This is a genomic window from Halorubrum ezzemoulense, from assembly GCF_004126515.1.
GTDB lineage: Archaea > Halobacteriota > Halobacteria > Halobacteriales > Haloferacaceae > Halorubrum > Halorubrum ezzemoulense.
This window is the reverse complement of record NZ_CP034940.1, coordinates 2,120,842-2,174,763: the sequence shown is the minus strand read 5'-3', so window position 1 is coordinate 2,174,763 and position 53,922 is coordinate 2,120,842. Positions and strand designations below refer to the sequence as shown.

The window sequence follows — 53,922 nt, the reverse complement described above, 5'->3', positions numbered from 1 at the left end:
GCGTGACGAGGAACGTCCGGCCGCCGCGGCGTTCGAGGTGGACCTCGCTCCCGTCGACGCGGTTCACGCGGACTCGGTCCGGGAGGCGGTCGGTTCGACAGTCGGTGATGTCCACGCGCGTGGGCGTCGCGTACCGGGGTCGGTCGGCGGTGACTGCGCTCATACACCTAGTTCGGCCCGGAACGCTCCTATAACCGAGCCATCCGCGGAGTGAAAGTGAAAGTGGACGATCCGCTGCCGCTCGCCGGTGATTCGGACAGTCGGGCTCGCCGCCGGCGGTCCGCTGTCGTCCCTCTCGGCGGTCCGCTGTCGCCCTACCGCCGGAGGCCGGTCGCCTCGTCGTCCTCGACGAACCGCACCGTGAAGTAGTCGTAGCCGCCGTAGGCAGCATCGAGCGCGCCCATCCACCAGTTCCACCGCTCCACCAGCGAGGAGTCGTCCGGCGCGTCCTCCATGTGTCCGATCACCCCCCTCACGGTCAGGCCGTGGCCGCGGTCCTCGGAGGGCCGTCCGGAGTCGACGAGGTCGCGGGCCGCCCGCGAGACGGCCCGCCGCTCGGCCTCGGTCCCGCCGAACTCGTCTTCGAGCGCGCGTTCCAGACGCTGTCTGTCCATGAACGGGTTTGGGTGCGCAGGTATATGAGTCGCGTGGTAGGGGGTGTCAGGTCCGGTGTCGCGACGGGTTTGCGTCGACTCCGCGGGCGACTCACAACCGCGCCGCGAGCGCGAGGAACAGCAGCGAGAACGGGGCCGTGAGCAGCGCCAGCGCCAGTCCGCCCGCTCCCTCGCCGGCCGCAACGGCCATGAGGAGGCCGACTACGAGCGAGGACGATCCCAGCGTCGCGAGGGTGAGCCGCTCCGGGACGCTCGCCCGGTCTGGCCCGTCGCTCTCCGCCAGCACCGCGCCGAGCGCGGACTCGACCGCGTCCGCCCGGTCGCGGGGGACGAACAGCCACGGCGTCGACCGGAACCACGCGTTCCCGCGGTACGCGAGCAGGAACACCGTCGTCCACGGGAGGTCGATCCGGCGCGTCCTGACGACCGCCCCGAGGTCATCGCTCCGAGTTCGGTCGCGCGCCGGATACGTCCGCGCGATCGCCCGCTCGGCCGGGTCGAGCCGAACGGCGACCCCCGACGACTCGGCGACCGCCGGCACGAACCAGACGACCCAGAACAGCGGCCAGAGGGCCGGCAGGAAGTCAGTCGGCAGCGCCAGCGCCGCCGCGACGACCGCGCCGAGCCCGGCCAGCGTCCAGCCGGGCCGAAGCGTCTCTGCGGCCTCGCGCAGTCGGGCGACGGACGGCTCCCCGACCGAACTCTCGCGGTACACGGCGTACAGCACCGGCACGGTACCGAGCAGAAGCGCGAGCAAGAGCGCGACCCCGACGGCGATCGCCTCGGCCCCGACGCTCGGGACCGCGAGGTCGCCGGACGCGATACCCGCGATCCCCCCGGCGGCGACGGTGCCGAAGACGACGAGGACCGCGCCGGCGATTCCGACTGACACCCCGATCGCGAGCGAGCGCAGTCGCTCGTGGCGGACCGGCCCCCACTCGATCGGGTCGCGTTCGGCGACCGTCTCGGGGACGCTCCGGTCGCCGTGGGGGTCGGCCCGGACCTCCGCGGACTCCGTGCGGTCCATCGCCTCCTCGGAGGTGGAGGGCGTCCCGCGCTCGGAGGGCATACGAGCGCAGTTACCGCCGCGGTAATAAAAAGCGTGAGGCCGGCTTCCGGGTCGACTGACCGGCTACTGCTCCGACGCGGCGGCGTCCGCGTTCGGCTCGGCCGCGTCCGTCGCCGCCCCGGAGGGCTCCGCGGGCTCGACGTTGCCGAGCCGGAGCGCGTTCCCGGTGACGCCGAGGCTCATACCCATGTCGCCGACGACGACGGCCATCGCGACGCTCACGTAGCCGAGGGGAGCGCCCGCGGCGAGTAGCGCCTTCACGGCGAGGGAGGCCCCGATATTGGTTCGGATCGTCGAGCTCGCGCGCGAGGCGAGGTCGACGACGTACGGGAGCCTGGTCAGGTCGTCGGCCATCAGCGCCACGTCCGCGGTCTCGATGGCGGTGTCGGTGCCGGCGGCGCCCATCGCGACCCCCACGTCCGCCGCCGCGAGCGCCGGGGCGTCGTTGATCCCGTCCCCGACCATCGCGACGCCGCCGTCGGTCTCGGCGGCGAGTTCACGCACCGCCGCGACCTTCTCGTCGGGGAGCAGATCCGCGCGCACCTCGTCGACGCCGACGCGGTCGCCGGTCGCCCGCGCGGTCCGCTCGTTGTCGCCGGTGAGCATCGCGACCCGGTCGACGCCGAGTTCGTGGAGGCGGTCGACGACCCACGCCGCCTCCGGACGGACTGTGTCCGCGACCGCCACGACGCCCTCCAGTTCCGCCTCGGTCCCGACGAGGACGACCGTCTTCCCCTCGGCCTGAAGCCGCGGAATCGTCTCGCTCGCTAGGTCGAGGTACTGCCCGTGGTCGCAGGGCTCGGGCTCCGCGGCGGCGCTCGCCTCGCTCCCGCGCGCTCCGTCTCCGCCAGCGTCGTCGGCGTCGTCGCGCTCCCGAACCACCCCTCCGTCAGGGCGGACGTGGGCGTGGCTCAGGTCGAAACCGAGGTCCTCGAACAGCGAGGGCTTGCCGGCGTAGTGGGTCTCGCCGTCGATATCAGCGCGGACGCCTTCGCCCGTGAGCGTCTCGAAGTCGGTGACCTCGGTCTCGTCGCTGGACCCGGTACCGGCGGCCTCGGAACCGGCGGCGTCAGTGCCCCGCACCACTATCGCCTCCGCCACCGGGTGTTCGCTCCGTCGCTCGATGGCGGTCGCGCACGCGAGCACGTCGTCGGCCTCGCGGTCGCCGAGGGGGACCACGTCGGTCACCGACAGCTCGCCGCGCGTGAGCGTCCCGGTCTTGTCGAGCGCGACGACGTCGACGTCGCCGGCCGCCTCCAGGTGTTCGCCGCCCTTGATCAGGACGCCGTTCCGGGCGGCCGCGGTCACGCCGGAAACGACGCTGACGGGCGTCGAGATGACGAACGCGCAGGGGCACGCGACGACGAGCAGGGTGAGTCCGCGGACGAACCACGTCTCCGCGCCGCCGCCGACGAGGACGGGGCCGAGCGCGGCGGTCGCGACCGCGCCGACCACGACGATCGGGGTGTAGACGCCTGCGAAGCGGTCGACGAACCGCTCGGCGCGCGTCTCCTCGCCGTTGGCGGCCTCGACGAGATCGACGACCCTCGCGATGGTCGACTCCTCGGCGGGCGCGGTGGCCTCAACCTCGAGGTAGCCGGCCTCGTTGATCGAGCCGGCGTACACCTCGTCGCCGGGCTCCTTCTCCGCCGGGACCGACTCGCCGGTGATCGGCGACTCGTCGACCGCGCCGGAGCCCTCGCGGACCACCCCGTCGAGCGGGACGCGATCGCCGGGTCGCACCGCGAGCCGCTCGCCCGTCGCGACGGCCTCGGCGGGGACCGTCTCCTCCTCGCCGTCCCGGATCACGACCGCCTCGTCGGGGGACAGCTCCATCAGCTCGCGGAGGGAGGTGCGCGCCCGGTCGATCGAGTAACGTTCGAGCAGCTCGGCGACCGAGAACAGCACCGCGAGCGTCGCCGCCTCGAACGGGAGGTCGACGAGCAGCGCGGCGACGACCCCGACGCTCATCAGCAGGTCGATGTCGAGGCTCACCCCCCGCAGCGAGTAGAACCCGTTCCGGAGGATCGGCGGCCCGGCGATCGCGACCGCCAGCAGGTACGCGACCGAGGCGCCCGTGACGGCCCACGGCCCGAGGAAGCCGACGCCGCCGATCGTCGCGAACGTCGGGTCGAGCCCGGGGAGCAGCCACTCGAGGGCGAGCCCGACCGCGAGGAAGGCCCCGCCGACCGCGGTGGCGATCGCGCGCGGGCTCGTGAACAGGCCGTCGGCGACGCCGTCGGACTCCGCATCCGCGACCGCGTACCCCGCGCCCTCGACGGCGGCCGTCAGCGCCTCCACGTCCGTCGCCTCCGGATCGTACGTGAGGACGACGACGCCCGTCGTGGGCCGAGTGTCGACCGAGCGGACGCCCTCCCGATCGAGCGCGCCCTCGACTTTCCCCGCGCACGACGAGCAGTCCATGTCCGGCACCGCGAGCCGGAGCTGCGCTCCCGTCGGCGCGCTCCCGTCCGACTCGTCGGGATCGGCTGTCGGGTTCGATTCGCTCATTAGCTGAACGTCGCTCCCGGAGCGTTATTAATCTAGCTACCACATAGAGGCATTATTTTATAAGATATTAATAAAAATAGATTCGAAGTAAACAAATTTGACGAGGAAGTATTTACCTCCGAGCCGGCTACCCGCGGGTATGACAGACTGGCGCGCCGTCGGCTCCGGCTTCGTCGTGATGCTGATCGCCGGGCTGCTGGCCACGCTCGTCCCCGTCGTGGGCCACGTCGGCGCGGGACTCATCGGCGGGTTCGTCGCCGGCTACGTCGCCGCCGGCGGGCTGCTCTCCGGCTTCTGGCACGGCCTGCTCGTGGGCTCGGTGAGTGGCGTGGCCGTCACGCTCCTGCTCGCCGCGTTCGGCGGCCTCGTCGGACTGGCCGGTGGCCCACTCGGAAGCCTGCTCGGTGGCGCGGGGGTCCTCGTCGTCGGGCTGTTCCTGACGCTGCTGTTCGCGGTCGACTCGGCGCTTGCGGGTGCTATCGGCGGCGTCCTCGGATAGCGGGATCGGCTCGAAGCGGTCCGTCGCTGCGGGGCTCCGGTATCTTATTACAATAGAACCGCGGACGCGACGGGACCGGCCGCCCCGCGACCGGAATTCACGCGCTCTCGACGGCGTCGAGGACCGCCTCGTAGTCCGGCTCGTTGGTCGGGTCGTCGGCGACCCAGTCGAAGACGACCTCGCCGTCGTCGTCGATCACGAACACGGCGCGGTTCGCGATGCCGTGGAGGCCGAGTTCGGCGATGTCGATCTCGAGGTCGTACGCGCGGATCGCGTCGCCGGCCATGTCGCTCACGAGGTCGAACTCGATCCCGTGCTCCTCGCGGAACGCGCCCTGCGAGAACGGCGAGTCGGCGCTGATCCCGAAGAGAGTCGCGCCGGCCTCCGCGAAGGCGTCGGCGCGCTCTTGGAAGGCGATCATCTCGTTCGTACACGGCGGCGTGAACGCGCCGGGGAAGAACGCGAGCACGACCGGCCCGTCGCCGATCTCCTCGTCGAGGTCGAACGGCTCGTGATCGCTCGTGCCGACCGTCGCGGTGAACGCGGGTGCGTCGTCGCCTGTGGATACCATCGACTCTCGATACGGCTGATTCACGCAAAAGCCTTGTCGCGACCTCGTTCGGTGCCGGTATTGGCCCGCTACCGTCTCGGGCCGAACCCGCACCGAGTCACTCGCGGTCGAGGTACTCCTGTTGGATGTCGACGATCTCGCCGGAGTCCTCGCAGTCGGCGTACCGGCGGAGCGGCTCCGCGTTGAGTTCGAGGAACGTCTCGCCCCACGTGAACTTCGACAGGGCGCGCTCGGCGCGGTCGCGCTCGCCGAGAATCACCAGCGCCGCGGCGAACGCCTCGACGGTGGTGAGCCGCATCGGACGGCCGAAGTTCACGGGGTTGGCGGCGACGAGGTAGGGCAGCGCGCGGTGCTCGCCGGGGAGCGAGAACATCTTCTCGCCCGCCGACTCCCACGAGCAGTCGAGCGCGACGAGCGCGGTCTCGGCGGCCCGCTCGGCGTCGACGGGCGAGAGCGCGCGCTCGGCGTGGGGGTTGAGGACGACCCCGTACGGCGTGGCTCGGTCCGAGCGGTGGAGCTCGGCGAGGTCGAAGCGCGCGAGCTTCCGGGCCGTACACTTGTCGGGGTCGTCGTCGCCCTCGTACCGGACGTGGAGGTCCACACTTGGCGTTCGACGGAGTCGCGTATAAGCCGTACGGACGCCGTCGGCAGAAAAAATGCGGGTGGTCGACGCCCGCGCGCCGTCACGGGGCGCGGGTCTGCGTCACGATCGGTTCGCCGTCGTCGGCCTCTTCGGGGACGCGCGTCCGCGTCCCGATCGGAGCCGATTCGCCTTCGGTTGTCAGTTCCTTCATCGCGTTTTACAGTATTTACTCGGTCCGTAAAAAATTTTGGCTGAAATACCTATTACCCGCCCTTTGTCCTTATATAGACATGGTTTTTTGGTATTTATACCAACGAATGTTTTAGCAAATACTATTTTTGTGCCTGATCAAACGCGCCAGTTATTCGCCAGTCCGCCGCGAATCGGACTCCGCCGCTTCGTCCCGATACCGTCAAACCGGCCCGGTACCGGCGGGATTTTTCCTCGTCGCCGCGCAGGTGATCGTATGGAGCTGTTCGCGGTTCCGGACCTCCCGGAGATCCGGGAGGGAGACGACCTCGCGGCCATGATCGGCGAGCGCGTCGACCTCCGCGAGGACGACGTGGTCGTCGTCGCCAGCACGGTCGTCTCGAAGGCCGAGGGACGCGTCTTCGACCTCGACGACTTCCCGGCCGGCCCCCGGGCCCGCGAGGTCGCCGACCGGCTCGCCGAGATAGCGGACGAGGAGAAGGATCCGCGCTTCGCGCAGGCGGTCATCGAGGAGTCGACGGAGCTGGTCATGGAGGCGCCGTTCCTCCTCACCGCGACGCGCTTCGGGCACGTCGGCGTCAACGCCGGCATCGACCGCTCGAACGTCCCGGACGGCGACCTGCTGCTGCTCCCGGAGCGCCCCACCGAGAGCGCGGAGCGCATCCGCGACGGACTCGCGGCCGACCGCGTCGTCGTCAGCGACACCTCCGGTCGTCCCTTCCGGCACGGCCAGCGCGGGGTCGCGATCGGCTGGGCCGGGCTACCCGCCAGCCGCGACTGGCGCGGCGAACGCGACCGCGACGGCCGCGAGATGGGCGTCACCGTCCAGAACGTGATCGACGAGCTCGCCGCCGCCGCCAACCTCGTCGCCGGCGAGGGCGCGGGCGGCACCCCGGTCGTCGTCGTCCGGGACTGGGAGTTCGGCGACCACGACGGCTCGGACAATCACTTCCGCGAGGTCGAGGGCGACTTCGTCCGGCAGGCCCTGCGGGAGTGGACCTTTCAGGAGTAACCATGCTCGGAATCGAACTCACCCCAGAACACGAGCTGTCTCGCCTCGTCGACCTCGGCGTCCGCGCCGAGGAGGCCGGCTACGACGCCGTCTACTCGACGTGTCACTACAACAACCGCGACCCGTGGGCGTTCCTCTCGCGGCTCGCGGCCGCCACCGACTCGGTCCGGCTCGGTCCGGGGGTCGCCAACCCCTACGAGACCCACCCGGTGACGCTCGCGTCGAAGGTCGCGACCCTCGACGAGGCCTCCGAGGGGCGCGCCGTCTTCGGGCTCGGCCCGGGCGACCCCTCGACGCTCGCCAACCTCGGCCTCGAAGACGAGCGCGGGCTCCGCTCGGTGCTGGAGGCGTTCAAGACCGCACAGCGGCTCTGGGCCGGAGAGCGCGTCGACCACGAGGGCACCTTCGACGCCGCGGACGCCGGGCTCAACTACGAGCCGCCGCAGGGCGCGGACATCCCGGTCCACGTCGGCGGCGAGGGGCCGCACATGTGTCGGATGGCCGCGAAGCACGCCGACGGCCTCCTGTACAACGGCTCGCATCCGAAAGACCTCGCGTGGGCCCGCGAGCAGGTCGACGACGGCCTCGACGACAGGCCCGATAGCCGGGGCGAGTTCGACCTGATCGCCTACGCCGCGGTGTCGGTCGCCGAGGACGAGGCCGCCGCCCGCGAGGCCGCCCGGCCGCCGGTCGCGTTCATCGCCGCGGGCGCGGCCCCGCCCGTCCTGAAGCGCCACGGGATCGACCCCGACGCCGCGAGCGAGATCGGTGACCGCGTCTCGGCCGGCGAGTTCTCCGCCGCCTTCGAGCGCGTGACCCCCGAGATGGTCGACGCCTTCTGTATGGCGGGCACCCCCGAGACCGTCCGCGAGCGCGCCGCCGCCGTCGCCGAGCACGCCGACGGCCTCGTCGTCGGCTCGCCGCTCGGGCCGGACCTCGAGGCCGCCGTCGACCTCGCGGCCGAGGCGGTCGACGGGCTGTTCTGAGGTCCGTCGACCTCGCGGCCGAGGCGGTCGACGGGGGCTGTTCCGGGCCGCGTCGACGGGGGCTGTTCCGGGCCGCGTCGGCGGCGCCCGCACTGCTTTCACGCACGCTGGCGGCGGATTCTCGCCCGCTGACAATCGAGAATCGCTGCTGATAACGCCGGCGGGAGGTTCATAACCCGCTCTCGTCGAGGGCGAAGTATGTCCACGACACGACAGCGCCGCCCGGGTGTCCGCGGGCGGTACGAGGCCCTCCTGTGGCGGACGATGGACGCGCTCGGCGTCACCGAATCGATAGAGCGCAAGGTCGTCACGGCGGTCGGCATCCAGTTTCTCGTCACGGTCGGCATCTTTCTCACTCAGTTTTTGATCTCGGGGACCGCCGCGTACGTCGTCTCGGGGGCGCTGTTCCTCGGCGCGGTCGTCGCCATCTACAACACGCTGCTCATCGTTCGACAGGACTTCGTCGGCCCGATACGCGCGCTGGAGCGTCAGGCGGAGGCGATCGCCGCGGGGAATATCGACGACGCGCGTGAGCCCGACGCGACCGGGTCGTCGGGCGGCGACGCCGCGGGCGCCCTCGACCCGACCCAACCCGACGAGATCGGGAGCCTCGTCGGCGCCTTCGGCGAGGTCCACGGGTACCTCACGACCGTCTCCGCGCAGGCGGAGGCCCTCGCCGATCAAGAGTTCGACGACCCCGCGCTCGACGAGGAGGTCCCGGGCGCCTTCGGGGCGTCGCTCGACGAGATGGCCGAGAACCTCGCGGCCTACACCACCGAGCTGGAGGCGCTCGTCGACGCCTTCGGCGATGCCGCCGAGCGCGCGCAGGACGGCGACCTGACGGCGACCATCGACGGGGACGCGCTGGCGACCGACGAGGGCCGGTACGTCGAGATCGTCGACAACTACAACCGGCTCGTCGCGACGCTCGGCGAGACGGTCGGCGAGGTCGGCGGGTTCACCGCCGACGTGGCCGGGGCCGCGGACGAGGTGCGCGCGAGCATGGACGAGGTCGACGACGCGAGCGGCGAGGTCGCGCGCTCGGTCCAGGAGATCTCCGACGGCGCGGCCGAGCAGACGGACGAGCTGGAGGCGATCGCGAGCGAGATGAACACGCTGTCGGCGACCGTCGAGGAGATCGCGGCGAGCGCCGACGACGCGGCCGAGACCGCGCGCGACGCCGCCGAACGCGGTCGCTCCGGCCGCGAGGAGGCGGCTGAGGCGATCGCGGAGCTTGAGACGCTGGAGACGCGGATCGGCGAGACGGCGGCCGCGGTCACGGACCTCGCGGACCGGGTCGGCGAGATCGACGAGATCGCGGCCGTGATAGACGAGATCGCGGAGGAGACCAACCTGCTCGCGCTGAACGCCTCCATCGAGGCGGCGCGCGCCGACGGCTCCGGCGACGGGTTCGCGGTCGTCGCCGACGAGGTGAAGTCGCTCGCCGAGGAGACGCGCGAGTCCGCGGGGGAGATCTCCGGGCGGATCGAGGAGGTCCAGACCGCGTCGGCGGAGACCGCCGCCGACGCCGAGGCGATGGAGGCCCAGGTAGCCGAGGGGGTCGAGACGATCGAGTCGACGCTGCGGGAGTTCGAGGGCGTCGTCGAGGATGTGACGAGCGTCGACGAGACGGTCCAAGAGATCAGCGACGCGACCGACGACCAGGCGCGCACCACGCAGGAGGTCGTCGACATGGTCGACGGCGTCGCCTCCGTGAGCCGACAGACCGCGACCGAGGCGGAGACCGTCGCGGCCGCGGCCGAGGAGCAGACCGCAACCGTCTCCGAGGTGACCGGCCGGGTCCACACGCTCTCGGACCGGTCCGACGACCTGTTGGCGCGGCTGAACGAGTTCGAGGTTCCCGACGGGGGCGACGGTGCCGAAACCGTCGACGGTCCGGGGGCCGGCGCCGAGGTGCGGTCGGCGACGGGCGCCGACGACGACTGAGGACGCGGTCGGCGATCGGTGCTGACGACGACTGAGGACGGTCTGGGCGCGACGAGGTCGGCGACCGGCGCCGCCGACTACTCCGAGCGCCCGCGTCCGCCGAGCGAGGGCAGGTTCACGCCAATCTCACCGAGCAGCGCGCCGACGGCGGCGTAGCCCAGCGCGCCGACGGAAGTGATAATCAGGACCTGTCCGACGAGGACGAGCAGCGCCGACAGCGGGTCGCCGGCGCCGAGGATGAGGTCGTTCAGGAAGATGTCGACGAACCGCCCGACGTCGCCGACCAGCCGGGAGACGAAGTCGATGAGCGCCATCATGAGTCACGCTTGTACCGGGGGGTACTTGGGTGTTGAGTTCGCGGCGGGACCTCGATCGCTCCGGAACTACGCCTCCGAACACGGCTCCGACGGGTCGTCGTCGCGCGCGTACCGCAGCGCCCAGGCGATCAGGACGCCCTGAAACGGCAGGCGGGCCAGCGCCGCGAGCCGCGCCGGAGCGACGAGTCGGTCCGGGAGGAGGTCGTCGAGGGTGTCGCGCCGGGCGAGGTGGACGTTCGCCGGAAACACGGCGAGGAGGAGGGCGACGATCCCCCACGCGGACGGGCGCCGCGTCCGCGGTATCGCGACGCCGACCCCGAGGAGTATCTCGGCGATCCCGGAGAGGTACACCAGCCCGACGGGCCGGGGGAACGACGGCGGGATCGCCTCCGCGAACCGATCCGGGATCAGGAAGTGGGCGACCCCGGCGGTAACGTACGCCGCGCCCATGAGGGGCGCGAGCGAGCGTTCGGCGGCGTCCGACTCGACGGGATCGGGCCGTCGGCGCGCGGGCTGTGCGTCTGCGGCGTGGGACCGGTCGGCGTCGGCCATCGGTCCGACGCACGCACCGGACGCGTATCAGTCCTCCCCGACGGCCGCGGCGGGCCGTATCGGTGCGCGCGGTGCGGCCGAGGGTTCCGGGAACCGAACCCCTTACGAGCGGGCGAGCCCAACGGCGTGGTAATGAACACGTTGTTCTGGGTGCTGACGGGGGTCCTCGCGTACTCCGCGGTCGCGATGTGGCTGCGGAACGAGGGGATCCTCCCGGACGCGGTCAGGATCTCCGGACCGGTGTTGACGCTCCGGACCCTCCGCGGGCGCGCCTTCCTCGGCCGACTGGCGGCGCCGAAGCGGTTCTGGCGCGCGGTCGCCAACCTCGGCCTCGGCGGGGCCTTAGTGGCGATGGTGGCGTCGTTCGCGCTCATCCTCTCGTCGGCGATGTCGGCGTTCACGAACGCACAGCCCGCCGCGATCCAGCAGCCGCAGAACTTCCTCATCATCCCCGGCGTCAACGACTTCCTTCCCCTGTCGGTCGCGCCGGAGATCGTCGCCGGGCTCGGGGCCGCGATGGTGATCCACGAGGGGGCACACGGGCTCCTCTGCCGGGTCGAGGGCATCGACATCGACTCGATGGGACTCGTCTTCTTCGCGCTGCTCCCGGTGGGCGCGTTCGTCGAACCGGACGAGGAGGCGACGCAGGAGGCGTCTCGCGGCGCGCGCGCACGGATGTTCGCTGCCGGCGTCACCGCGAACACCGTCCTCACGATCGTCGTCTTCGCGCTCCTCTTCGGCCCCGTGGTCGGCGCCATCTCGCCCGCGGCGGGCTACGCGGTCGGCGAGGTCAACCCCGGCTCCCCGGCGGCCGCGGCCGACATCTCGCAGGGCGACCGGGTCGTCGAGGTCGCCGGAACGCCGATCGAGACGAGCGCCGAGTTCGAGTCGGCGATCGCCGACGCCGGCGACTCGGTTGCGCTCACGGTCGACGACGGCGACGCGCGGGAGACGGTGCGGGTCGACCGCGAGCTACAGGTGGTCGGGTCCGCCGGCGGCAACCCCCTCGGCGTGAGGATCGAGGGCGCACCGGTGACGATCGCGGCGGTGAACGGCGAGCCGGTCGCGACCGAGTCGGACCTCTTCGCCGCGGTCGGCGACGACGAGCGCGCCGCGCTGACGGTGACCGGCAACGCGACCGTCGTCGACCAGGTCCGCGACGCGCCCGGCGCCGAGGACGCCTCGGGCGTCGAAACGGCCGACGGCGAGGCCGCCGTCACCGTCCCGGACGTGCCGATCGGCGCGTACGTCGTCGGGGTTCAGGAGGACGGGCCGATCCACGACGCGGGCGCCGCCCTCGGCGAGCCGCTGACGATCGTCTCGGTCGACGGCGAGCGCGTCGTCGACAACGGGGCGCTCTCCGCGGTCCTCGGCGAGCGCGAGCCGGGGGAGACCGTCCCCGTCACCGTCTACGACGCTGACGGCGAACGCGACACGTACGAGGTCGAACTCGACGCCCACCCGAACCGCGACGGCGGCTTCGTCGGCGTCAGCGTCTTCCCCGGGACGAGCGGGCTCGCGCTCGACGACGTGGGCGTCACCGAGTATCCCGCCGGCGCGTACCTCGAACTGCTCGGCGGCGACGGGGGCGAGGAGACCGCCGGCGGCGTCCCGCTCGGCGGGGTCACCGACTCGCCGCTCGGCTTGGTGTTCGTCGCGCTCATCCTGCCGCTCGGCAGCCTGTTCGGGCTCCCGTTCAACTTCGCGGGGTTCACCGGCGACCTGACCAACTTTTTCGTTGTCGAGGGGCCGCTCGCGGTGCTCGGCGGCGGGACGTTCCTGCTCGCGAACCTCCTGTTCTGGTCGGGGTGGATCAACATCCAGCTGGCGCTGTTCAACTGCCTGCCGGCGTTCCCGCTCGACGGCGGCCGCATCCTCCGGATGGTCGCCGAGGCGGTGATCAGCCGGGTCCCGATCAGCGACCGGCACGCCGCGGTGCGGACGATCACGGTCTCGTCCGGCCTCGTCATGCTGACCGGACTGATCGCGATGATCTTCGGCAACCAGATCCTCACGGCGCTCGGGCTGATCTGAGGCCCGGCGCCACGTCTCGGCCGGTGGCGGAGCTGTTCGGCTGCGGCCGGCCGCGCGGCTCGGAAAGGCTCAACTCCCGGCCCGCCGAAGGCGGCGTATGCGCGCCCCGCTCGCGGCCGCCGCGCTCGTCGCGCTCGGCGTCCTCCTGATGGCGAACCCGCTGTTCCTCCCGGTCTCGGTCGGCGAGGCCGACCCGGCCTACACCCACACCGTTCGGTCGGTGACCGCCGGGTCGTCGGTGGGTCTCGACGCTCCGACCGACGAAGGTCTCGACGACTCGAACGCCGTCGTCGCGTACGCCGACCTTGACCCCGCCGCCCGCGCGGCGTTCGACCGCGCCCGCGACGCCCCCGAGGGCGCGTTCGGCGTCGAGAGCCCCGACGAGCGCGTCGACTCGCTGTCGTACCCGACCGACCCGACGCTCGGCGACGGACTGCTGATCGTCGAGCTCGACGGCGAGCGGTACGAGTTCTGGACCCGGACCGTCGAGCGCGAGCCGGGCGCCGTCGTCGCCCAGCGGGTCGTCCTCCAGCCGGTGGCGTTCCTCGGCGGCTTCCTCGCGGTTGTCGCCGGGGCCGCGGTCGGGCTACGGGAGCGGCTCGGCGAGGGGTGACGGGTCGGTGTCACGGCCACGACGGCGACGTACGAACCCAGAGCGCGACCCGTCGACCACAGAGGGCGACCTCACTTCCCGGCCGTCGGCGTCGGTTGGCCGACGGGCTTCGGCGCGCTGCCGGCCTCGATCGCCCGACGGGTCGACTCACCGATCTCGACGAGGTGACACAGGGGGTTCCCGGGGTAGACGACCGGGTTCTCCAGCAGGCCGATCAGGAGCCCGGTGAACGGGGCCTCCACCGCGACCGCGTCCTCCTTGAACGGGTTGGTGATCGTCGCGATGCGCTCGCCCTCGCGGACGAGCGAGCCGCTCTCGAAGTGGGTGTCGACGATGCCGCCGGAGTCGGCGCGCAGCCACGTCTTCTCGCCCGCCCCGGCGACAACGGTGCGCCAGCCGGGCCAGCGAACCGTGTCGGTCTCCAGGAGTCCGTACTCCGCGAAGACGGATTTGACGCCGTCGAGCGCGTCGTCGATGAGCGGGCGCTGGAACCGGTGGGCCTCCCCCATCTCGATCGTGATCGTGGGGATGTCGGCGTCGGTCGCCTCGCCGCGGAGCGTGCCGCTCGGCCCGTCGCTGTCGATGATCACCTTCGAGCCGAACGCCATCGCGAGCCGGTACACCGACTCGTCGGTCATGTCTGCGCGGACGTGGAGCATGTTCGTCCGGCCGCGGGTGGAGGTGTGGAAGTCGAGCCCGAAGTCGCACGGCGCGATGAAGTTCTCGTAGATCCGGTGGGCCATCCGCTTCGAGCTGGTCGACCCGGGCTTCCCGGGGAACGACCGGTTCAGGTCGCGGTCGTAGACGGGGAGGTACCGCTGCTGGGCGAGGAAGCCGGGCACGTTGAGGACGGGGAGACAGACGAGCGTGCCCGAAAGCGCCGAGAGGTCCCACTCGTGGGCGACCTCGCGGACGACCTCGATTCCGTTGAGTTCGTCGCCGTGGGCGGCCGCGGTCAGGAAGGCGGTCGGCCCATCGCGCTCCCCGTTGACGATCGTGACCGGGATACGGACGGGGTCGCCGAGGTACGTCTCGCTGATGCCGTAGCGGATGTTCTGCGTTTCGCCGGGCGGCACCGCCCCGCCGTTGTACGTGAACGCCCGGTCCTCGCTCATGGCAGACCGGAGCGCGGCGTCGGGTATATATATGGCGACCCGGAGACTCCGGATCTCGTCCGGCCGAAACGATCGGGGCGTCTTTTACGTCGGCCCGCGCAGTGAGAGGTATGAGTTCGGACTCGGTTCGGGTGGGAGTGTTGTCGCTGCACAACAGCAAGGAGACGAAGGCGATCTGTAACGCCGTCGAGGACCTCGGCCACGAGCCGGTGTGGCTCCGCGAGGAGAACGCCGCGGTGAGCGTCGAGGACGGCGAGGTGGCGGTCGAGCCCGCGGTCGACGTGATCGCGAACCGCCTGCTCTTATCGAACACCGACCAGCCCGCGGAGCTGCTCGGGCTGGCGGCGACGTTCGAGCGCATCCGGCCGATGCTGAACGAGCCGAACGCGGTGCTGGCGTCGATCCACAAGTTCGCGACGGCGGCGACGCTCGCCGACTGGAACATCCGCGTGCCCGACGCGCTGCTCGCGCTGTCGAACGACCGCCTCAACGAGGGCCGCGAGCGGTTCGGCGACGTGGGCGTGTATAAGACCGCGATCGGCACCCACGGCGGCGGGACGTGGAAGGTCGACCTGACCGAGCGCGTGAACCCGAAGGTCGGCAACCGGCAGGCGTTCCTCCAGCGGCTCATCGACCGCGACGACGAGAAGCACCGCGACCTGCGGGTGTACGTCGTCGGCGACGAGATCGTCGGGTCGATGTACCGCTACGCGCCCGAGGGCGACTGGCGCACCAACGTCGCGCTGGGCGGCGCGGTGGAGGACGCCACCGACGACATGCCGCAGGAGGCCGCCGACACCGCCCTCTACGCGGCCGAGGTGATGGGGCTCGACTACGCCGGCGTCGACCTCGTCGAGGGGTACGACGGCTGGTACGTCCTCGAAGTGAACCCCACGGCCGGGTTCAAAGGGCTGTTCGAGGCGACCGGCACCAGCCCGGCCCCGCACATCGCGAAGCTGGCGATCGAGACGGTCGGCGGCGAGGTCGAGGACGAGGCGGTCGAGCGCGTCGCCGCGACCCTCGACGACTCGCGGCCGTCCTGCGCGCCCGCGCCGAAGCCGACCCCCTCCGAGCAGCCCGACATCGGCTACATCGAGGAGGTCGTCGTCACGGGCACCTCCGGCTCGACGCAGGCGCTCGCGAAGTCGGACACGGGCGCGACCCGGACGAGCATCGACACCCAGTTGGCCGCCGAGATCGGTGCGGGTCCGATCAAGAGCATGACCCGGGTCAAGTCGGGCAGCGTGAAGGGCGGGAAGGCCCGGCCGGTCGTCGACCTCGTCATCGGTATCGGCGGCAACCAGCACACCGTCACCGCGAGCGTCGAGGACCGCGAGCACATGGAGTACCCGCTGCTGCTCGGCCGCGACATCCTCACCGACTACCGGGTCGACGTGCGGCGGCGCGCCGACAGAGACGAGGCCGAGCGCGACGAGGCGGGCGAAATCCTCGAAGAGGAGGAGTAGACCCGTCCGGCGCCGCCGAAATCTGGCTCACGCGCGTCTGACAAAAGTATAAGACCGAGGCTGTCGAGGACACGACACATGGTGAAGAGCACGGTCCGGTTTCCCGAGTCGGTGGTCGAGGAGATCGAATCGCTCGTCGACGAGGGGCAGTTCGAGAGCAAGTCGGAGTTCTACCGCTTCTCGGCCGACTACGTGCTCTCCCGGACCCTCGACGAGTACGACCCGGAGACGATCGACTACGAGGCGATCGAGTCCGAGGTGATCCCGGACGCGGACCGGACGCTGGGCGCGGACGAGGAGACCGACGGCCCCCCGTTCTTCGAGTCCGTCGCGTTCGTGCGGAAGCTCGCGCTCCGGGAGAAGTTCAGCGACGCCGAGGACTTCATCGACCACCAGTACGTCCCCGGTGATCGGCACGCGGTCCTCTTAGAGGAGATCCTCCGGCTGTACCGCGAGGACGCGGCGAGCGGTGACCGAGCCCCGGCCGGCGACCCCGAGCCCGAACCGGAGCAGTCGAGCCGGACCCGATAGCTCGGCCCGTCGTTCCTCCACGAGAGCGCGGTCAGGACTCGTACTCGGCCCAGATGTATCGCGTCCCGTAGCTCCGGTACGGGCGCCACGCCTCGGCGATCTCGCGCATCTCCGCGCGCGACAGCGATTCCCCACCGTTGTACACCAGCTCGATCCCTTTCCGAACCGCCAGGTCGCCGAGCGGGAGCACGTCCTCGCGCCCGAGCGCGAAGACGAGGTACATCCTCGCGGTCCACTCGCCGACGCCCGTGATCTCGGTGAGCCGGTCGACGACCGCCTCGTCGCTTACGCCCGCCAACTCCTCGCGCGTGAGGTCGCGCTCGTCGTCGCGAAACGCGGCGGCGGCGTTGCGCAGGTAGTCGACCTTCGTGCCGCTGAGCCCGGCCTCGCGCAGGGCCGCCTCGTCGGCCGCGAGGACGCGCTCCGGGGTCGGGTCGCCGCCCACGACTTCCACGAACCGCTCGTGGATGGCCGCCGCAGAGGCGGTCGAGAGCTGCTGGTTCACGATCGAGGTACAGAGCCGCGCGAACTCGTCGTCCGCGGGCGCGACGTCGAGGGGCCCGTGTCGGTCGACGAGCGTCGCCATCGTCGGGTCCTCGCGGAGGACCTCGATCACCGGGTCGTCTACGTCCGCGGCCGGACCGCCACTCTTCGCCGCTGGCCCGTCAGCGTCCGCGGCCGGGTCGATCGTTCCGTCGACGCCGTCGTCCATACCGAAGCGAGGGACCGCACGGAGGAGTACGTTCGGTTCCGGACCGGTCCGCGCGGCCTCTCACACCCCGCGTCGAGCGCTCGTGCTCGTCTCAGTCCCTCGCACCCCGCGTCGACCGTTCGTGCTCGTCTCAGTCTCTCGAACCTCGCGTCGAGCCGCCGCCAACCCACCCGAATAAACTTACAGTTTGTTTTACGTTTGGAAGATGAAAACGTTCAACCATGACGGTTCCGACTCTCAGGTATGCAGCTCGAAGACGTCCAGCGCGTGACGGTGCTCGGCGCCGGGAACATGGGCCACGGTATCGCTGAAGTGGCCGCCCTCGCCGGCTACGACGTGTCGCTCCGCGACATCAACGATGAGCTCGTCCAGAACGGGTACGACCAGATCGAGTGGTCGCTCGGCAAGCTCGCGGAGAAGGATCGAATCGGCGACGACGAGGCGGACGCCGCGCTCGACCGCGTCGACGCGTTCGTCGACCTCGAGGACGCGCTCGACGGCGCCGACGTCGTCGTCGAGGTCGTCCCCGAGAAGATGGCCATCAAGAAGGACGTGTACGACGACGTGGTCGAGTACGCGCCCGACGAGGCCGTCTTCGTCACCAACACCTCCAGCCTCTCTATCACCGAGCTGTCGGAGGTGACGGACCGCCCCGAGCGCTTCTGCGGGATGCACTTCTTCAACCCGCCGGTGCGGATGGACTTGGTCGAGGTCATCTCCGGGGAGCACTCGAGCGAGGAGACGCTCGACCTGATCGAGGGGCTCGCCGAGTCGATGGGGAAGACGCCCGTCCGGGTCCGGAAGGACAGCCCCGGGTTCATCGTCAACCGCATCCTCGTCCCCCTGATGAACGAGGCGGCGTGGATCGTCGAGTCCGGCGACGCGACGATGGAGGCGGTCGACTCCACGACGAAGTTCGACATGGGCCTCCCGATGGGGTCGTTCGAGCTCGCCGACCAGGTCGGCATCGACGTGGGCTACCACGTGCTGGAGTACATGCACGAGGTCCTCGGCGACGCCTACCGCCCCTGCCCGCTGCTCGGCGAGAAGGTCGAGGCGGAGGACCTCGGCAAGAAGACCGGCAAGGGATTCTACGACTACGAGGACGGCGACGGCGCGCAGATCCCGAGCGACGCGCTCGACGACGACGTGCGCCGCCGCCTGCTCGCGGTGATGGCCAACGAGACGGCCGGCCTGATCGGCAACGACGTGGCCGACGCCGACGACATCGACGAGGCGGTCAAGCTCGGCGCGGGCTTCCCCGACGGCCCGGCAAAGCTCGCTGACGAAGAGGGGCTCGACGCGCTGGTCGAGACGCTCGACGCCCTCGCGGAGGAGACCGGCGAGGAGCGCTATGAGGCGACCGACTACCTGCGCGAGGCGGCCGAGTCGGGCGGCTTCCGCGGCGACGGAGCCGACGGCGACGCGGAGAGCGGCCCGGCGTTCGACGTGCTGAACGTCGACGTCGACGCCGACGCGCGGGTCGGGCACGTCGAGATCGACCGCCCGCACCGGATGAACACGATCAGCGGCGACGTGCTCGACGAGCTCGCCGACGCGATCGACCTGCTCGACGGCGACGACGACGTGCGGGCGATCCTCCTCTCCGGCGCGGGCGACCGCGCCTTCTCCGCCGGCGCGGACGTCCAAAGTATGGCCGCGGGCGGCGCGGACCCGATCCACGCCGTCGAGCTCTCTCGGCAGGGTCAACAGACGTTCGGCAAGCTCGAGGAGTCGGACAAGCCCGTCATCGCCGCCATCGACGGCTACTGCCTCGGCGGCGGGATGGAGCTCGCGACCGCGGCAGACATGCGGATCGCCTCCGAGCGCTCCGAGCTCGGCCAGCCCGAACTCGACCTCGGCCTGCTCCCGGGTTGGGGCGGCACGCAGCGGCTCGCGCGCGTCGTCGGCGAGGGGCGCGCGAAGGAGATCATCCTCACCGCCGACCGCTACGACGCCGAGACGATGGCCGACTACGGCTTCGTCAACGAGGTCGTGCCGGGCGACGAGCTCGACGACCGGGCGCGGGAGCTGGCAGCGCAGCTCGCGGGCGGCCCGCCGATCGCGCAGAAGTACACGAAGCGCGCGATCCACGCCGGACGCACCGACAACGAGGCCGGCCTCGAAGTCGAGGCGATGGGCTTCGGCCACGTCATGAACACCGACGACCTCATCGAGGGCGTCACGGCGTTCATGGGCGACGGCGAACCCGAGTTCGAAGGGAAGTAACGAGGGCTCGGCTGCTCACTCGGTGAGCCGCGCGGCGAAGAACGTCCAGCGCGCGTCGGCGCCGTCGGCGAGCGAGTCGTCGACGGTCGATTCCCGCTCGATTACGAAGCCGGCGTTCCGGAGCTGCCGCCGAGTCGCCTCCGCGCCCGCGATGTGCCACTGCATCTCGACGCCGGTGTCGAGCCAGTCCGGGTTCTCGCCGTTCCACGGCTCCGGTCCCTCGGAACAGAGGAGCCGTCCGCCGTCGCCGAGGACGCGGGCGAACTCGTCGACGACGGCCTGGTGACGCCCCTCCGGAACGTGGATTAGCGAGTGGTACGCCGTCACCGCGTCGAAGGCGCCGTCGCGGAACGGGAGCGCGACGAGGTCACCCTGCGCGAGCGGCGCTCCGGGGACGTTCTCGGCGGCCAGCGCCAGTTGGGTGCGCGAGATGTCCGCTCCGACGGCGGTCCCGGAGTCGTTCAGCGCTCGGAGCACGGGCGTGCCCTGCCCGCAGCCGGCGTCGAGGACCCGCGCGTCCGGCGGCAGCGACTCACGGAAGCGGTCGAGGACCGCTCGTCCGCGGCCGTCCTCGACGCGGTCGGCCGCGTACGCCGTCGCGAGTTCGTCGTACCCCCGGCGGACGACGTTCCTGTCGACCATGTGCGGGGACATTCGCGACGGGCTGTTGAACGCTTCGGTCGGCGCGGTCTCGTGGCCCCCGGAGTATTCGGTGCCGTCCGGTGCCCGTCCGGGACCGATCGCAGCGGCGTGTCGGCCGCCGCGGCCACCTGTCTACTGACGCTGCCGACGAGGTACGCGACCGCGGCGACGAAGAGGACGACACCGACCACACTTGACACGCCGGGGAGCGCGGCCTCGACGAACGCGGGGAGCGTCGTCGCCCCGGACACCGGGAGGAGGAGGACCGCGACGCCCCGGCGGACGGACCGTTTCGCGGATGGCTCTGCCATGGCGTCGGCCGACGGAACGCGGAGAATAAAGTGGTTATCGGTCGGCGGCCGGCACGCTTAGACGTACCCTTCCTCGACGAGCAGCTCGCCGTTGAGCAGCGAGGCGCCCGCCGCGCCGCGGATCGTGTTGTGCGCGAGGCAGTTGTACTTCGCGCCGACGTCGGTGGTCTGGACGCCGCCGGCGACGATGCCCATCCCGTCGGCGTACGTGCGGTCGAGGCGGGGCTGCGGACGCTCGGGCTCGTCGTCGCCGAACACCTTGATGAGCTGTTCGGGCGAGCTTGGGAGGTCGCCGACGCCCTCGAACGAGCGCATCGCCTCGCGGAGGTCCGCCGGCGCGGGGTCCTCGGCGAACTCGGCGAAGACGTTCTCCAGGTGGCCGTCGAGCGTGGGGATCCGGTTACACGAGGCGGCCACGTCGGCGTCGTGGAGGGAGACCTCGGCGCCGTCGAACTCGCCGAGCAGCTTACGCGACTCCGTCTCCATCTTGTCCTCCTCGCCGCCGATGTGGGGGATGGCGTTGTCGAGGATCTCCATCGAAGTGACGCCGGAGTAGCCGGCGCCGGAGACCGCCTGAAGCGTCGAGACCCGGACGCTTTCGAGGCCGAACTCGTCGATCGCCGCGAGTGTCGGCACCATCGTGATCGTCGAGCAGTTCGGGTTCTTCACGAGGGCGCCGTCCCAGCCCCGCTCGTCGCGCTGGACCTCGATGAGCCCGAGGTGGTCGGGGTTGATCTCGGGGATCGTGAGCGGGACGTCCGCCGCCATGCGGTCGTTCGAGGAGTTCGAGGAGACGATGTATCCGGCATCGAGGAACTCGGGCTCGACCTCGGCCGCGACGCCCGACGGGAGCGAGGAAAAGAGGAGGTCGACGTCGTCGTCCGCGACCCCTGCGGGGCTCGTCTCGGCGACCTCCATCTCGGCGACGCCCTCCGGAATCGGGGTGTCGACGCGCCACTTGGCCGCCTCGCGATAGGTCTTGCCCGCGCTCTCCGCGCTCGCGGTGACCGCGGCGAGCTCGAAGGTCGGGTGGTCGTCGAGCAACTGGATGAACCGCTGGCCGACCGCGCCGGTGGCACCGAGGATGCCGACTCGTACTGACATTGCGCGTGGGTCCGTGACAGGGACGTAAGTGCGTTCGGATAGCCGTCGATACCGCCGAACGCGGCCGGCGATTCGGTCTGACGGTCGGTCCGACTACGATGCGTCGGCGACCGCGGCGCGTTCCCAACGAACCGTCGCCGACTGCCGTGGTCCGGGAGATATTCGCCGATCCGGCAGGAACGTTCCGTTCTGGGCGTCAGGTGCGTTCGAAGCACGCCCAAGTTCGACGGGTTCTCGCTCGTCCCGACCCTGTCCGCCGCCACGCTGGCGAGCGTCACCCACGAGACGGCCCGCTCGCTCTCCTTCGGCATCCGGCCGGAAGTCGTGAGCCTCTCACCCGACCGTTTAACCGCGTGCGACGGATACCCGAACGTGCGCGCCCCTAGTCCCCGCCCGAGTACTCCCCGATGGGAGCGATGACAGCGCGGAGAACCCAGGCGCGTGACACCGGTCGCGAACGCGACCCGCCCGTCGCCGCGCAGGCGACCGCCCGCCACGAGGGTTTCCCGGTCGACGCGGCACGCCGCCGGAGATGAGACCGGTCGTTAGTGTCGCGGGCGACATTCCGACGCTCGACAGCGGCGCCGCAACGCACAACCCCTCGCGCGCCGAAGGCCCGACATGTCGAACACCCGCGGCGCCGGCCCCGCCGTCACTCTCGTCCGCAACGCCACGGCGCTCGCGACCGTGGACGGGACGACGTTCCTCGTCGATCCGCTGTTCGCGTCCGAAGGCACGCTTCCGCCGATCGACAACACCCCGAACGACCGGCGCAACCCGCTCGTCCCGCTTCCCGACGTCGACCTGTCGCACGACGCGGTGATCGTCACCCACCGCCACCCGGATCACTTCGACGACGCGGCCGCGGAGCGACTCGACGCCGACGTGCCGCTGTTCTGTCAGCCCGCGGAGGCGGACGCGTTCGTCGAGGACGGCTTCACCGACGTGCGACCGGTCGAGGAGACGGCGTCGTTCGACGGCGTCGCGCTCCGCCGAACCCCGGGCCGTCACGGACACGGGGAACTTGCCGAGCAGATGGGTCCGGTCTCCGGGTTCCTGCTTGACGGCGACGAGACGCTGTACCTCGCCGGCGACACGGTCTGGTACGACCCGGTCGCGGAGACGCTGGCGGAGTTCGACCCCGACGCCGTCGTGCTCAACGGCGGCGCGGCGCGGTTCAACCACGGCGAACCGATCACGATGGGCGTCGAGGACGTCGCGGCCGTGCGCGAGGCCACCGACGCCCCGGTCGCCGTGGTCCACATGGAGGCGATCAACCACTGCCTGCTCTCGCGCGAGGAACTCCGGGCGGAGACGGCGGACGTGCTGATCCCGGAAGACGGCGAGCGGATCGAGTTCTGACCGGCGCCTCGATCACCGCTTCAATTCGCTACGGAGCCTCGCAGCTCGCGATACTGCTCGCCGCGAGAAGGTCCAGGTGCGAGAATCGAACCCGGGCGAGACGGGCTCCGCTCGTCTCGCATGATTCAATCTCGCCTTCCGGACTTTTCGCTCCTCACTCCGTTCGTCGGAAAAGGTCCGGGTGCGAGAATCGAACCCGCGTCTCAGCCTCCACAAGGCTGAAGGATAGTCCACTACCCTAACCCGGACACGCGTCGTCTAGTACCCCGCTTCGATAAATAACGGTTACGACTCCCGGACGGGCGTGTGACGCGATGTCGTTCGAACCGCCGACGGTCTCTCGATCACCGCGTCGCTTTTGAGGGCTGCGGGCGTACAAATCGCTAACTGTGGCCTTTACCGACAAGATCTACGTGAAGAACCACCGGCAGCTCGCCTCCCAGCTGGAGGCGAACATCCCGAAGGGGGCGTTCGCCGGCGCCACCCTCGACCTGCTGTTCACCGGCGACGGCCTCTCGAAGCTCGACGAGACGACCCGCGACCGCGTCCTCGACTTCGCCGAGGACTTCCTCGACTGCGACTGCGATTCGAACCCGTACTGCGGCTGCCCCGAGGAGAAGTTCATGCGCTATGTCCTCGAACTGCGCGCCGAGGGGCTCGGCCCGCAGGCCATCGTCGACGTGATGACCGACGATTACATGGTGTACGCGTACACCGGCGACGTGCTCTCGTTCCTCGACGACTCCGTCCGGAAGCTGGAGGCGATCGAGACGCTCGCGGACGTCGACGGCAACGAAGAAATGTCCGAGCGGGCGCGGCGGGCGAAGCGAGAGCTGTCCGGGTAGCGGTCGCGTACCGGGGGACGCTCGACCGCCTCGACCGTCCGTCGCCGCCTGTCAACCCGTGCGCCCTTCTCGATCGCGAGGAGCGGCCGAACGGTCTAAGTGCGCGCGCGCCCGAAATCGGCTAATGAGTCTTCGGCCCGCGTGGCTAACGTTCAGGCGATACGCGGCGGCGACGACGGGGATGACGCTCGTCCTCTTCTCGCTCGGCGTCTACACCGCGGCGACCGGCTCCGGGCTGGCGTGTCAGGCCCAGTGGCCGCTGTGTTCCGACCAGCTCATCCCGGCGCTGACGATCAACCCCGACTTCATCGAGTGGTTCCACCGGGCGTGGGCGATGGTCACCGGCTTCCTCATCATCGGCGTCGCCGGGTGGACGTGGCTCGGGTCCGGGTTCGAGCGCCGGACCAAGCTGGCGGCGACGCTGGCGGTCGCTATCTTACCGCTCCAGATCACCGTCGGCGCGATCACCGTCACCCTCAGCGGGCTCATCCCGGGCGGGTACACGGTGTCCACGCACGCGGCGCACCTGTCCGTGGCGCTGATCATCTTCACGCTGCTCGGGCTGGCGACGATCTGGGGCGGCGGGCGCGGGAACGCGCGACTGCTCCGGGCGGCCGCGGGAATCGCCGTCGCCGGTATCGTCGCCAGCGCGGTCTTCTCGCGGGCAGTCCCGTTCCTCACATACGCGCCGCCCGCGCAGGCCGCCTTCTACATCACCGGACTCGCCGGACACCTCGGGCTCGTCGCGGCCGTCGCGTACGCGACGGAGGCGGTCCGGGGCGGGTACGACGAGCTCGACGCCGGGACGGCCAACACCGTTCGCGCGTTGGCGGCCGGGTCGTTGGCCGCGCTCGTGGGCACGCTGCTGCTCGGCCGGGACCTCGTGTTGTACACCGCGACGTGGCAGCAGATCAACCTCGCCGTCTTGGCCGTCGCCGTCGCGCTCGCCGCGGGCGCGGCGTGGACCCTCCGCGGCGCCGACGAGATGCGCGACGGGAGCGTCCCGATCGGCGGCGACTGATCGGGCCGCTCGCCGCCGGGTCGCGGCCCCGAACGGAGCGGCGTCTCTCCTGAACGACCCTGTCGAACCCCCGCAGTTCGGCAAATATTGCTATCTCGCGGCCGAAACGTTGAAATCGTGATCAACCGAGAAACGGTGTATGGACGAAAACCGTTCTGTGAACCGGCGACAGTACCTGACCGCGGTCGGCGCGAGCGGACTGGCGGCCACCGCCGGCTGTATCGGCGGCGGCGGCGGGGGCGGTGAGACGATCACCATCGGCTCCGACATCCCATACGCGCCCTTCGAGTACCGCAACGAGGCGGGCGACCTCATCGGATTCGACGTCGAGATCGCCGAGGCCGTGTTCGGCGAGCAGCTCGACATGGACTACGAGTTCCAGGAGACCTCCTTCGACGGGATCATCGCGTCGCTGAACAACGCGAACTTCCGCGTCATCATGAGCGCGATGACGATCAACGAGTCGCGCGCCGAGCGGGTCGACTTCTCGGACCCGTACTTCACCGCGTACCAGACCGTCCTCCTCTTGGAGGGCAGCGACATCGGCTCCCGCGAGGACCTCCAGGGCACGTCCGTCGGCGTCCAGCGCGGGACGACCGGCGAGGCCGCCGCCGAGGACCTCCAAGAGGAGTTCGGCGGCGACCTCCAGATCGAGAGCTACGACCAGATCAACGGCGCGTTCGACGCGCTGCTCAACAATCAGGTGGACGCGGTCATCAACGACAACACCGTAAGCGCCTCGTTCGCCGCGGAGAACGAGGAGGTCGTCTTCCTCGAGGGAGACGGGGTCGCGGCCGACCGCGACGACGCGCCGCCGTACCTCACGCTGACGATCGAGGAGTACGGGATCGCGTTCCGGCAGGACGACGACGACTTCCGAGAGGAGGTCAACGGGGCCCTCGCGACGATCCGCGAGAACGGGACGTACGAGGAGATCTACAACGAGTACTTCGACGGCTGAGTCTCCGGACCTCGCCGTCTCTACCTGATATCACATGGCAACACAGACAGAATCGGAGTCGAGCGGCGGCGGCGTACTGATGCGCGACCGGCTGGTGAAGCGGGTCGGCGAGGTGGCCGCCGGGGGGTTCGTGCTGGCCATCGGGGGACTGTTGGCCTGGATCCTTTCGACGCAGGTCGACTACAGCCTGCTCGCCTCGCCGCTCATCGCGCGGCGGTTCGCGGAGGCGTTCTTCCTCGTCATCCAGATCGTCGTGATCTCGAGTCTCCTCTCCGTGTCGCTCGGCGTCCTCGTGGGGCTCGGCCGGATCTCGACGTCGAACGTCACCGGACGGATCGCGAAGGGGTACGTCGAGTTCTTCCGCGGCACGCCCCTGCTGTTCCAGCTGTTCGTCATCTACTTCGGCGTGCCGCGGCTCTGGGCCACCGGCGAGTTCCCCTTCACGGACTGGGCGATCCCGGCCGCGATCATCGGGCTCACGCTGAACCACGGGGCGTACGTCGGCGAGGCGATCCGCGGCGGGATCGACGCCGTCCCCAACGGCCAGATGGAGGCGGCCCGGTCGCTCGGGATGTCCCGCGTGATGGCGCTGCGGCAGGTCGTCCTCCCGCAGGCGTGGCGCAACGCGCTCGCGGCCATCGGCAACGACCAGATCATCCTCGTGAAGGACACCTCGCTGCTGACCGTCATCGCCGTCCCGGAGATCATGAGCGTGTTCCGAAACATCAACAGCAACCAACTGGACCCGTGGACCCCGCTCGTGTGGGTGTGCGTGCTCTACCTCGCGATCACGATGTCGATGAGCCAGCTCGTCAACGGACTGGAGCGCCGGTCGGACTGGGGGTCCGACAGCCGGATGTTCGGTCGGCTGTCGGGGCTCGGCTCCGGCGACGACGACGGGGGTGAGGAGGCGTGACCGGTCCGCTCGTCGAGTTTGACGGCGTCGACAAGTCGTTCGGCGACACGCAGGTGCTGTACGACGTCGACGTCGACGTCGACGAGGGAGAGGTCGTCGTCGTCATCGGACCGTCCGGGTCCGGGAAGTCGACGCTGCTCCGGTGTGCGAACCGGCTAGAGGAGATTCAGGGCGGCGACATCCGGCTCGACGGCCGGTCCGTGATCGAGACGGACGTCAACGAGATCCGACAGCAGATCGGGATGGTGTTCCAGTCGTTCAACCTCTTCCCGCACAAAACCGCGCTGGAGAACGTCGCGCTCGCCCCGGAGAAGGTGAAAGGCGAGCCGGAGGGCGAGGCGAAGCGGGCCGCGTCCGACCTCCTCGACCGGGTCGGGCTCGCCGATCAGGCCGAGTCGCACCCGGGCGCGCTCTCGGGCGGCCAGCAGCAGCGCGTCGCCATCGCCCGCGCGCTCGCGATGGAGCCGCGGGTGATGCTGTTCGACGAGGTGACGAGCGCGTTGGACCCCGAGCTCGTCGGCGAGGTGCTCGACGTGATCGAGGGACTCGCGGCCGACGGGATGACGATGGTCCTCGTCACCCACGAGATGGGCTTCGCCCGCGAGGTCGGCGACCGGATCGTCTTGATGGCCGACGGCCGAGTCGTTGAGCGGACCGAGACGCGGTCCTTCTTCGACGAGCCGTCGACGGACCGCGGTCAACAGTTCCTCTCGCGACTGCTGTAGGCCGCGCTCAGAACTCGGTAACGACCTCCACGCCCGCCACCTCGTACTCGTCCATCGCCGCGAGCCGGCCCGACACCTCCGGCAGTGACAGTTCGCGAGCGACCAGGGCGCCGGGGTCGATCCCCGTCGACTCGATCAGCGCGAACAGGTCCGGGTAGCTCGTCGGCGGCATCCCGCGCGAGCCGAGGAACGAGATCTCCCACCGGGTCATCCAGTCGGTCGGGAGCGACACCTCGCCGCGTTCGGCGTCCGTCGTGAGCCCGACTTGGACGTGGGTGCCTCGGGGACGCAGCGACCGGACGGAGTTCCGACAGGTCTCGGCGATCCCCAGAGCGTCGAGCGAGATGTCGGCGCCGCCGTCGGTGAGGTCGCGGATTTGCTCGGGGACCGAACTTTCCTCCGGCAACGACCCCAGACTCACGCTCTCGTCGGCGCCGAGCTCGCGAGCGAGCGAGAGGGCCGCGTCGTCGATGTCGACCGCGATCACGCGCGCGCCGAGCGCCGCGGCGATCTGGACCGCGGAGAGGCCGACGCCCCCGCAGCCGTGGACGGCGACCGCGTCGCCGCCGCTGACGTTCGCGCGCTCGGCGAGCGCGTGGTACGCCGTCATGTACCGACAGCCGAGCGCCGCGGCCGCGGTCGCGCCGAGCCAGGCGGGGCGCCCGACGAGGTTGTAGTCGGCGGCCGGCACCGCCACTCGCTCCGCGAACGCGCCCGGGGCGGCGGCCTCGAACCCCAGCGCGCGGCCGTCCTCGCAGACGTTGCCGGCCCCGCGGCGGCAGTGGGGGCACGTCCCGTCGCCGAGCGAGAAGGGGACGACCACGCGGTCGCCCGGGCGGAACCGGTCGACCTCGTCGCCGACCGCGACGACCTCGCCGGCCGGCTCGTGGCCGAGCACTTGGCCGCGCGGGACGCGGTCGTCCGCCCACTCCCCGTGACCGGCCCACGCGTGCCAGTCGCTGCGGCAGACGCCGCAGGCCTCCACGCGGACGACGGCGCCGTCGGGCTCCGGTTCGGGGTCGGGAAGCTCGCGAACCGCGAGCGGCTCCCCGTGGTCTCGAAGGATCGCAGCGCGCATACGGCGATCAATCGGCGGACGCGACAAAGGTCTCTCGGCGGTTCCGCTTCCGCGATCGATTTTTTCGTGTTATTTTGACTTGATCTCAGTGTATGACAAGTGATAGTTGAGTAATGTTTATGTGGACCGAGTAATCTGGTTGACACGTGTCACGACCGATGAAGCGACGGCCCGGGATCGCCTACCGCCGACCCGAGGGGGACCCCTCTCGGTTCGTGATCGAGGCGGGAGACGATCCGCGGGTCCACGCCCCGGAGCGGCCGGACGGCGGTTGGCTCGACTGCGTGGCCGACGAGGACCGCGACCGTCTCCGGGAGGCGCTCGAGACCGACCCCGTCGACGTGGTGTACCGCGTCGCGTCCGACAGTGAGCCGCAGTGGGTCCACGAGCGTGGCCGGGCGACCGAACGCGGCGACGTGGCGGGGTACCTCTTCCCCGCCGACGAGCGCGTCGAGCGTCGCAAACGGCTGGAACGACAGCGCGAGCGGCTGGAGGAGTTCGCGAGCGTCGTGAGCCACGACCTCCGGAACCCCCTCTCCGTCGCGGTCGGAAACATCGAACTGGCCGACGACCTCGACGGCGACGCGTCGACGGAGCAGCTGGACCGCGCCCTCGACGCCCTCGACCGCATGGACCACCTCATCGGCGACGTCCTGACGCTGGCGCGCGAGGGGAAAACGGTTCAGGCGACCGAGCCGACCGACCTGCGGTCGGTCGTCGAGAGCGCGTGGCGGACGACGGGCCGACCGGCCGACGCCGCGCTCGTCGTCGACGCACCGCTCCCGACGATCCGGTCGGACGCGGACCGACTCCGACAGGCGCTCGAGAACCTCTTCCGCAACGCGATCGAACACGGGACCCCGGACGAACCCGGCTCGGCCGGCACCGGCGGCGACGAGTCGGACCCAGACGAGCGCGGCGCGCCGAGGACGTTCGCCTCGGGAGCGGGGTCGCAGGCCGACGGCACTCCCTCGGACCCCGACGAGGCCGCGGTCCGCGTCCGGGTCGGGCGGACGCGCGAGGGGTTCTACGTCGCTGACGACGGGCCCGGGATCGACCCCGACCAGCGAGACGCCGTCTTCGATGCTGGACACACCACCGCGAAGGACGGGACGGGCTTCGGGCTCGCCATCGTCGAGCGAATCGCCGAGGCGCACGGGTGGACCGTCTCGGTGACGGAGGGCCGGGAGGGCGGCGCGCGGTTCGAGTTCTGCCGCGTGGATGCGATCGAGCCTGCGGGCGTGAGCGACGGCGGTTCGGGGCCGAGTTCGTCCCCCCTCAGCGGCAGCGGGAACCGGTGAACTACCCCCCGAGACCGGCTCACATGAAGTCGGTCAGCCCGGCCTGATCGTCGTCTTCCTCCTCGTCGGCCGCTTCGTCAGCGGCCGCGCCGTCCGCCGAGTCGCGCTGGTCGCTCCCGTCGGCGGTCGCCTCGGAGCCGTCGCGGTCCGGGTCGTCGGCCGCGCCCGAGTCGCTCTCGTCGTCTCGGCGGTCGGCCGCGGCGTGCGCGAAGGCGCCGTCCGCGTGCTCCTCGATCAGTTCCTCGCGGCGGGCCTGCGCGTCCTCGACGATCGACGCGACCTTGTTCGTCGACTCGCCGGAGCCGGTAACGAAGGCGACGCCCGCCTCGTCGAGGTCGTATGCGGCCGCCATCGCGACGGTCAGGTCGCGGGGCTTACAGTGGTGCGTGACGGTCTCGAGGAACGGGAGCACCTCGCGTCTGGCGGTCGCGACGCTACAGCCGCTCGCGGCCGCAATCTTGCCGACGACCTCGTCGGCGGTCGCGTCCGACGACGACCAGAACTGCGGGCGGCCGTACCGGGTCCAGCCCCCCTTCTCGCCGTCGCGGGCGGACGCGACGCCCGCCGCCGCGTTGTCGGTCGCGTACCGCCAGTAGGAGTAGTTCTGCGTGGCGCGGACGCGGCCGAGCCACATGTCGGCGTTCGCGAGGAAGTCGTACGCGCGAACCGCCGCCGCCGGCTCGTACACGTCGAGGACGTTGTTCTCGATCCACGCCGTCAGGTCGTCCGGGGTCTCGTCGACGGCGTACGCCGACCGGAGCGCCTCCTCGGCGGACTCCTCTTTCAACACGGCGTCGAGGAACGGGAACAGCCCCAGCGCCTTGTCGCGGTCGCCGGTGACCACGTCCTCGACCGCGATCGAGTCGCGCCCCTGCGTCGCGGCTTGGAGGTCGTTGACCGCGCCTCGGAGGTCGCCGCGGTTCCCCTCCGCGATCCGCTGGAGGGCGTCGGAGTCGAACTCGATTCCTTCCTTGCGGCAGACGTCGCGGAGGACGGGGACGATGGAGCGCGCGGAGACGTCGCGGAACTCGATCTCCTGGGTCGCGTTCCGGAGCCCCCGCGACATGTCGTAGTAGTCGTTGGCGATGAGCACGATGGGCTGGCCGGACTCCTTGACCAGCTTCGTGATCGCCGAGGCGCCGCCGCGGTCGTAGTTGCCGTGGATGTTGTCCGCCTCGTCGACGATGACGAGCTGTCGCGAGGCGGTGTCGCCGCCGGCCGCGCCGCCGCCGGCCGCGCTCCCGCTGAGGGTGGCGTTCCGCGCGGCCCGGCCCGCGAACCGCTCGATGACGTCGGCGGTGCGCTGGTCGGAGGCGTTCAGCTCCACCGTCTCCCACCCCATGTCGTTCGCGAGCGCGTGCGCCGCGCTCGTCTTCCCGACGCCGGGGCTGCCGTGGAGGACGACCGCCTCGTGATGGTCGTCCCACGAGCGGGCCCACTCCGCGAACGCGTCGCGGGCCTTGTCGTTGCCGCGCACCTCCGAGAGCGTGCTCGGGCGGTACTTCTCCGTCCAGTCGGCCATTACCGAAGCAAGGAGCGAGCCGCGTTTAGTGGTTGCGGAGCGACCGGCGCCGCCCTTACGCCCCCTCGTCGGACGGCGGTCGCTCCGAGAGCCGATCGAACCGGTCCTGCGCCGCCTCGGCGCGGCGCTCCGTCTCCTCGGGCTCGTACGAGGCGGCCTCGATACGCCCGCCGTCGAGCGTCACTGACAGGACCGCGTCGGCATGCCCTCCGTCCGGCGGAAGCCGCGAGGCGTCCAGCACCGCGTCCCCCACCTCGTCGCCGTCGCGCTCGAAGAACACGGTCGCGAGCCCGTCCTCGACGCCGTCCACGACCGCGGTGTACTCGCCGTCGGGGAGATCGATACCGGTCATTCGTAGCTCACCGCAAGCACGCGTTCCCCGGCGGCGTTCGAGAGTATCACCGTGTCGCCGGCGTTGTTCCAGACCGGTGACCCCGCCCCCCAGTACAGCTCGGCGTCGGTGTCTGCGCCGCTCCCCGTCCGGAGCGTCACCGTCGCGCCCGCGTCGAGCGTGTATCCCTCCGGGAACGCGTAGCTGTGCGCCGCCTCGTCCGCGACCGTCCACCCGGACAGGTCGATCGGCTCGTCGCCCGCGTTCTCGAAGACCACGTACTCGTCGTTCAGGTTCTCGCTGTCGTCGCCCTCGGCGTCCGCGTTGATCGCCGCGACTTCCAAGGCTGCGGCCGGATCGGTCGACGCCGTCTCGTCCCCTCCGTCAGTGTCGCCGCCGTCGTCGTCGGCGTCGCTGTCGTCGTCGGCTCCGCCTCCGGAACCGCCGTCGACCGGGTCGCCGCCGAGCCGAGCGCGTTCGACGACCTCGCCGCCTGCCCCGGGTTCGATCGGCTCGCCGTCGCGCACCGCGAGCGGGTCGGTGGGCGCGTCGCGCTGCGTCCGCACGGAGACGCCGTTCCCGTCGCTCACGAGGACGACGGTCCCGTGCGTCGCGGTCCAGTAGGTCGGGAGCGACCGGTCCGCGAACCGCCGGAGGACCTCCTCTGTCGGGTGACCGTACTGGGAGTCGTACGCGCTCGACACGACGACCGCCCGCGGTCCCACCGCGTCGAGGAACTGGCCGCTCGACGAGCTCGACGAGCCGTGGTGGCCGGCCTTCAGCACGGTCGACTCCAGTTCCGACCCGTACGCGTCGATCAGGTACGCTTCTTGATCGTCTTCGGCGTCGCCGGACAGCAGGAAGCTCGTCTCGCCGTGGGTGAGCCTGAGCACGACGCTGTTCTCGTTGCGCGCTTCGCCTTCGAGGTACGGCTCGGGCGGCCCGAGCACGTCGACGCCGACCGCGCCGAACGAGATCGCGTCGCCCTCGCGCGTCTCGTACAGCGTCACGTCGTGCTCCTCGACCGCGTCGAGGTACTCGGCGTAGGTCTGCGTGCTCGCGGCGATGCCGGGGTCGTAGACGGCACCGATCCCGTCGGCCTCCGTCTCGTAGTGCTCGATGATCGCCGCGTTGCCGCCGATGTGGTCCGCGTCGTTGTGCGAGGTGACGAGGTGGTCGATCCGCGTGATGTCGTGCCGCCGGAGGTACTCCAGCACGTACTCGCCATCGTCGTTGTAGTGACCCGTGTCGACGAGCATGGTCGCTCCCTCCGGCCCGACGACGAGCGTGCTGACCGACTGCCCGACGTTGATGAAGTGGACCTCGACGGTGCCGTTCGCCGCCTCGGCCGCCGTCTCGTCGCCCGCGTCCGGTCCCGTCGGCGCCTGATCGCCGGGTACCGCGCCGGCACAGCCCGCGAGGAAGATGATCCCCGCGAGCAGGAGGATCCGGAACGCACCGCCCGTTCGTTTCATGTTTCGTTGATATTCTACACGGGCAAAGAGGTACGCATCCGTTACCGACCCGCACGTGTACTGTCCCGGATCGCGTCGCACCGTCCGCGAAGAGCGACAGCGGTCGCGCTAGCCGCATCCGGACGGTCCGCGTAGAATTCCGTATGGGACCGCTGAGAGTCGAACTCAGGTCATACGGACCCCATCCGCATAGGATACCACTACCCCACGGTCCCTGACTACACGCTGAAAAACGACGGTCCGGTAATTAAGGACTTCGCTTCAGTCGTCGCCGTCCCGCGGGACCACGAGGTCGCCCGCGTCCCGCACCGCGAGGCTCCCGATCGCGTCGCCCTCGTAGACGGCCAGCCCCTCGGCGCGACCGAGGACGTACCCGTCGCGGTCCGCCTCGACCGTCCCGCGCTCCGCGCCCGCGGCGTCGACCACGCTCGCGAGGACATCTCCCTCGTCGAACGCGTCCCCGGCCGCCACCCGGTGCCGGACGAGTCCGGAGATATCGGTCGTCGGCCCGCGGAAGCGCCGCACGGGAAACTCGACAGGGGCCGGGGCCACGCCGACCCCGGGCTCGCTAGCCGACTCGGGTACTTCGTCGAGGAGCCCGAGTTCGACCGCGACGCCGACGACGCCCGCGACGCCAGCGTCGAGGAGCGCGTCGTCGACGACGCTGTGGGCGCCGAGCTCCGCCGTGAACGCCGGGATCCCCGCCTCGTTGAGTACGGCGCCCGCGGTCGATCGCTGGAGGTTCTCTTCGACGTACTCTGCGGTGGGATACTCCCGGACCACCGGAAGCCCGAACGCCTCGACGAGTCGGCCGAGGTCCTCAGAGAGCGCGGCCGCCTCGGCCTCATTCCGTCGGTCACCGTACAGCACGCGGTCGCGGATGGCGAACGGCTCGCTACCGACGCCCGCGGTGTGACAGTCGATCAGTGCGTCCGCGGTCGCGTCGGTGCCGACCGCGTCGACTGAGAACTCGTTCCCCTCGTCCGACGACTCGCCGGTGATCGCGGCGTACAGCCGGGCGTCGATCCGCTCTTGGAGCTTCGGCGGGCGGGCCGACTCCGCGTCGGCGTCCGGGAAGTGCCGGTTCGGGTCCTCGTCGGCGTAGTACGTCTCTCGCGCGTTCCGGCGCAGGCCGGCCGGGGAGACGACGGGCACGACGACGACAACGCCGGCGAGGTCGGCGAGGCGGTCGCCGAAGGTCGCGACCGCGTCCTGGACGACCGCGACGCCCGTCGCCTCGTCGCCGTGGACGCCGCCGGTGAGCCACAGCGTCGGCCCGTCGGCGGCGCCGTTCGCGACCGCGACCGGGAGCCGTTCCGTGCCGCCGGTCGGCAGGTCCCCGACGGTGAGCCACCCGCGGTCGAGCGTTCCGGGCTCGGCGCTCGCGCTCCCGACGGCTACCACTCCGCCTCCGTCTGCGTCCGGCTCGTCCATGTCCGCATCTGGGGGCGGCGAATTTATAAAAGAACGCGCTCCAAGGCGACGACCGTCCCGTTCTCGGCGTCCGGGTCGCCGACGATGCGCCCGAGGCAGACCGCGGTGCCGTCCGGCGTGAAGCACGCGGCGAGCGGCGGGTCCGGGTCCGTGTCGCGGTCAGTCGGCGCGTCGCCATCCGTGTCGGTCGGCGCGTCGCCATCCGTGTCGGTCGGCGCGTCGCTATCGGTCGACGCGTCGTCGCGGACCGCCGCCGGGATCGCCGCGTCGTCGACGTCGATCACGCCGGGCGCGTACACGGGAGCCCCGGTCGCGACGCTGCGGGCGGCCGACCGGGCGACCGTCACCGCGGGGAGGTGGGCGAGGGCGTCCTCCGCCGGGCGGACCACCTCGCGGAGGAGCGCGTCGTCGCCGTCCCCGGCCCACGCGAGCGCGTCCACGAGGTCCTGAAGCGTGCGGAGGTCGCGGTCGTCGAACGGGTCCGTGGCGCTGCGCCGGAGGTGTCCCATGTGCGCGCCGCCCCCCGTCGCGAGTCCGATGTCGTGACACAGCTTCCGGACGTACGTCCCCGACTCGCAGCGGATCCGGAGGAGCGCTCGGCGGTCGGCGACCTCCAGCAGGTCCAACTCGTGGACCGTCCGCGTGCGGAGCCGACGGCTCACGGCGCTCTTCCGCGGCGGCTTCTGGTAGATCTCGCCCTCGAACTCGGCGACGACTTCCCGGAAGTCCGACGGGGGTGACCCGTGGAGCTCCAGCACCGCGACGTACTCCTTTGCCCCTTCGAGGAACACCTGCGCCATGCGCGTCGCGTCGCCGGTCAGCGTGGGGAGACAGCCAGTGACCTTCGGATCGAGGGTCCCCGAGTGAGCGACGCCGCGGGTCGGCGGCCCCTCGGGGTCGAGCGTCGCGAGCGTCTCGTCTATGGCGTCCCGCACCCACGCCGACACTTGGTGCGAGGAGGGCCCGGCGGGCTTGTCGAGGTTGACGACGCCGAACCGGAGCAGCTCCGGCACCGACCGCTCTCCGGGAGGCGCTCTGAGCGGGTCGGGGTCGGCGTCGGAAGGGTCTGTCATGCGGAGGTCAGTCGCGGGTTCAGAAGTCGTACACGACGCCGTCGACGGGCGCTTTCCCCTCGTCGTCGTCGGGGTCGTACGCTTCGACGGTCGCGACGAGGACGTTGAGGAAGCGCTCGGGCCCCCAGCGGGCGGTGTTGTACGCGGCGTCGTAGATCGAGAGGTCTTCGATGTCGATGTTGTAGTACTCCCGGTACCGCTTGCGCTCGGAGGCCTCGCGGCGCTCCGTCTCCGTTCGCGCGCGGTCGGTCGGCTTCGCCTCGCGCTCCGCGATCCGCTCCGCGCGGACCGACAGCGGCGCGTCGAACCAGAACCGGAAGTCGGCGTGGTCGGCCGCGAGCCACCCGGCGAGCCGCGATTCGAGGACCACGTCGTCGCGCTCGACGGCGATCTCGCGGAGCCGGCGGTCGAGGTCGCGGTCGATCTGCGGGTCCTCCTCGGCGAACTCGTTGAACTCGACCGGCGTCATGTCGCGTTCGGCCGCCATCTCGCGGAAGATGTCGCCGCCGGAGACGTGCCCGAGACCGAGCGCGTCCGCCAGCTGGACGGCGTTGGTGCTCTTCCCGCTTCCAGGCGGGCCGGAGACGGTGATCAACATATCACCACTGCGCGGGTGTCGTTCAAAACGGTTGTCGTTCGGCTGCGGGAGCGCGCGCCCGTCGGCGCCCGTGTCGAGGACTCGCTCGCCGTCACCGACCCGGCTCGCTCACGCCTCGGGGTCGGCCGTCGCGGCCGTCATCGACCAGACGGCGACGAGGCCGAGCAGGAGCGCGGGGACAAGCGGCAGCACGAGGTACGTGGCGAAAAAGGGGAGCCCGAACCACCCGGCCGCGTACGGATACGCGTAGATGATCCCGGGGATGACGATAGCGCAGACGAAAAGCGCCGCCGTCAGCGCCCACCCCTCGCGGCCGAAGCCGTCGGCCGCCGGCTCCCGACCGGCCGACTCCGACGGCCCCGTACCGTCGGCGCCGCCGCTCTCGCCCTCCGGGGCGTGGACATAGCCGCCGTCGGTAGTGCCGTCGGCACCCGCGGCCGCGTCGCGATCGGCCGCGTCGCCGTCGGCCGCGTCGGTCTCAGAGCTCACTGTCGGGTCTAACCACCACTTTGCCAAAGCCCTCACGGTTCTCGATCATCTCGTGTGCGCGCGCGGCCTCGCTCATCGGGAGGACCTCCCGGACGCGGGGCTCGAAGGTCCCGTCCCAGACCAGTTCCAGGACATCGTCGACCTCGCCCGGCGTCGCCATCGTCGAGCCGATGACGGAGAGCTGGTTCCAGAAGATTCGGTTGAGCCCCGCGCCCGGGTTCGGGCCGGTGGTCGCGCCGCAGGTGACGAGCCGGCCGCCCTTCGCCATCGACTTCAGCGAGTTCGGGTAGGTCGCCTCGCCGACGTGGTCGACGACGACGTCGACGCCTCGTTTGCCGGTGAGCGCCGCGATCTCGTCCGCGAAGTCGTTCGCCTCGTAGTCGATGACGTGGTCGGCGCCGCAGTCCTCGGCGTGCGCGAGCTTCTCCTCGGTGGAGGCGGTCGCGAACACCTCACAGCCCGCGTGGTCGGCGATCTGGACCGCGGCGTGGCCGACGCCGCCGGAGGCGCCCAAGACGAGCACCTTCTCGCCCGCCTCGATGTCCGCGCGCGTCTGGAGCATCCGCCACGCGGTCTGGAACACGAGCGACGCGGAGCCGGCGACCTCCCAGTCGACGCCGTCGGGGACCGGGACGAGGTTCTCGGCCGGGACCGACGCCTTCTCGGCGTGGACGCCGCGGACGTGTTCGCCGATGATGTGGAAGGAGACGCACAGCGACTCCTCGCCGTTCCGGCAGAACTCGCAGTTGCCGCAGGAGACGCCGGCGCTCACGGCGACGTGGTCCCCAGGCTCGAAGCGCGTCACGCCCTCACCGACGGCCTCCACGACGCCCGCGGCGTCGCTCCCCGGGATGTGCGGCATCTCCACGTCGATGCCGGGCATTCCGCGGCGAGTCCAGACGTCGAGGTGGTTCAACGCCCCCGCCTTGACGTCGACGAGCACCTCGCCGCGGTCGGGGTCGGGCTCGGGGAACTCGCCGTACTCGATCACGTCGCGGTCGCCGTGGTCGGCGAACTGAACGGCCTTCATATTCGGACCCTCCCGCGGGACCCACTAAACAGTACGCCTCACGGAAACGAGCGACGCGACCATCGAACCGGCGCGGCCACCGGACTGACGCGACCATCGAACCGGCGCGGCCCGCGGGACGACGCTCGCAGCCACCGTGCGAGTCGCCCACAGCGACCCGACCGTTTCGTGATGTTTAAGTACCGAAAGCGGGAGCATACGAACGCACGAACTGTAGGGGCGTCGGGCCCCGAGTCCGAGAGGGCGATGATACAACGCGGGTTGCGGTAGCCAAGCCTGGCCCAAGGCGCAGGGTTGCTAACTCTGTGGCGTCACTGCCTCCGGGGTTCGAATCCCCGCCGCAACGCTCGAACGGACGAGTACCGCCGGATCGCGCCGGTAGGGCTCACCACAACCAACACATGAGCACGGAAGAACCACAGGACGACTCGCCGGAGGAGGAGGAAGACCTCCAGTACTTCGTTCGGATCGGGGGCGCGGACCTCGACGGGACGAAGACGGTCGAGCGAAGCCTGTCCGAACTCGACGGCATCGGCACGCGCACGGCGCGGCTGGTCGCCGAGAAGGCCGACGTGGACCGAAACGCCACGTTCGGGCTCCTCGACGAGGAGGATATCGACGCGGTGGTCGACATCGCCGAGAACCTCGAAGACCACGTCCCGTCGTGGATGACGAACCGACAGAACGACTTCTTCACCGGAGAGACGACGCACCTCGTCGGCACGGACGTCAACGAGAAGCGGCGCCACGACATCAACCGGATGAAGATCATCGAATCGTACAAGGGCGTGCGCCACAAGCGCGGGCAGAAGGTCCGCGGCCAGCGCACCAAGTCCACGGGTCGCTCGGAGGGGACCATCGGGGTCAACGTCGAGGAGATCCGCGAGGAGATGGAAGACGACGAGGGCGGTGACGACGAATGAGCACCGGAAAGAACACCAAGGGCTACGAGACGCCGAACCACCCGTATCAGGGCGAGCGCATCGCCGAGGAGTCCGACCTCCTCTCGCGGTACGGTCTGAAGAACAAAGAGGAGTTCTGGCGCGCCCAGTCCGAGCTGCGCAACATGCGCCGAGAGGCCCGACGGCTGCTCGGCGAGGCGCAGGGTGACGTCGACGCCGCACAGGACGCCGGCGCGGAGTTCGTTACGCGGCTCCGCCGGATCGGCATCCTCGGCGACAACGACGACATCTCGACGGTCCTGTCGCTCGACGTGACCGACCTGCTGGAGCGTCGCCTCCAGACGGTCGTCTACCGACAGGGCTTCGCCTCCTCGACCCAGCAGGCCCGCCAGTTCATCGTCCACGGCCACATCACCGTCAACGGCGCCCGCGTCACGCGCCCGTCGGTGAAGGTGGACGTCGACGACGAGGGCGCCATCGCCTTCGACGAGACGAGCCCGCTCGCGGACGATCTCCACCCCGAGCGCGCGGAGTCACAGGAGTAACCAACCATGAGTGAATCCGAGGACGGAAAGTGGGGCATCGCCCACGTGTACGCGTCGTTCAACAACACGCTCATCACGGTCACCGACGAGACGGGCGCCGAGACGATCGCCAAGTCGTCCGGCGGCACCGTGGTGAAGCAGAACCGCGACGAGGCGTCGCCGTACGCCGCCATGCAGATGGCGGAGGTCGTCGCCGAGCGCGTCAAGGACGCCGGGCTGGAGGGCGTGCACGTTCGCGTGCGCGGTCCCGGCGGCAACCTCAACAAGTCCACCGGTCCCGGTGCGCAGGCGACGATCCGCGCGCTCTCGCGGGCGGGCGTCGAGATCGGGCGCATCGAGGACGTCACGCCGATCCCGCACGACGGGACGAAGGCGCCGAAGAACAAGCGAGTCTGACATGACCGAAGACGAATTCGACGTCCAGTACGTCGAACGGGACGAACGCAGCGCGCGGGTGCTGATCCGCGGGCTCACGCCGGCGTTCGCCAACGGCATCCGCCGCGCGATGATCGCCGACGTCCCGACGTTCTCGATCGACACCGTCCGGTTCGTCGAGAACTCCTCGGTCATGTTCGACGAGATGATCGGCCTGCGGCTGGGGCTCGTGCCCCTGACGACGCCGCTCGACGACTTCGATATCGGCGACGAGGTCACCCTCGCGCTCGACGTCGAAGGTCCGGCGACGGCGTACTCCGGCGACATCGAGAGCAGCGACCCGCTCGTCGAGGTCGCCGACGAGAACGTTCCGATCATCGAGCTGAAGGAGGGACAGCGGTTGGAGTTCGAGGCCGACGCGGTCCTCGACACCGGCAAGGAGCACGCCAAACACCAGGGCGGCGTCTCCGTCGGCTACCGCCACCTCCAGCGCGTCTCGGTCGAGGGCGACCGCGGCGAGTTCGACGACGACGAGCCGAACATCCTCCGCGGCGTCATCGAGACGCCGGACGGGGAGATCGAGCTCACGGACGAGTTCGACAACGACCTCTCGGAACGGTTCCCCGGCAAAGAGGTCGCGGTCGAGGACGTGCCGGGCGCGTTCGTCTTCCACATCGAGACGGACGGCTCGTTCGACGTCGAGGAACTGTTGCTCCGCGCGATCGACTCCATCGAGGAGCGCGCGGACGAACTACAGACGAAAGTCGCAGTATAAGGAAATGACGGCCCTTCGAACCACCCCCCTGACCGTCGCCCTCGCCGGCAGCCGCGGCGCCGCTCCGACCGACGGAGCGCGCGCGGCCGACCGCGGGGACGCCGGGACCGAAAGTGGTTTGAAGGGAGCCGGAATACGGTGGAGTGTACGCAGGGATAGCCAAGTCAGGCCAACGGCGCAGCGTTCAGGGCGCTGTCCTGTAGAGGTCCGCAGGTTCAAATCCTGCTCCCTGCACTCCGTTTTCCACGAACTCTCCGTTCAGGAGGGACAGCTATGAGTAGCAAGACGAATCCGAAACTACAGAACCTCATCGCCGATCTGAAGTCGGTCTCGCGTGACTCCGGTGCCAACGTGTGGCAGGACGTCGCCGACCGACTGGAGAAGCCACGGCGCACGCACGCTGAGGTCAACCTGGGCCGTATCGAACGATACGCGCAGGAAGACGAGACGGTCGTCGTCCCCGGCAAGGTGCTGGGCAGCGGTGTGCTCGAAACGAACGTTACCGTCGCCGCCGTCGACTTCTCCGGAACCGCCCGGACGAAGATCGACCAGGCCGGCGAAGCGGTGACGCTGGAACAGTACGTCGAACAGAACCCCGAAGGAAGCAACGTGCGGGTGATCCGATGAGTCTCGCGAAGATCGACGCGGACGTCGTCGTCGACGCCCGCGACTGTATCCTCGGTCGCGTCTCCTCGGAGGTCGCCCAGCGCGTCCTCGCCGGGGAGACCGTCGCCGTCGTCAACGCCGAGCGCGCCGTCATCACCGGCAACGAGGAGGCGACGATGGAGACGTACCACAAGCGCGCGGAGCTCGGCTCGGACAGCGGGCCGTACTACCCCAAGCGCCCCGACCGAATCTTCAAGCGCGCCATCCGCGGCATGCTGCCGTACAAGTCGGAGGACGGCCGCGAGGCGTTCTCGAACGTGCGCGTGTACGTCGGGAACCCCTACGAGCGCGACGAGGACGTCGAGAGCGTCGTCCTCGACGGCACCTCGCTCGACCGCCTCTCGAACATCAAATTCACCACGCTCGGGGAGATCTCCGAGTCTCTGGGAGCCAACGTCACATGGTAACGAACACCTCAGGCAAGAAGAAGACGGCCGTCGCCCGCGCCACCGTGCGCGAGGGCGAGGGTCGCGTTCGCATCAACTCCCAGCCAGTCGAGCTGGTCGAACCGGAGCAGGCGCGGCTCAAGATGCTGGAGCCGTTCCGCATCGCGGGCGAGGAGCTCCGCGACGGCGTCGACATCGACATCGACGTCGAGGGCGGCGGCTTCAGCGGGCAGGCGGACGCGACGCGGACCGCCATCGCCCGCGGCCTCGTCCAGCACCTCGGCGACGCCGAGCTGCGCGACGCGTACATGAACTTCGACCGCACCCTGCTGGTCAACGACGTGCGCCAGTCCGAACCCAAGAAGTGGGGCGGACCCGGCGCGCGCGCTCGCTACCAGAAGTCCTACCGCTGAGGTGATCCAGTCATGATGATCCCCGTCCGGTGTTTCACGTGCGGCAACGTCGTGGGTGAACACTGGGAAGAGTTCAAAGAGCGGGCTCGCGAGGGCGACGAAGACCCCGGCGAGGTGCTCGACGACCTCGGGGTCGACCGGCACTGCTGCCGGCGCATGCTGGTGAGCCACCGCGACCTCGTGGACGTCGTCTCGCCGTACCAGTAACCATGTCAGGACAGCGATACAATCGATACGAGAAGGCACGCATCCTCGGCGCGCGAGCGCTACAGGTGTCCTACGGGGCGCCCGTGCTGATCGACACGGACCAGACGGAGCCGATACTCGTCGCCGCGGAGGAGTACGACGCGGGCGCGCTCCCGTTCACCGTGCGGAGGGAATCCAACTAATGACCCGAATTACCAGCGTCTCGTTGCGTCGCGTGCTCGACTCGCGCGGAAACCCGACGGTCGAGGCCGACGTGCTCACCGAGTCCGGCGGCTTCGGCCGTGGGGCGGCGCCTAGCGGGGCCTCGACCGGGGAGTACGAAGCGATCGAACTGCCGGCGAGCGAATCCATCGCGAAGGCCCGCGAACACGCGGTCCCGCGCCTCGAGGGCGTCTACGCCGGCGACCAGCGCGCGGTCGACAGCGCACTCCGCGCCGCCGACGGGACGGACGACTTCTCCGCCATCGGCGCCAACAGCGCGGTCGCCATCTCGATGGCGGCCGCGAAGGCCGCCGCCGACGTGCTCGGCGCACCGCTGTACCAGCACCTCGGCGGGGCGTTCCGCGGCGAGAACTTCCCGATCCCGCTTGGCAACGTCGTCGGCGGCGGAGAGCACGCCAAGGAAGCGACCCACATTCAGGAGTTTCTCGCGGCGCCCGTCGGCGCGCCGAGCGTCTCGGAGGCCGTCTTCGCGAACGCCGCGGTCCACGCGGCGGTCGCGGACGTGTTAGACGAGCGCGGCGTGCCCGCGGCGAAGGGCGACGAGGGCGCGTGGGCGCCCCCCATCTCGGACGCCGACGCGTTCGAGGTCGTCGACGAGGCGGTCGACCGCGTCGAGGAAGACGTGGGCTTCGAGATCCGCTTCGGTCTCGACATGGCCGCGGCCGAACTGTACGACGACGAGGTCGAGGCGTACGTCTACGGCGACGAGACGAAGTCGGCCGACGAGCAGATCGAGTATGTCGCTGGCCTCGTCGACGAGTACGACCTCGCGTACGTCGAGGACCCGCTCGACGAGAACGACTACGAGGCGTTCGCGGAGTTGACCGACCGGGTCGGCGACCGGACGCTGATCTGCGGGGACGACCTGTTCGTCACCAACGTCGAGCGGCTCCAGGACGGCATCGACGCCGGCGCGGCCAACAGCATCCTCATCAAGCCGAACCAGATCGGGACGCTGTCGGACGCGTTCGACGCCGTCGAGCTCGCCGCCCGCAACGGGTACGAGATAGTCATCTCTCACCGTTCGGGCGAGACCGAGGACACCACCATCGCACACCTCGCCGTGGCGACCGACGCCGGTTACATCAAGACCGGGACGGTCGGCGGCGAGCGAACCGCCAAGCTGAACGAACTGGTCCGCATCGCGGACGACGCGGTATGACGGGCCCACACCACGCATGAGCGAAGACAACGACGCGGTCGAACTCGACGACGACGCGGAGACCGAGGCGGTCGACGCGGCGGTCGAGGAGGAGGCCGACACGACCGAGGAACCGACCGCCGACGCGGCCGAGACGGCCGCCGACGCCGAGAGCGAGACCGCCGCGGGCGACGACGAAGCGGACGAGGAGGAGGCCTCCCCGTTCGACGACGACGTCATGCCCGACGACGACGTCGACCTGCTGATCCCCGTCGAGGACTACCTCTCCGCGGGTGTCCACATCGGGACCCAGCAGAAGACGAAGGACATGGAGCGGTTCATCCACCGCGTCCGCGACGACGGGCTGTACGTCCTCGACGTGAGCCTGACCGACCAGCGGATCCGCACGGCCGCGGACTTCCTCGCGAACTACAACCCCGAGCAGATCCTCGTCACATCCTCGCGGCAGTACGGTCGGTTCCCGGCCGAGAAGTTCGCGGACGCCATCGGCGCCCGCGCCCGCACCGGTCGCTTCATTCCGGGCACGCTGACGAACCCCGACTACGCCGGCTACATCGAGCCGGACGTGGTCGTGGTCACCGACCCCATCGGCGACGCGCAGGCCGTCAAAGAGGCCATCACCGTCGGTATCCCGGTGATCGCGATGTGCGACTCCAACAACCAGCTGTCGAACGTCGACCTCGTCATCCCGACGAACAACAAGGGTCGGCGCGCGCTGTCGGTCGTCTACTGGCTCCTCGCCAACGAGACGCTCGACCGCCGCGGCGCCGACACGGTGTTCGCCCTCGAAGACTTCGAGGACGAGCTCTAAGCCGGCCGCGTTTTTCTTCGACGCTTCTTGTTTCGTCCGTTCACCGCTCGGAGAGCCGTCGGCGAATCGATCCGCGGCGCGACGCGCTCAGACGATATCGGGCGTGAACGGGTACGAATAGACCCGCCCGTCGTTGGCCTTCACCGTTGCCACGAGGACCAAGACTAGGTCGACGACGCCGATAATCGGGAACAGCAGGAGGCCGATGAACACGAAGCTCAGGACGGCGGCAATCATGAGCGCGGCGAAGACGACGATCTGGAAGTTCAGCGAGTTCTTCGCGTTCCGCTCGACGAGTTCGTCGTTGTCGTCCGCGAGGATCAGGAAGAGAATCGGGCCGAGGAACGACGCGAAGAGCGACGAGGCGTGCGACAGCGCCGCTAGCGTCGTGTCCCCGTCGACGGTCCCGTCGCCGGTCTCAGTTGCTGTGGTTGACATAGCGGGATGGCGGTTTCGGAGCAGATTGATAAATTTTCGGAGACCGACCGGAATACACGGAGGCGGCAGTCGACAGCCACGCTCAAGCCGGCGCCCGTCGCCGACTGCGACCGATCGGTCGTCGGTCGGTCCCCCGCTCAGTCGGGCGTCGGCCGGTCCCCCTCTCAGTCGGGCGTCGGCCGGTCCCCCGCTTAGTCGGTCGTCGACGGCTCGCTGTCGGTCGGTTCGTCGACCGCCCCGCCCGTCGTCTCCTCGGGCACGTCGTGGGTCCACCGCGGCTCTATCTCTCGGTTCGCCATCACGATCCGGTCGCCGCCGTCGGTGTCGATCCGCGTCTTCCGGAGTTCGATGGCGGCGACCGTTCCCGTCACGCCCTTCGACTCGACGCGGTAGCCGACGTTGAAGTCCGGGTCCCGCAGGAGGTAGACGCCCGCCACCGTGTCCTCGATCATCTCGGAGAGCGCGTAGGAGACCCCGAGGGCGATGAAGCCGACGGCGGTGCCGAGGCTCGCCGCGATGTCGCCCATGCCGACGACCTTCAGGAACGTGAGCGCGACGCCGAACCAGAGGAAGACGGCGACGAGCGTGCCGATGAGGTCGCCGACCAGCTCGCGGTCGCCGACGTACAGTCGCTCGATCGAGCCGCGGACGACGGAGAGGACGACCCTGACCGTCAGGTACGCCAGCGCGAGGAAGATCAGCCCCGAGAGCAGCCGCGGTACCGCGACGACGAGCCCCTCGACGAAGTTCGAGAGCGACCGGGAGACGAGCGACGGGATCTGCGTCATGCCGAACCGCACACGGCCAGGGGTGGAAAAGGTAGGGGCGACCCGACCGCGTCAGTTGGCGTCCGTCTCGGAGGTGAACACGCCGTCGAGGTCGACGCTCGGATCGCGGCGCGGTTCCGTCTCGCGCCCCGACCGCTCGTCCGGGGCGCGCTTCCGCGCGCGGCGCATGAGGACCTCGTGGGTGTCCCGCGACTCCTCGTCCGGCCCGGGGCGCGCCTGGACGTAGCTCCCGTCGGCCCGCATCTCCCAGCGGCGCCGGTTGTCGTCGAGCATCGTCGAGAGCACCCCGTCGAGCGTCTCCCGGAGCGCCGGGTCCTCGACCGGCGCGACGGCCTCGACGCGCCGGTCCAAGTTCCGCGTCATCCAGTCGGCCGACCCGATGTAGTACTCCGGATCCCCTGCGTTGCCGAACCGGAAGATGCGCGAGTGTTCGAGGAACCGCCCGACGACGCTGTGGACCCGAACGGTCTCCGTGGCGCCGTCGACCCCCGGGCGGAGCCGGCAGATCCCGCGCACGATCAGGTCGATCTCCGCGCCGGCCTCGGCCGCCTCGTACAGGCGCTCGACGACGCCCGGGTCCTCCAGGGCGTTCATCTTCGCGACGATGCGCCCCCCGCGCCCGGCGAGGGCGTGGTCGCGCTCGCGGTCGATCAGTTCGTAGAGCCGCTCGCGCAGCGTCTCGGGGGCGACGAGCAGCTTCCGGTAACTCCGGTTGCGCGAGTGGCCGGTGAAGGAGTTGAACAGCCGGACGAGGTCCTGGCCGACGTCGTGGTCGGCGGTGAACAGCCCGAGGTCGACGTACCCCTTCGCGGTCCCCGAGTGGTAGTTGCCCGTCGCGACGTGCGAGTAGAGCCGGACGTCGTCGCCCTCCTCGCGCACCGCGAGCGCGACCTTGCTGTGGGTCTTGAGGTCGACGGTGCCGTACGCGACGTGGATCCCTTCCTCCTCTAGCCGCTTCACCCACCGGAGGTTGTTCTCCTCGTCGAACCGCGCCTTGAGTTCGACCATCACCGCGACTTGCTTGCCGTTCTTCGCGGCGTCGATGAGGCTCCCGAGCACCCGCGAGTCGGGCGCGGTCCGGTATATCGCGGCCTTGATCGCGAGCGTGTCCGGGTCGTGCGCCGCGGCGTCGAGGAACGTTTGGACGGTGTCGGTGAAGGAGTGGTACGGGTGGTGGACGAGCGCGTCCCGCCCGCGGATCGACTCGAACAGCTCCTCCGGCTGTTTCGGGTCGAGGCCGACGAACCGCGGGTGCTGTTGGGGCGTCCACGCCGGACGTTTTAACTCGGGCGCGTCGAGGTCGAAGAGGCCCTCGAAGTCGGAGAGCGCCAGCGGGGCGCGCCGTTCGAACACCTCCCGGTCGTCGACGTCGAGGTGCTCGACGAGGAGGTCGCGGACCGCGGGCGGGGTGTCCTCGTCGATCTCGATGCGGACCAGCGTCGCGAAGCGCCGCTCGCGGAGCACGTCCTCGATCCGCTCTATCAGCCCCTCCGCAACGTCCTCGTTGCGCCTGACCTCGGCGTTGCGCGTCACGCGGAACGTCGAGTGGTCGACGATTTCCACGTCCGGGAACACCAGATCGAGGTTGGCGGCGATGACGCGCTCGACCGGGACGGCCCGCGTCTCGCCGTCCGCGGGGTGATCCGGCCCGGCCGGGACCAGCCGCGGGAGGTTCTCTGGGACCTTGATCCGCGAGAAGCGGACCGTCCCGTCCGGCTTGCGGGTGCGGACCGCGAGCGATAAAGAGAGGTTCGAGAGGAACGGGAACGGGTGCGCCGGGTCGAAGGTGAGCGGCGTGAGCGTGGGCAGCACCGACGACTCGAACCGGTCTCTGAGGTGGTCGACCTCCTCGGGGCTCAGGTCGTCGTACCCGAGCACCTCCACGCCGGCCTCGGCGAGGGCCGGCTTCACCGCCTCGTGGTAGCACTGCGACTGCGCCTCGAACAGGTCCGCCGCCATCGAGAGCGCGTCGGTCCACTGCTCGCGCGGCGTCGCGCCGTCGACGGTCGGCTCCGTCGTCCCGGCGTCGATCTGCTGTTTGAGGCCGCCGATCCGCTTCATGAAGAACTCGTCGAGGTTCTGCGTCAGGATCGAGAGGAACCGGAGCCGCTCGAGCGGCGGCTGGCGGTCGTCGGTCGCCTCGTGGAGGACGCGCCACTGGAAGGAGAGCTCCGAGAACTCGCGGTTGAGGTACCACCGGTCGTCGTCGAACGGCTCGCCGGCCGGCGGCGGGTCGGCCGCGATCGGCGGGGTCTGCGGCGGCACGGCCGTCTGCCACGTCTCGGGCGAGAGGACGACGGCGTCGTCCTCGTCGGGAGCGGGCTCGGGTTTGGCGTCCGCCCCGTCCGACCCGGTTTCGGGGTCGCCGTCGCCCGCATCGGCCTCCCGCTCGCCGTCCACGCCCCCGTCGGGCGGCGTCTCGCGCTCGGCGTCGTCGTCTTCATCGGCCGTGCGCTCCGGACCGCTCATCTCAGCTCAACTCGGCCACGTCGACGATCTTGGCGTCGCTCCGCCCGACGCCGTCGCGGAGCGCGGGGACCGCCGTGACCGTCTCGGCGCGGAGGTCGTACGCGGTGAGCGCCCCGCCGTAGACGCAGCCGGTGTCGAGTCCGACCGCCCACTCCGAGCGGACCGGCTCGTCGAGCACGGTGTGGCCGAAGAACACTCGCGGCGGCCCGGCGTACTCCTCGTACCAGTACGGCGGATCGTAGCTGCCGCCCGGGGCGAGCGAGCGGGTGTTCTGGAGGTCGTCGATCATGTGCTCGGCGAGCGGTTTCCGCGGGTCGACCCCGCCGTGGACGATCAGGTTCTCGCCGACCGTGATCGCGACCGGCAGCGACTCGATCCACGCGAGGTCGTCGCCGGACAGCGACGCCAGCGACTTCTCGCCGCGCAGCAGCTTCTCCTCGTTGTTCCCCCGGACCGAGAACATGTTGTCCGCGTTCCGCACGCGCTCGACGACCGACGCGCTGTCCGGCCCCTTGCGGACCAGATCGCCGACGAAGGCCACGAGGTCGTCGTCGGTCACCTCGAGCCTCGACAGCAGGCGGTCCAGCGGCTCCGGACAGCCGTGCACGTCGCCGACGACGTACGCGCGGTCGTACTCGTCGAGGTCGATGTCGAGGTGGTGCGGTTCGACGTCCGGGTGGAAGCGACCCATTGCGTCTCCGTACGGGGAGTCGACTGATAAACGCCGCTAAGAGCGGTATATACCGATATATATCCCGGCGCGTCGCGCTCCGGCGAGCGCCGTCAGTCGGGCGCGACGCGCCGACAGCCCGCCTCCAGCCGCAGCGTCGGATCGCCGTCGCCGTCGTTCTCGATCCAGAGTTCGACGCCGCTCTCGTTGGGGTCGTCACAGGGGAGCTCCCGCCGCTCGAACCCCGGCCAGTCCCGCTCGAACCGGGTCCCGTCGACGGTCACGACGACGGTCTCCGGCTCGGCCGATCCCGGGAACGTCGCGTGCTCGTTGGCCTCGTTCTCGTCGGAGAGGCGGTACTGCTTCTCGAACAGCCGCGCTCCGTCGCCGTCGTCGACCGCGACGATCACCTCGTGGGTCTCATCGCGCTCCCCGAGGTAGACGCTCACCCAGTGAGCGGGGGTCGACGCGGAGTCGACGCCCGAACACCCGGCGACGGCGGCGAGGGCAGCAGAGGTTCCGGTGACGAACGCGCGACGTGTCGTGGAGGGCATCGTCTCCGCGTTTCCTGTGAAATAAGTCAAACTAACGATTCGCCGCTCGCGGCCCCGCCTCGTCGAATCGCGACCGCGGCGTTGAGAGTCGCGCGTCCGCCCCCGACTTCATCATCGCCTCCGTGTCGGCCGCTTCCTCGGCGGCGAGCTCCGCGCTCGCCGCTGGGAGCCAGGCCGGCGGCGCGACCTCGGTACCGACGGAGCGGGGCGCGACCGCGTACTCGAACCGCTTGGACTCGCCCCCCCGGACGTACGCGAGCCTGGCCTCCCGGACGACGCCGTTCCGGTCGACGGTCAAGGAGCCCCGGACGTCGGTCGCGTTGCGGACCGCGACGCCCGTCGCGGCGTACCGGATCAGCCGTTCGCCGTCCGCCTCGACGACCCCGACCGCGCGGAACTCGCCGACGGTGAGGATCCGGGAGGCGACCGCCCACATCGAATCGGCCGCGCGGTACCTGGTCGTCGCCACCGACCCGTTGGACGCCTCGAAGGAGACGTCTCTGTTCCGAGCGCTCCGACTGTACCGGACGCCGTCGTCGACGTACACGTCGCTGCGCGTGATGTCGACGTACCCGTTGTGAACGTCGAGCCGGAACCGAGTCCGGTCGCGGGCCGCCTCGTACTCGTAGTCGGCGTACGCGCCGGCGCGGAAGCGCTCGACCGCGGCCCCCGTCGCCGGCTCCGTTCGGAGGAACGCCACGGACCGCTCGCGCGCCGTCGCGACGTCGACCCCGCTCCGCGTGAACCCGTCCGGGAACGCGACGTCGCCGAGCCGCTCGTCCGCGTCCGGCGTCGCATTCGCCGCGGAATCCGCCGGCGAGGCGCCGGGCGATGCGGTTTCCGGCGGCGTCGGCTCGCCCGGGACGAACCCGCCGCACCCCGCGAGCAGGAGCAGGACGGCGACCGCGGTCGCGGCGCGGGCGCGCTGGGAGGCGTCTCTCACTCGTGGTCTCGCGGTGACGGGGTTACTTGCGGCCCGGGCTCACGGGCTCGTCGGCGGGGGCGCCGTCGTCGGACAGCGCCGACCGCGCCGCCGCGACCGTCTCGTCCACGCGCGCCCACGCCACGGGCGGCTCGACCGCGTCGAGTTCCGCGTCGAGCGTGTCGAGCCGCTCGTCGAATCGGTCGTCCCAGTCCGGGCCGTCGGCGAGCGCGTCGGCGTGGTCGGCCACTGCGGCCTCGAGGTCGTCGAGCCGCGCGTCGACGTCGCCCGGGAAGGAGACCCCGTCGCGGTCGGCCCACGCGCGGAGGTCGGCGGCCTCGGCCCGGAGGTCGGCGACGACGAGTTCGAGGACGCGCGTCTGGAGGGTCGCCTCGAACCGCCGTTCCGGGTCGGGGTCATCGCTCTCCCGCAGCGACGCGACGGTCTCGGCGACGGCCGCGACCGACTCCTCCGCAGCGTCGATCTCGTCCACGAGCGCGCCGTGACGTCGGTTGGCCGAGCGGAGCCACGCCTCGAACGCCTCCAGTTCGGTTTCGAGGTCGTGGGCGACGCGGACGATGTCCTGCGCCTCGGTGGTTATCTCGTGGAGGGCAACCGCGGCGCGGTACACCGCCACCGGCTCGGCCAGCCCCGACCGCGCCGCGCCGAGGTCGTCGCCGAGCGCCTCCACCTCCGCACGGAGGTCGTCCAGCCGGTCCCCGAACGCCCGCCGGCGGACAGTGACGACCTCGAGGTCCGGCGCGTCGTCGGCGGCGGCGGTCGCCTCGTCGTGGGTCCGCGTCGCGAGGTCGACCCGCGTCTCCGCTGTCGCGAGTATCTGCGACACGTCGGTGACGCTCGACTCGATCGCCGCGGACGTCACCCTCCCGTCGTCGGTGAAGGGTTCGAGCCAGGTCCGGATCGACTCCGGTTCCTCGCCGGTCCGGTCGGCCACAGACTCGACGAGTTCGTCGAGGGGCGTCTCCGCGGGCGCGCTCTCACTCATACGGCCGGATTCGGCGTAGTACGGTGTATACCTTCCTAAGAGCGGTGTGTTCGGGGACAGAGGCGAACAGAGCGGTACGTGGTGGTATATAGCTGTCAGAACCCTCTCTTGTACTCACCACCGATACTGTGGGCTCTTCGCGTGACAAGAGGTGACTATATTAAAAATATAAACCAGTTTAATAGACTTGCCCGTTGCCACGCCTGATGTCAGACCGGAACTGGGTCGACGGCGGCGTGTCGCGGCGGAAAGTTCTCATCACGTCCGGAGCGCTCGGAACCGCCGGGTTGGCGGGCTGTAGCGGAAGCAGCGACGGCGGCGACGGCGGATCCGGCGGCGACGGCGGCGACGGTGGCTCCGGCGGCTCCGGTGGCGACGGCGACGACGGCTCCGGGCAGAGCACGGCGCTGCTCAACGCCGAGGGCTCCTCGACGGTGTACCCAATCTCGAACACGGGGAGCTCATACTGGAACTCCAACGCCCCGCCGAGCGACGGCGAGTACTGGGGCGCGAACGACGAGGGCTCGGTGCCCGGCTGGGACCAGCTCTCCGCCGACGGCGCGGACGACATGCTCATCGCCGACTACTTCGCAGCGAAGTTCGGCTTCGAGCCGACCGATCAGCGCTCTTCGCCGCCGTTCCCGACGACGGTCGGCCTGAGCCACTCCGGGACCGGCTGTGAGGCCGTCACTGACGGCCTCGTCGACATCGGCAACTCCTCCGGGCCGATCACGGCGGAGCTCGACTGGACCGAGGAGAAGGCCCAGAACACAGTCGTCGACAACGTTGTCGGTCGCGATGGCCAGCCGGTCGTCGTCAGCTCCGACGTCTCCGACGCCGGCGTCGCGCAGCTGACCGGCGAGGAGATCCGCGGCATCTACCAGAACGAGATCACCAACTGGAACGAGATCGACGGGGTCGACTACGATCAGGAGATCTACGCTATCGGCCGCGCCGAGGGCTCCGGGACGGACACCTCGTTCCGCCTGAACATGCTCGGCGCCGCCGACGCCTCGATGTCGGGCGTCGACACGCGGTTCGGGCAGAACCAGCAGGTCGCGCAGGCCGTCTCCCAGAACGAGGGCGCCATCGCGTACATGGCGCTCGCGTTCACCAGCGAAACGGTCATCCCGATCTCCATCGAGTTCGACGGCACGCTGTACGAGACCAGCCGCGACGCGGAGAACACCATCTTCGACAGCGAGTACCCGCTCAACCGCGACCTCCACATGTACACGCTCATCGAGGAGAACAACCCCGAAGCCGGCGGCTACGACCGGCGCGAGGCGGCGTTCGTCAATATGTTCCTCAACGAGTTCGGACAGAGCGTCTTCGTCGAGGGGAACAACTACATCCCGCTCCCGACGAGCGACCTCCAGTCGATGAAAGACAAGGTCTCGTCCGTCGCCACGGAGGATCTCATCTCGCCGTAGTCCGACGACCGACGGTCGATCGACCCGAGACGAGCGTCGTCTCGGCCGACTGACCCCCCGCGACCGCCCGTCTCTCCGCGGCCGCCGGCGCTCACGGTACGGACGAACATGGCTTCTACGACACACAACACGCGAATGCTCTCGATAACAGACAGATGCCAACGGTAACAGACGTGCTCGGCGGGCGACTGACCGACGCACTCGGCGCGCAGCGCAGACGAGTCAGGGAGTTCGTCGACGAGACCGAACCCCCCGCGCTGGCGATCATCTCCGCGATGACGCTGTCGCTTCTGGCCACCCTCGTCGGGTTCCTCGCCGTCTCCGACCTCACCATCGTTCCCTTCGTCGTCTTCCTCACGGCGGCGGGGATCGGCTGGTTCCGGTACCAGGAGGAGACCGCGTACACGATCGCGCTGATGATGACGGTGTCGACGATCCTCATCCTCGGACTGATCATCGTCTTCATCTTCCGCGAGTCCGTCCCGGTGATCCGATACGAGAGCGCGACGGCGTTCGGGATCACGGTCCCCGGCCTGCGGATGTTCATCCAGCCGAACTGGGACGCCGTCTCGCCGCCCATCCGGTACTCGATGGTGCCGATGATCCACGGGACGGTGATGGTGACGCTGATCGCCTCCGCGGTCGCCGCGCCCCTCGGTGTTTCCGCGGCGCTCTTCCTCTCGGAGATCGCCCCCGCGACCGTCCGCGAGGTCGTCAAGCCCGGCGTCGAGATCCTCGCCGGCATCCCCTCGATCGTCTACGGGTTCATCGGGTTCACCGTGCTGGGCCCGTGGGCCTCCGACCAGTTCCAGACGACGGGGCAGGGGTCGTACCTGTTCGTCGGCATCGTCGTCGGGCTGATGGCGCTCCCGACCGTCGTCTCCGTGGCCGAAGACGCGCTGAGCAGCGTCCCGGAGTCGATGAAGAGCGGCTCGCTGGCGATGGGAACGACCGACTGGCAGACGATGACCTCGATCACGCTGCCGGCCGCGTTCTCCGGCGTCTCCGCGGCGGTCCTGCTCGGTGTCGGCCGCGCCATCGGCGAGACGATGGCCGCCACGGTGATGCTCCGCGGCGTGCCTCGCCTCACGGAGCCACTCGTCAACGTCTTCTACGGGCAGGAGACGCTGACGTCGATCATCGCGCGGAACTACGGCGAGGCCGACGGCCTCCAGATGGACGCCTTGTTCGTCGCGGGCGTGATCTTGTTCGTCACCGTCCTCGTCATCTCCATCGGCGCGCAGTACATCGAATGGAGAATGCACAAGCGGCTCGGGGGTGAGGTCTGATGGCGGACGCGAGCCAGACGGACGCCAGGCTCGTCGAGTCGGAGACCACGGAGACGGACGCCGTCGCGGGCGTTGCCGTCGGGCTCTCGGCGGTCCTGTT

The 53,922-nt window shown here is 70.2% G+C and carries 58 protein-coding genes and 4 tRNA genes (2 of these 62 cut by a window edge); 32 read left to right on the top strand and 30 right to left on the bottom strand.

From position 1 onward, the window contains the following. The 4 genes from EO776_RS18985 to EO776_RS10925 all read right to left on the bottom strand — a co-directional run. On the bottom strand, window positions 1-163 hold the 5' portion of the coding sequence (locus EO776_RS18985) for a hypothetical protein (RefSeq protein WP_167373071.1). Its footprint begins 14 nt before the window's first position; the window shows 163 of its 177 coding nt (coding positions 1-163); the start codon lies at window positions 161-163; its stop codon lies beyond the left edge, outside the window. 151 nt (window positions 164-314) lie between these two features. Then, on the bottom strand, window positions 315-614 hold the full coding sequence (locus tag EO776_RS10935) for a hypothetical protein (protein ID WP_094520861.1): 300 nt from the start codon (window positions 612-614) through the stop codon (window positions 315-317). 91 nt (window positions 615-705) lie between these two features. After that, entirely contained in the window at window positions 706-1,683 is a 978-nt protein-coding gene (locus EO776_RS10930) for a hypothetical protein (protein WP_094520862.1), read from the bottom strand. Window positions 1,684-1,746: 63 nt separating this feature from the next. After that, a complete protein-coding gene (locus EO776_RS10925; RefSeq protein ID WP_094520863.1) occupies window positions 1,747-4,194 on the bottom strand; it encodes a heavy metal translocating P-type ATPase in 2,448 nt (815 codons plus the stop codon). Window positions 4,195-4,333: 139 nt separating this feature from the next. Here EO776_RS10925 and EO776_RS10920 point away from each other — a divergent pair, with 139 nt between their 5' ends. Then, window positions 4,334-4,693, top strand: a complete 360-nt coding sequence (locus EO776_RS10920) for a DUF5518 domain-containing protein (protein ID WP_099289235.1) — start codon at window positions 4,334-4,336, stop codon at window positions 4,691-4,693. 97 nt (window positions 4,694-4,790) lie between these two features. On the opposite strand, the gene EO776_RS10915 is transcribed toward EO776_RS10920, so the two are convergent. After that, window positions 4,791-5,264: a redoxin domain-containing protein gene (locus EO776_RS10915; RefSeq protein ID WP_086216983.1), complete on the bottom strand. Its 474-nt coding sequence runs from the start codon at window positions 5,262-5,264 to the stop codon at window positions 4,791-4,793. 97 nt (window positions 5,265-5,361) lie between these two features. Next, window positions 5,362-5,865 carry a DUF367 family protein gene (locus EO776_RS10910; protein WP_086216982.1) on the bottom strand — a complete coding sequence of 168 codons (504 nt, stop codon included), beginning with the start codon at window positions 5,863-5,865 and terminating at the stop codon, window positions 5,362-5,364. Window positions 5,866-6,313: 448 nt separating this feature from the next. On the opposite strand from EO776_RS10910, the gene EO776_RS10905 reads away from it, so the two are divergent. The 3 genes from EO776_RS10905 (at window position 6,314) to EO776_RS10895 (ending at window position 10,002) form a co-directional block, all read left to right on the top strand. Continuing rightward, window positions 6,314-7,069 (top strand): coenzyme F420-0:L-glutamate ligase, encoded by a 756-nt coding sequence (locus EO776_RS10905; RefSeq protein ID WP_049931550.1) that lies wholly within the window; start codon window positions 6,314-6,316, stop codon window positions 7,067-7,069. 2 nt (window positions 7,070-7,071) lie between these two features. After that, a complete protein-coding gene (locus EO776_RS10900; RefSeq protein WP_049931549.1) occupies window positions 7,072-8,055 on the top strand; it encodes a 5,10-methylenetetrahydromethanopterin reductase in 984 nt (327 codons plus the stop codon). A gap of 264 nt (window positions 8,056-8,319) precedes the next feature. Further along, the gene (locus EO776_RS10895) at window positions 8,320-10,002 is read left to right on the top strand and encodes a methyl-accepting chemotaxis protein (RefSeq protein WP_049931706.1); all 1,683 of its coding nucleotides are present in this window, start codon (window positions 8,320-8,322) and stop codon (window positions 10,000-10,002) included. A gap of 77 nt (window positions 10,003-10,079) precedes the next feature. On the opposite strand, the gene EO776_RS10890 is transcribed toward EO776_RS10895, so the two are convergent. Both EO776_RS10890 and EO776_RS10885 read right to left on the bottom strand, forming a co-directional pair. After that, a complete protein-coding gene (locus EO776_RS10890) occupies window positions 10,080-10,319 on the bottom strand; it encodes a hypothetical protein (RefSeq protein WP_094520864.1) in 240 nt (79 codons plus the stop codon). 66 nt (window positions 10,320-10,385) lie between these two features. Beyond that, entirely contained in the window at window positions 10,386-10,871 is a 486-nt protein-coding gene (locus tag EO776_RS10885; protein ID WP_086219695.1) for a DoxX family protein, read from the bottom strand. 132 nt (window positions 10,872-11,003) lie between these two features. Here EO776_RS10885 and EO776_RS10880 point away from each other — a divergent pair, with 132 nt between their 5' ends. Continuing rightward, a complete protein-coding gene (locus EO776_RS10880) occupies window positions 11,004-12,905 on the top strand; it encodes a site-2 protease family protein (RefSeq protein WP_094520865.1) in 1,902 nt (633 codons plus the stop codon). Window positions 12,906-13,002: 97 nt separating this feature from the next. Continuing rightward, the gene (locus EO776_RS10875; protein ID WP_049931545.1) at window positions 13,003-13,518 is read left to right on the top strand and encodes a hypothetical protein; all 516 of its coding nucleotides are present in this window, start codon (window positions 13,003-13,005) and stop codon (window positions 13,516-13,518) included. A 71-nt stretch (window positions 13,519-13,589) separates the two neighbouring features. Here the strand turns inward: EO776_RS10875 and EO776_RS10870 are convergent, their stop codons facing one another. Then, a complete protein-coding gene (locus EO776_RS10870; protein WP_086215751.1) occupies window positions 13,590-14,633 on the bottom strand; it encodes a succinylglutamate desuccinylase/aspartoacylase family protein in 1,044 nt (347 codons plus the stop codon). A gap of 110 nt (window positions 14,634-14,743) precedes the next feature. Here EO776_RS10870 and EO776_RS10865 point away from each other — a divergent pair, with 110 nt between their 5' ends. Together EO776_RS10865 and EO776_RS10860 are read left to right on the top strand one after the other, a co-directional pair. Next, window positions 14,744-16,099 (top strand): putative ATP-dependent zinc protease, encoded by a 1,356-nt coding sequence (locus EO776_RS10865; protein ID WP_176450716.1) that lies wholly within the window; start codon window positions 14,744-14,746, stop codon window positions 16,097-16,099. Between the two features lie 78 nt (window positions 16,100-16,177). After that, window positions 16,178-16,630, top strand: a complete 453-nt coding sequence (locus tag EO776_RS10860) for a ribbon-helix-helix domain-containing protein (RefSeq protein ID WP_094520866.1) — start codon at window positions 16,178-16,180, stop codon at window positions 16,628-16,630. A gap of 31 nt (window positions 16,631-16,661) precedes the next feature. Here the strand turns inward: EO776_RS10860 and EO776_RS10855 are convergent, their stop codons facing one another. Continuing rightward, on the bottom strand, window positions 16,662-17,216 hold the full coding sequence (locus EO776_RS10855) for a DNA-3-methyladenine glycosylase family protein (protein WP_049931703.1): 555 nt from the start codon (window positions 17,214-17,216) through the stop codon (window positions 16,662-16,664). A gap of 369 nt (window positions 17,217-17,585) precedes the next feature. Between EO776_RS10855 and EO776_RS10850 the strand changes: the two genes are divergently transcribed. Then, window positions 17,586-19,571 carry a 3-hydroxyacyl-CoA dehydrogenase/enoyl-CoA hydratase family protein gene (locus EO776_RS10850; protein WP_089308111.1) on the top strand — a complete coding sequence of 662 codons (1,986 nt, stop codon included), beginning with the start codon at window positions 17,586-17,588 and terminating at the stop codon, window positions 19,569-19,571. A gap of 15 nt (window positions 19,572-19,586) precedes the next feature. Here the strand turns inward: EO776_RS10850 and EO776_RS10845 are convergent, their stop codons facing one another. Together EO776_RS10845 and asd are read right to left on the bottom strand one after the other, a co-directional pair. Next, window positions 19,587-20,213: a class I SAM-dependent methyltransferase gene (locus EO776_RS10845; RefSeq protein ID WP_086219692.1), complete on the bottom strand. Its 627-nt coding sequence runs from the start codon at window positions 20,211-20,213 to the stop codon at window positions 19,587-19,589. 368 nt (window positions 20,214-20,581) lie between these two features. Beyond that, window positions 20,582-21,628 (bottom strand): aspartate-semialdehyde dehydrogenase, encoded by a 1,047-nt coding sequence (gene asd / locus EO776_RS10835; protein ID WP_094520867.1) that lies wholly within the window; start codon window positions 21,626-21,628, stop codon window positions 20,582-20,584. 621 nt (window positions 21,629-22,249) lie between these two features. Between asd and EO776_RS10830 the strand changes: the two genes are divergently transcribed. Further along, on the top strand, window positions 22,250-22,990 hold the full coding sequence (locus EO776_RS10830; RefSeq protein ID WP_086215745.1) for an MBL fold metallo-hydrolase: 741 nt from the start codon (window positions 22,250-22,252) through the stop codon (window positions 22,988-22,990). A gap of 175 nt (window positions 22,991-23,165) precedes the next feature. On the opposite strand, the gene EO776_RS10825 is transcribed toward EO776_RS10830, so the two are convergent. Next, window positions 23,166-23,238: transfer RNA gene (locus EO776_RS10825), tRNA-His, on the bottom strand. Between the two features lie 141 nt (window positions 23,239-23,379). On the opposite strand from EO776_RS10825, the gene EO776_RS10820 reads away from it, so the two are divergent. The 5 genes from EO776_RS10820 (at window position 23,380) to EO776_RS10800 (ending at window position 27,458) form a co-directional block, all read left to right on the top strand. Continuing rightward, window positions 23,380-23,835 carry a DUF5814 domain-containing protein gene (locus EO776_RS10820; RefSeq protein WP_094494322.1) on the top strand — a complete coding sequence of 152 codons (456 nt, stop codon included), beginning with the start codon at window positions 23,380-23,382 and terminating at the stop codon, window positions 23,833-23,835. Window positions 23,836-23,959: 124 nt separating this feature from the next. Further along, window positions 23,960-24,856 carry a COX15/CtaA family protein gene (locus tag EO776_RS10815; protein WP_222104438.1) on the top strand — a complete coding sequence of 299 codons (897 nt, stop codon included), beginning with the start codon at window positions 23,960-23,962 and terminating at the stop codon, window positions 24,854-24,856. A gap of 139 nt (window positions 24,857-24,995) precedes the next feature. After that, a complete protein-coding gene (locus EO776_RS10810; protein ID WP_049930712.1) occupies window positions 24,996-25,817 on the top strand; it encodes a basic amino acid ABC transporter substrate-binding protein in 822 nt (273 codons plus the stop codon). A 79-nt stretch (window positions 25,818-25,896) separates the two neighbouring features. Beyond that, window positions 25,897-26,733: an amino acid ABC transporter permease gene (locus EO776_RS10805; protein WP_049930713.1), complete on the top strand. Its 837-nt coding sequence runs from the start codon at window positions 25,897-25,899 to the stop codon at window positions 26,731-26,733. Further along, window positions 26,730-27,458, top strand: a complete 729-nt coding sequence (locus EO776_RS10800) for an amino acid ABC transporter ATP-binding protein (RefSeq protein WP_086215741.1) — start codon at window positions 26,730-26,732, stop codon at window positions 27,456-27,458. The genes EO776_RS10805 and EO776_RS10800 overlap by 4 nt, the downstream gene beginning before the upstream one ends. A gap of 7 nt (window positions 27,459-27,465) precedes the next feature. Here EO776_RS10800 and EO776_RS10795 read toward each other — a convergent pair whose 3' ends face one another. Then, entirely contained in the window at window positions 27,466-28,536 is a 1,071-nt protein-coding gene (locus tag EO776_RS10795) for a zinc-dependent alcohol dehydrogenase family protein (RefSeq protein ID WP_089308641.1), read from the bottom strand. Window positions 28,537-28,682: 146 nt separating this feature from the next. Here EO776_RS10795 and EO776_RS10790 point away from each other — a divergent pair, with 146 nt between their 5' ends. Beyond that, complete coding sequence (locus tag EO776_RS10790; protein ID WP_049930720.1) at window positions 28,683-29,837, top strand: sensor histidine kinase; 1,155 nt, start codon at window positions 28,683-28,685, stop codon at window positions 29,835-29,837. Between the two features lie 19 nt (window positions 29,838-29,856). On the opposite strand, the gene EO776_RS10785 is transcribed toward EO776_RS10790, so the two are convergent. The 9 genes from EO776_RS10785 to EO776_RS10745 form a co-directional block, all read right to left on the bottom strand. Next, the gene (locus EO776_RS10785; RefSeq protein WP_094520868.1) at window positions 29,857-31,359 is read right to left on the bottom strand and encodes a replication factor C large subunit; all 1,503 of its coding nucleotides are present in this window, start codon (window positions 31,357-31,359) and stop codon (window positions 29,857-29,859) included. Between the two features lie 55 nt (window positions 31,360-31,414). Beyond that, window positions 31,415-31,711, bottom strand: coding sequence for a DUF3006 domain-containing protein (locus EO776_RS10780; protein WP_049930723.1), 297 nt, complete (start codon window positions 31,709-31,711; stop codon window positions 31,415-31,417). Next, window positions 31,708-33,165, bottom strand: coding sequence for a lamin tail domain-containing protein (locus tag EO776_RS10775; protein WP_094520869.1), 1,458 nt, complete (start codon window positions 33,163-33,165; stop codon window positions 31,708-31,710). Before EO776_RS10775 ends, EO776_RS10780 begins: the two co-directional genes overlap by 4 nt. Before the next feature lie 144 nt (window positions 33,166-33,309). Next, window positions 33,310-33,380: transfer RNA gene (locus tag EO776_RS10770), tRNA-Pro, on the bottom strand. 46 nt (window positions 33,381-33,426) lie between these two features. Continuing rightward, window positions 33,427-34,599, bottom strand: coding sequence for a succinylglutamate desuccinylase/aspartoacylase family protein (locus EO776_RS10765; protein WP_094520870.1), 1,173 nt, complete (start codon window positions 34,597-34,599; stop codon window positions 33,427-33,429). A 23-nt stretch (window positions 34,600-34,622) separates the two neighbouring features. Further along, window positions 34,623-35,672, bottom strand: a complete 1,050-nt coding sequence (locus tag EO776_RS10760) for an RNA-guided pseudouridylation complex pseudouridine synthase subunit Cbf5 (RefSeq protein WP_094520871.1) — start codon at window positions 35,670-35,672, stop codon at window positions 34,623-34,625. A gap of 19 nt (window positions 35,673-35,691) precedes the next feature. After that, a complete protein-coding gene (gene cmk, locus EO776_RS10755) occupies window positions 35,692-36,270 on the bottom strand; it encodes a (d)CMP kinase (RefSeq protein WP_086219724.1) in 579 nt (192 codons plus the stop codon). 108 nt (window positions 36,271-36,378) lie between these two features. After that, complete coding sequence (locus tag EO776_RS10750; RefSeq protein WP_049930730.1) at window positions 36,379-36,759, bottom strand: hypothetical protein; 381 nt, start codon at window positions 36,757-36,759, stop codon at window positions 36,379-36,381. After that, window positions 36,749-37,789, bottom strand: coding sequence for a zinc-binding dehydrogenase (locus tag EO776_RS10745; protein WP_086215735.1), 1,041 nt, complete (start codon window positions 37,787-37,789; stop codon window positions 36,749-36,751). The genes EO776_RS10750 and EO776_RS10745 overlap by 11 nt, the downstream gene beginning before the upstream one ends. Before the next feature lie 260 nt (window positions 37,790-38,049). Here EO776_RS10745 and EO776_RS10740 point away from each other — a divergent pair. From EO776_RS10740 to rpsB, 13 genes are all read left to right on the top strand, one after another. After that, window positions 38,050-38,135: transfer RNA gene (locus EO776_RS10740), tRNA-Ser, on the top strand. Between the two features lie 55 nt (window positions 38,136-38,190). Next, window positions 38,191-38,712 carry a 30S ribosomal protein S13 gene (locus tag EO776_RS10735; protein WP_049930734.1) on the top strand — a complete coding sequence of 174 codons (522 nt, stop codon included), beginning with the start codon at window positions 38,191-38,193 and terminating at the stop codon, window positions 38,710-38,712. Next, window positions 38,709-39,236 (top strand): 30S ribosomal protein S4, encoded by a 528-nt coding sequence (locus EO776_RS10730; protein WP_006112313.1) that lies wholly within the window; start codon window positions 38,709-38,711, stop codon window positions 39,234-39,236. Before EO776_RS10735 ends, EO776_RS10730 begins: the two co-directional genes overlap by 4 nt. Window positions 39,237-39,242: 6 nt before the next feature. Next, window positions 39,243-39,632, top strand: a complete 390-nt coding sequence (locus EO776_RS10725; RefSeq protein WP_004046448.1) for a 30S ribosomal protein S11 — start codon at window positions 39,243-39,245, stop codon at window positions 39,630-39,632. Between the two features lies 1 nt (window position 39,633). After that, window positions 39,634-40,386: a DNA-directed RNA polymerase subunit D gene (locus EO776_RS10720; protein ID WP_049930736.1), complete on the top strand. Its 753-nt coding sequence runs from the start codon at window positions 39,634-39,636 to the stop codon at window positions 40,384-40,386. 149 nt (window positions 40,387-40,535) lie between these two features. Then, a tRNA-Leu gene (locus EO776_RS10715) sits at window positions 40,536-40,620 on the top strand. Window positions 40,621-40,659: 39 nt separating this feature from the next. Next, window positions 40,660-41,013 carry a 50S ribosomal protein L18e gene (locus tag EO776_RS10710; protein ID WP_004595256.1) on the top strand — a complete coding sequence of 118 codons (354 nt, stop codon included), beginning with the start codon at window positions 40,660-40,662 and terminating at the stop codon, window positions 41,011-41,013. After that, a complete protein-coding gene (locus tag EO776_RS10705; RefSeq protein WP_008367868.1) occupies window positions 41,010-41,459 on the top strand; it encodes a 50S ribosomal protein L13 in 450 nt (149 codons plus the stop codon). The genes EO776_RS10710 and EO776_RS10705 overlap by 4 nt, the downstream gene beginning before the upstream one ends. Beyond that, the gene (locus EO776_RS10700) at window positions 41,453-41,851 is read left to right on the top strand and encodes a 30S ribosomal protein S9 (protein WP_004595258.1); all 399 of its coding nucleotides are present in this window, start codon (window positions 41,453-41,455) and stop codon (window positions 41,849-41,851) included. Before EO776_RS10705 ends, EO776_RS10700 begins: the two co-directional genes overlap by 7 nt. Before the next feature lie 12 nt (window positions 41,852-41,863). Further along, window positions 41,864-42,058 carry a DNA-directed RNA polymerase subunit N gene (locus EO776_RS10695; RefSeq protein ID WP_006628058.1) on the top strand — a complete coding sequence of 65 codons (195 nt, stop codon included), beginning with the start codon at window positions 41,864-41,866 and terminating at the stop codon, window positions 42,056-42,058. 2 nt (window positions 42,059-42,060) lie between these two features. Then, window positions 42,061-42,240 carry a DNA-directed RNA polymerase subunit K gene (locus EO776_RS10690; protein ID WP_049930742.1) on the top strand — a complete coding sequence of 60 codons (180 nt, stop codon included), beginning with the start codon at window positions 42,061-42,063 and terminating at the stop codon, window positions 42,238-42,240. Beyond that, window positions 42,240-43,442, top strand: coding sequence for a phosphopyruvate hydratase (gene eno / locus EO776_RS10685; RefSeq protein WP_094520872.1), 1,203 nt, complete (start codon window positions 42,240-42,242; stop codon window positions 43,440-43,442). Before EO776_RS10690 ends, eno begins: the two co-directional genes overlap by 1 nt. 16 nt (window positions 43,443-43,458) lie before the next feature. Further along, entirely contained in the window at window positions 43,459-44,253 is a 795-nt protein-coding gene (rpsB, locus tag EO776_RS10680; protein ID WP_049930745.1) for a 30S ribosomal protein S2, read from the top strand. A gap of 87 nt (window positions 44,254-44,340) precedes the next feature. On the opposite strand, the gene EO776_RS10675 is transcribed toward rpsB, so the two are convergent. From EO776_RS10675 to EO776_RS10645, 7 genes are all read right to left on the bottom strand, one after another. Beyond that, a complete protein-coding gene (locus tag EO776_RS10675; protein WP_049930746.1) occupies window positions 44,341-44,691 on the bottom strand; it encodes a DUF4870 domain-containing protein in 351 nt (116 codons plus the stop codon). A gap of 191 nt (window positions 44,692-44,882) precedes the next feature. Continuing rightward, window positions 44,883-45,479, bottom strand: a complete 597-nt coding sequence (locus EO776_RS10670) for a mechanosensitive ion channel domain-containing protein (RefSeq protein WP_094520873.1) — start codon at window positions 45,477-45,479, stop codon at window positions 44,883-44,885. A 51-nt stretch (window positions 45,480-45,530) separates the two neighbouring features. Beyond that, window positions 45,531-47,948: a polyphosphate kinase 1 gene (ppk1, locus tag EO776_RS10665; protein ID WP_094520874.1), complete on the bottom strand. Its 2,418-nt coding sequence runs from the start codon at window positions 47,946-47,948 to the stop codon at window positions 45,531-45,533. 1 nt (window position 47,949) lies between these two features. Beyond that, window positions 47,950-48,639, bottom strand: a complete 690-nt coding sequence (locus EO776_RS10660; RefSeq protein WP_094520875.1) for a metallophosphoesterase family protein — start codon at window positions 48,637-48,639, stop codon at window positions 47,950-47,952. A 92-nt stretch (window positions 48,640-48,731) separates the two neighbouring features. Beyond that, window positions 48,732-49,172 carry a hypothetical protein gene (locus EO776_RS10655; RefSeq protein ID WP_094520876.1) on the bottom strand — a complete coding sequence of 147 codons (441 nt, stop codon included), beginning with the start codon at window positions 49,170-49,172 and terminating at the stop codon, window positions 48,732-48,734. Between the two features lie 31 nt (window positions 49,173-49,203). Continuing rightward, entirely contained in the window at window positions 49,204-50,115 is a 912-nt protein-coding gene (locus EO776_RS10650) for a hypothetical protein (RefSeq protein ID WP_176450717.1), read from the bottom strand. 22 nt (window positions 50,116-50,137) lie between these two features. Then, window positions 50,138-51,100 carry a halo transducer protein gene (locus tag EO776_RS10645; protein ID WP_094520877.1) on the bottom strand — a complete coding sequence of 321 codons (963 nt, stop codon included), beginning with the start codon at window positions 51,098-51,100 and terminating at the stop codon, window positions 50,138-50,140. Between the two features lie 206 nt (window positions 51,101-51,306). Between EO776_RS10645 and EO776_RS10640 the strand changes: the two genes are divergently transcribed. From EO776_RS10640 to pstA, 3 genes are all read left to right on the top strand, one after another. Beyond that, a complete protein-coding gene (locus EO776_RS10640; protein WP_086215726.1) occupies window positions 51,307-52,533 on the top strand; it encodes a PstS family phosphate ABC transporter substrate-binding protein in 1,227 nt (408 codons plus the stop codon). A 155-nt stretch (window positions 52,534-52,688) separates the two neighbouring features. Further along, window positions 52,689-53,822, top strand: coding sequence for a phosphate ABC transporter permease subunit PstC (gene pstC / locus EO776_RS10635; RefSeq protein ID WP_094520878.1), 1,134 nt, complete (start codon window positions 52,689-52,691; stop codon window positions 53,820-53,822). Next, a protein-coding gene (pstA, locus tag EO776_RS10630; protein ID WP_089308628.1) for a phosphate ABC transporter permease PstA crosses the window boundary here: on the top strand, window positions 53,822-53,922 show its 5' portion. The gene runs 1,528 nt beyond the window's last position; the window shows 101 of its 1,629 coding nt (coding positions 1-101); it begins with the start codon at window positions 53,822-53,824; its stop codon lies off the right edge, out of view. The genes pstC and pstA overlap by 1 nt, the downstream gene beginning before the upstream one ends.

What these genes read in the sequence shown, in the direction of transcription:
- EO776_RS10935 (WP_094520861.1), bottom strand. Translation starts at nt 614, where the DNA reads ATGGACAGACAGCGTCTGGAACGCGCGCTCGAAGACGAGTTCGGCGGG.
- EO776_RS10930 (WP_094520862.1), bottom strand. Translation starts at nt 1,683, where the DNA reads ATGCCCTCCGAGCGCGGGACGCCCTCCACCTCCGAGGAGGCGATGGAC.
- EO776_RS10925 (WP_094520863.1), bottom strand. Translation starts at nt 4,194, where the DNA reads ATGAGCGAATCGAACCCGACAGCCGATCCCGACGAGTCGGACGGGAGC.
- EO776_RS10920 (WP_099289235.1), top strand. Translation starts at nt 4,334, where the DNA reads ATGACAGACTGGCGCGCCGTCGGCTCCGGCTTCGTCGTGATGCTGATC.
- EO776_RS10915 (WP_086216983.1), bottom strand. Translation starts at nt 5,264, where the DNA reads ATGGTATCCACAGGCGACGACGCACCCGCGTTCACCGCGACGGTCGGC.
- EO776_RS10905 (WP_049931550.1), top strand. Translation starts at nt 6,314, where the DNA reads ATGGAGCTGTTCGCGGTTCCGGACCTCCCGGAGATCCGGGAGGGAGAC.
- EO776_RS10900 (WP_049931549.1), top strand. Translation starts at nt 7,072, where the DNA reads ATGCTCGGAATCGAACTCACCCCAGAACACGAGCTGTCTCGCCTCGTC.
- EO776_RS10895 (WP_049931706.1), top strand. Translation starts at nt 8,320, where the DNA reads ATGGACGCGCTCGGCGTCACCGAATCGATAGAGCGCAAGGTCGTCACG.
- EO776_RS10890 (WP_094520864.1), bottom strand. Translation starts at nt 10,319, where the DNA reads ATGATGGCGCTCATCGACTTCGTCTCCCGGCTGGTCGGCGACGTCGGG.
- EO776_RS10885 (WP_086219695.1), bottom strand. Translation starts at nt 10,871, where the DNA reads ATGGCCGACGCCGACCGGTCCCACGCCGCAGACGCACAGCCCGCGCGC.
- EO776_RS10880 (WP_094520865.1), top strand. Translation starts at nt 11,004, where the DNA reads ATGAACACGTTGTTCTGGGTGCTGACGGGGGTCCTCGCGTACTCCGCG.
- EO776_RS10875 (WP_049931545.1), top strand. Translation starts at nt 13,003, where the DNA reads ATGCGCGCCCCGCTCGCGGCCGCCGCGCTCGTCGCGCTCGGCGTCCTC.
- EO776_RS10870 (WP_086215751.1), bottom strand. Translation starts at nt 14,633, where the DNA reads ATGAGCGAGGACCGGGCGTTCACGTACAACGGCGGGGCGGTGCCGCCC.
- EO776_RS10865 (WP_176450716.1), top strand. Translation starts at nt 14,744, where the DNA reads ATGAGTTCGGACTCGGTTCGGGTGGGAGTGTTGTCGCTGCACAACAGC.
- EO776_RS10860 (WP_094520866.1), top strand. Translation starts at nt 16,178, where the DNA reads ATGGTGAAGAGCACGGTCCGGTTTCCCGAGTCGGTGGTCGAGGAGATC.
- EO776_RS10855 (WP_049931703.1), bottom strand. Translation starts at nt 17,216, where the DNA reads ATGGCGACGCTCGTCGACCGACACGGGCCCCTCGACGTCGCGCCCGCG.
- EO776_RS10850 (WP_089308111.1), top strand. Translation starts at nt 17,586, where the DNA reads ATGCAGCTCGAAGACGTCCAGCGCGTGACGGTGCTCGGCGCCGGGAAC.
- EO776_RS10845 (WP_086219692.1), bottom strand. Translation starts at nt 20,213, where the DNA reads ATGGTCGACAGGAACGTCGTCCGCCGGGGGTACGACGAACTCGCGACG.
- asd (WP_094520867.1), bottom strand. Translation starts at nt 21,628, where the DNA reads ATGTCAGTACGAGTCGGCATCCTCGGTGCCACCGGCGCGGTCGGCCAG.
- EO776_RS10830 (WP_086215745.1), top strand. Translation starts at nt 22,250, where the DNA reads ATGTCGAACACCCGCGGCGCCGGCCCCGCCGTCACTCTCGTCCGCAAC.
- EO776_RS10815 (WP_222104438.1), top strand. Translation starts at nt 23,960, where the DNA reads ATGAGTCTTCGGCCCGCGTGGCTAACGTTCAGGCGATACGCGGCGGCG.
- EO776_RS10810 (WP_049930712.1), top strand. Translation starts at nt 24,996, where the DNA reads ATGGACGAAAACCGTTCTGTGAACCGGCGACAGTACCTGACCGCGGTC.
- EO776_RS10805 (WP_049930713.1), top strand. Translation starts at nt 25,897, where the DNA reads ATGCGCGACCGGCTGGTGAAGCGGGTCGGCGAGGTGGCCGCCGGGGGG.
- EO776_RS10795 (WP_089308641.1), bottom strand. Translation starts at nt 28,536, where the DNA reads ATGCGCGCTGCGATCCTTCGAGACCACGGGGAGCCGCTCGCGGTTCGC.
- EO776_RS10785 (WP_094520868.1), bottom strand. Translation starts at nt 31,359, where the DNA reads ATGGCCGACTGGACGGAGAAGTACCGCCCGAGCACGCTCTCGGAGGTG.
- EO776_RS10780 (WP_049930723.1), bottom strand. Translation starts at nt 31,711, where the DNA reads ATGACCGGTATCGATCTCCCCGACGGCGAGTACACCGCGGTCGTGGAC.
- EO776_RS10775 (WP_094520869.1), bottom strand. Translation starts at nt 33,165, where the DNA reads ATGAAACGAACGGGCGGTGCGTTCCGGATCCTCCTGCTCGCGGGGATC.
- EO776_RS10765 (WP_094520870.1), bottom strand. Translation starts at nt 34,599, where the DNA reads ATGGACGAGCCGGACGCAGACGGAGGCGGAGTGGTAGCCGTCGGGAGC.
- EO776_RS10760 (WP_094520871.1), bottom strand. Translation starts at nt 35,672, where the DNA reads ATGACAGACCCTTCCGACGCCGACCCCGACCCGCTCAGAGCGCCTCCC.
- cmk (WP_086219724.1), bottom strand. Translation starts at nt 36,270, where the DNA reads ATGTTGATCACCGTCTCCGGCCCGCCTGGAAGCGGGAAGAGCACCAAC.
- EO776_RS10745 (WP_086215735.1), bottom strand. Translation starts at nt 37,789, where the DNA reads ATGAAGGCCGTTCAGTTCGCCGACCACGGCGACCGCGACGTGATCGAG.
- EO776_RS10735 (WP_049930734.1), top strand. Translation starts at nt 38,191, where the DNA reads ATGAGCACGGAAGAACCACAGGACGACTCGCCGGAGGAGGAGGAAGAC.
- EO776_RS10730 (WP_006112313.1), top strand. Translation starts at nt 38,709, where the DNA reads ATGAGCACCGGAAAGAACACCAAGGGCTACGAGACGCCGAACCACCCG.
- EO776_RS10725 (WP_004046448.1), top strand. Translation starts at nt 39,243, where the DNA reads ATGAGTGAATCCGAGGACGGAAAGTGGGGCATCGCCCACGTGTACGCG.
- EO776_RS10720 (WP_049930736.1), top strand. Translation starts at nt 39,634, where the DNA reads ATGACCGAAGACGAATTCGACGTCCAGTACGTCGAACGGGACGAACGC.
- EO776_RS10710 (WP_004595256.1), top strand. Translation starts at nt 40,660, where the DNA reads ATGAGTAGCAAGACGAATCCGAAACTACAGAACCTCATCGCCGATCTG.
- EO776_RS10705 (WP_008367868.1), top strand. Translation starts at nt 41,010, where the DNA reads ATGAGTCTCGCGAAGATCGACGCGGACGTCGTCGTCGACGCCCGCGAC.
- EO776_RS10700 (WP_004595258.1), top strand. Translation starts at nt 41,453, where the DNA reads ATGGTAACGAACACCTCAGGCAAGAAGAAGACGGCCGTCGCCCGCGCC.
- EO776_RS10695 (WP_006628058.1), top strand. Translation starts at nt 41,864, where the DNA reads ATGATGATCCCCGTCCGGTGTTTCACGTGCGGCAACGTCGTGGGTGAA.
- EO776_RS10690 (WP_049930742.1), top strand. Translation starts at nt 42,061, where the DNA reads ATGTCAGGACAGCGATACAATCGATACGAGAAGGCACGCATCCTCGGC.
- eno (WP_094520872.1), top strand. Translation starts at nt 42,240, where the DNA reads ATGACCCGAATTACCAGCGTCTCGTTGCGTCGCGTGCTCGACTCGCGC.
- rpsB (WP_049930745.1), top strand. Translation starts at nt 43,459, where the DNA reads ATGAGCGAAGACAACGACGCGGTCGAACTCGACGACGACGCGGAGACC.
- EO776_RS10675 (WP_049930746.1), bottom strand. Translation starts at nt 44,691, where the DNA reads ATGTCAACCACAGCAACTGAGACCGGCGACGGGACCGTCGACGGGGAC.
- EO776_RS10670 (WP_094520873.1), bottom strand. Translation starts at nt 45,479, where the DNA reads ATGACGCAGATCCCGTCGCTCGTCTCCCGGTCGCTCTCGAACTTCGTC.
- ppk1 (WP_094520874.1), bottom strand. Translation starts at nt 47,948, where the DNA reads ATGAGCGGTCCGGAGCGCACGGCCGATGAAGACGACGACGCCGAGCGC.
- EO776_RS10660 (WP_094520875.1), bottom strand. Translation starts at nt 48,639, where the DNA reads ATGGGTCGCTTCCACCCGGACGTCGAACCGCACCACCTCGACATCGAC.
- EO776_RS10655 (WP_094520876.1), bottom strand. Translation starts at nt 49,172, where the DNA reads ATGCCCTCCACGACACGTCGCGCGTTCGTCACCGGAACCTCTGCTGCC.
- EO776_RS10645 (WP_094520877.1), bottom strand. Translation starts at nt 51,100, where the DNA reads ATGAGTGAGAGCGCGCCCGCGGAGACGCCCCTCGACGAACTCGTCGAG.
- EO776_RS10640 (WP_086215726.1), top strand. Translation starts at nt 51,307, where the DNA reads ATGTCAGACCGGAACTGGGTCGACGGCGGCGTGTCGCGGCGGAAAGTT.
- pstC (WP_094520878.1), top strand. Translation starts at nt 52,689, where the DNA reads ATGCCAACGGTAACAGACGTGCTCGGCGGGCGACTGACCGACGCACTC.